This window comes from Ligilactobacillus ubinensis (genome assembly GCF_024160875.1).
Lineage (GTDB): Bacteria > Bacillota > Bacilli > Lactobacillales > Lactobacillaceae > Ligilactobacillus > Ligilactobacillus ubinensis.
On sequence record NZ_JAIULA010000019.1, the window covers coordinates 1 to 55610 of the forward strand.

A 55610-nucleotide genomic window follows, 5' to 3' on the forward strand; every position below is an offset into this window, starting at 1 on the left:
CGAACACAGAAGTTAAGCTTCATAGCGCTGAGAGTAGTTGGAGGATCGCCTCCTGCGAGGGTAGGACGTTGCCGTGCTTGTTATTCCGGTATAGCTCAGTTGGTAGAGCATCTGACTGTTAATCAGGGTGTCGACGGTTCGAGTCCGCCTACCGGAGTTTTATGTATTCCTAGAAAATCGTAGTAGATTAATATTTGGAATAATTAAATAGATATTTAGATGGCCCGTTGGTCAAGTGGTTAAGACACCGCCCTTTCACGGCGGTAACATGGGTTCAAATCCCGTACGGGTCATGAAGAGGCCGGCTTAGCTCAGCTGGTAGAGCATCGGTATCGTAAACCGAGGGTCACAGGTTCAAATCCTGCAGCCGGCATCATTTGCTAAGTTATATGAGATTATTCAAGCTTTGAATGTTAGATTCGAAGCTTTTTTTATTTATAAGAAGAATAGGACTTTTATCGTGAAGATTATAATATAAATTTTAAAAATTTAAGAATGGAAGACGGCATAAGTAATGTTTGAGATTAACATTAGATTATAAAAATATATTAATTCTCATTTTAAATATGAACAAATTGAACAAATGATAAAAAATTAAATGTATTTTTAAGGCTCAATCATATGGCTTTTGAGTATATACAGTGCGATAAATATAGAATTATGTAAATTAACATAGGCATGTATCACTATTACTTAAATAAGAATAATGAAGTTATTATTAATATATCAAGTAGTTTATTGACGCCTTTTTTATTAAAAACTATAATTATTTATGATACATATAATTTGTTTTTAAGATTATTGTTCAATATTATTTTAAAGAATATTTTTACGGTAGATATTTTTTCCGCAGAAATTAAGTTTGGAGGAGTTATTTAATGAATGATAACACAAAGGAAGCTACCTTTTTAGGACATCCGCGTGGGTTATCAACTCTGTTTTTCACAGAAATGTGGGAAAGATTTAGTTACTATGGTATGCGTGCTATTTTACTATACTACATGTATTATAGTGTATCAAAAGGTGGATTAGGTTTTTCTACAACGACGGCTGCATCGATTATGGCTATTTATGGTTCACTAGTTTATCTTTCTAGTACGATAGGTGGATTCATTAGTGATCGTATTTGGGGAAGTCGGCGCACAGTTTTTGTCGGTGGTGTATTAATTATGCTAGGCCATATTGCTTTGGCCACACCTTTTGGAAAAATTGCTTTATTTATTTCAATTGCATTGATTGTTGTAGGTACTGGATTATTAAAACCAAATGTTTCTGAAATGGTTGGTGGCTTGTATTCGGAAGAGGATACGAGACGTGATGCAGGATTCAGTATTTTTGTCTTTGGGATAAATTTAGGTGCGTTTATAGCACCTATTGTTGTAGGATATTTAGGGCAGAATGTGAATTTTCATCTAGGCTTTTCACTTGCAGCAATTGGGATGTTTTTTGGCTTACTTCAATATACGATTGATGGTAAAAAATATTTATCAAAAGAAAGTCTATACCCAAGTGATCCATTAGAACCTGAGGAAATAAAAAAATTAGTACAAAAAGTTGTTGTTGCTATTGTAGCTGTTGCATTGGTTTTAATAATTATGAAGCTATTTGGAATGTTGACAATTCTTAATATTATCAATTTAATCACAGTAGTAGCGGTATGTATTCCTATTTATTATTTTGTACTAATCATTGGTAGTCGTAAAATTACGAAAACCGAGCGTTCGCGTGTGATTGCTTATATACCTTTATTTATTGCAGCAATTTTGTTTTGGTCAATTGAAGAACAGGGATCTGTAGTTTTAGCACTATTTGCTGATCAACAAACAAGACTAAGCATTTTTGGATATTCATTTCCGTCTAGTTATTTTCAAACCATGAATCCATTGTTCATAATGGTGTATGTACCTTTCTTTGCAATGTTATGGACAAAATTAGGAAAAAGACAACCATCATCTCCAACTAAATTTTCATATGGATTATTTTTTGCTGGAATCTCATTTTTATGGATGATGTTACCAGGAATGTTATTTGGAACTGGTGCCAAAGTTAGTCCACTCTGGCTTATTATGAGTTGGGCTTTAGTTATTGTTGGAGAAATGTTGATTTCACCAATTGGATTATCCGTAACAACTAAGCTTGCACCTAAGGCATTTCAATCTCAAATGATGAGTATGTGGTTTTTAAGTGATGCAGTTGCACAAGCGTTTAACGCACAGTTAGTTCGTTTTTATACAGTTAAAAATGAAGTCCACTATTATGGAATTGTCGGTGTGATTACGATTGTATTTGGAGTTGTATTGTTATTATTTGTTCCTAGAATTAAGAAATTAATGGAAGGAATTGCTTAATAACAAATAATTTTAGATGCGATAATTAATGAAGAACTAAATAGTTATAGTATAAAAAGTCTGAGAAATATGGCATTACTCTTAAAGTTAAAGTGAAAATCATTTAACCTTAGGGGGATTGCTAAAAAATCCAGACTTTTTTTATCTCCAAATAGTCGAGATTAAAATGTAGTTAGTTGCACTTGATTTTGTAAATTAGGTAATTCTAGTATCAAATCATCTCGGGGACAACGGTAACGTTTGCTGGCTAATCGCCTTTTGTAATGTTCTTTTTTAGTATAGAATAATGAATAATAGCCGTTTTAGTTAGATAAAAAGCACTTGAAATAAAGCTTGCATAATTTTAAAAAAACAGGTATCATATATAAGTCGGATATTTAACGATGTTTTATAAATTGGAAGGGTAGCGAAGTCTGGCTAAACGCGGCGGACTGTAAATCCGCTCCTTCGGGTTCGGTGGTTCGAATCCACTCCCTTCCATTTCTTGGGGTATAGCCAAGTGGTAAGGCAACGGTTTTTGGTACCGTCATGCGCTGGTTCGAATCCAGCTACCCCAGTAATGTGTAAAGCTGTAGTTTTGACTAAGGATGGTTAGAACTGCAGTTTTTTTAATATTAAATTTTATATATTTGTGAGGGTGATTACATGAAAATCGGATTTATTGGTGCAGGTAATATGGCACGTGCAATTATTGCAGGTTGGTTAGATAAAAAAGTTGTTGCTGCAAACAATATTTTTATACACAGTGCGCATATAGATAGATACGAACCTTATGCGAAGAAAAATGGTTTAATAGCATGTTCTAGTAATATTGAAGTTGTTGAGCATTCAGATATCGTTTTTTTAGCTGTTAAACCGATAATTTTAGGTAAAGTGCTTGCTGAGATTAAAGCGACTGTTCAAATGAAAAAGCCACTTTTGGTATCTATGGCGGCAAGCACCTCACTTACAGATATTGAAAATGAAATTACAGATTCAAGCTTAGAGATTATACGGATTATGCCTAATGTTAATGTTGAAATAGGTGCAGGAATGACAGCTATTGTTGGAAATAAAAATGTATCAGAAAAGAATCTAACAATCTGTGAACGATTATTTGCAAGTGAAGGAAAAGTAGCTTTGATAGAAGAAAAAGACTTCAGCATTTTTTCAGCTATAGCGGGCAGCTCACCGGCGTTTGTCTATTTCTTTATTGATGCAATGGCACGAGCAGGTGTTAAGTATGGTTTAAAAAAGCAACAAGCAACAAAAATTGCAGCTCAAACAGTTTTAGGCAGTGCACAAAAAGTTCTATTAAGTGATAAGACACCGTTTGAAATGATTGATGAAGTTTGCTCACCTGGTGGAACAACAATTGCAGGCTTACTAGCTATGGAAGAAGCCGGATTTATGAATGCTGTAGTTAAAGGTATTGATGCAACGGTTGCCAAAGATCAGGGAAAATAAAAAGAGTTTACTTGCAATTTTGGTCTATACCTTTTAAGATGGAAATAGATAACTCTATATAAAAAGGTGGGCTTAAAATGAGTACAGTACTAAAACATGCAACGATATATACAGGTCTAGAAAAAATAGAAGATGGGTATATCCGTTTTGATGATACAATTGAATCACTTGGAACAATGGCTAATTATGAAGCAAAAACAAGTGACGATAAGATTATTGATTTAGAAGGAAAAATACTTATACCTGGATTTATCGATGTTCATTGTCATGGAGGTTATAGCTTCGATACAATGGATGGAGATGCTACAGAACTAGATGAAATGGTCAATGACATGGTTTATGATGGAGTGACTACTATTTTCCCAACTACGATGACCCAGTCTCCAGAACGTATTGATAAAGCTTTAGACGCAATAAAAAAAGTGGCTGCTAAAAACAAAGTTATCCAAGGCGTTCATTTAGAAGGCCCATTTGTTTCAACAATTTTTAAAGGTGCTCAACCAGAAGAATATATTAAAGCACCTGATGTTAAACAAATGGAGAAATGGAATAAGAAATGTAATTCATTAATTAAATTAGTGACTTATGCACCTGAATATGAAACTTCTGCAGAGTTTGAAGAATATTGTTTAAATAATGGGATTGTTCCTTCTGTTGGACACAGCAATGCAACAAGAAAACAGATGAAAGCATCTAAAGCGACACACGTTACGCATCTATATAATGCCCAACGTGAATTTAAGCATCGTGAACCAGGTGTTACAGGGCATGCACTTTTGGAAAATAATATGTATTGTGAACTTATTGCAGATGGATTTCATGTTTGTTCAGATATGATTAAGTTAGCGTATGAATTAAAAGGTGCTGATAAACTTGAATTAGTGACGGACTCTATGCGAGCTAAAGGTATGCCTGAAGGCGTCTCAGAGTTGGGTGGTCAAAAAGTAATTGTTAAAGATAAGCAAGCACGATTGGAATCAGGGAATTTAGCAGGTTCAGTATTGAAATATAATGATGCATTTATAAATATTATGCGTTTCACAGGCTGTGGTATTGAAGACGCTGTAAAAATGTCCTCAGTTAATCAGGCAAAGGAATTTAATCTTAGTCAAAAAGGCAGCTTAGCAATCGGAAAAGATGCCGATATTAATATTCTTGATTTTGATTTTAAAGTAATCGAAACATATAGTTATGGACGACTATTTAAACGTTAAAATTCTTTTGTTTTGTATAGATGACGGACTAATTATTTATGACTAGAAAGGAATTTTGAAATGGGATTGCCAATTTATATTCAAATTCATAATGAAATTAAAAAAAAGATTGAACTTGGTAAATGGCGGGTTGGAGAAAAAATACCATCAGAGCGCGAATTATCAGTTAATTTCAGTGTTAGTCGAATGACATTACGTCAAGCTATACAAACTTTAGTAGATGAGGGGGTACTGGAACGACATGTTGGTTCAGGTACATTTGTTGCCCGACAGAAGGTACAAGAAAAAATGTCTTCCGGGGTAACTAGTTTTACTGAGTTAACAGAAGCTCAAGGGAAAAAACCTTCGAGTAAAACAGTTACGTATATGATAACAGCACCATCTTTAAGCGAGACAGAGAAATTAAACTTAGAAGATAAACAACGTGTTTTAAGGATGGAGAGAATTCGTTATGCGGATGACTTGCCAATTTGCTTTGAGGTAGCAACAGTTCCTTATGATTTAGTTCAGGAATATGATCGTAACCAGATAACTAAGTCACTTTATCGTGCACTTGAAGATAATGGATTACAAATTGGTCACGCACAGCAAAATGTATCGGCAATGTTGGCATCTGAGAAGATAGCGGATTATCTTGATATTAAGCGAGGAGCAGCTATTTTACGATTGCGTCAGGTTACATTTTTAGGTAATGGACAACCATTTGAATATGTACGTACGCAGTATGTTGGAGATAGGTTCGAATTTTATTTAGAAAAATAATAGTGATATATATTATATGGATAAAGGACAAAAGATACGAAGAAAGTTCGTAGCTTTTGTCCTTTAGTAGTTATTTTTTTGTAAACTTCTCTTTGTAAACTAAAAGAAGATATTTGGGTAAAGCTAACATTCTGAAAAAACGACTAGGCTCTTTTAATAGCCGATATAGCCATTCAATATGATGATTGACCCAAAAGTCAGGGGCACGTTTAACATGGCCTGCAAGCACATCAAAGCTACCACCAACACCCATCCAAATAGATGGACTGGAAAAACGATTTTTGGCAATGAAAAATTCTTGTTTTGGAAATCCTAGGGCGATAAAAACAAAATCAGGTTGTGTATCAGAGATTTCTTTAATGATAGTAGCGTCATCGTTAAAATAGCCATCATGGAAACCTGAAATATTAATACTAGGATAGTTTGCGTGTACGTTTTTTAAAACATCTGTAATTACTGCTGGTTTAGCACCTAAAAAATAAACTTTTTTGTGTTGTTCATTGGCCCATTTAAGCAAAGAACACATGGTATCATAGCCTGTAATTCGTTCTGGTAGTGGAGTGTTTAAGATTCTAGCGCCCTTAACAATTCCAATGCCATCTGCTGTAGTATAATCAGCATGAGCAATAATATCTGCAAATTTAGAGTCTTTTTGTGCTGCCAACACAATTTCTGGATTAGCGGTAACAATAAAGCGATTTTTATGAGCCAAACTGTCTTTTTTTATTTGCTCAAGAAAGGCAGTGTTCGTTGCTTTAATAAAGTTCATACCGAGAATGGGTATTTGAGTAAATGGAGTTGACATAATCAACCTACTTTCACTAGTAATTATGTTTATTATACAGCAATCCTCCGTTTGGGTTACTGTTTAGACTATCTTTTTTTATAAAAATAGCGTAAAATATAATGATATAAAATGTAACATCTAATATCTAAAGGAGGGTGACCTATGCGTCCCTTACAAAAAGAAATTATTGGAGAGCTGTGTGTTAAACCTGAGATTGATCCTGAAAAAGAAATTCGACGTTCGATTGAATTTTTGAAAGCATATCTTAAAAAGCATACCTTTTTAAAGGCTTTAGTTCTAGGTATTTCAGGCGGACAAGACTCTACGTTAACTGGAACATTATGCCAAATGGCTATTAAAGAAATGCGTTTGGAGACAGGTGATCAGACATATAAGTTTGTAGCTGTGCGTTTACCATATGGAGAACAAGCTGATGAACAGGATGCTTTAGATGCAATTGAATTTATACAAGCTGATATAACAGCACGGGTTAATATTAAAGAGGCTGCAGATGCAATGGTTGCAGCAATTGAAAAAAATGGTCTAAATATAAGTGATTTTAATAAAGGAAATATAAAAGCACGGCAACGAATGATTGCTCAATATGGGATAGCTGGTGCATATAATGGCGCAGTTGTAGGCACAGATCACGCTGCTGAAGCAGTAACTGGATTTTATACCAAGTTTGGTGATGGAGGTGCAGATATTACTCCAATTTGGCGATTAGATAAACGACAAGGTCGTCAAATGTTAGAATTGCTTAATGCGCCAAAACATCTTTACCAAAAAACACCAACTGCTGATTTAGAAGAAGATCGGCCTGCTTTACCGGATGAAATAGCCTTGGGTGTGAAGTATGAAGATATTGATGATTATTTGGAAGGTAAGGATATAGCAGCAAGTGCAGCTGAAAAAATCGAAAATTGGTATATTAAGACACAACATAAACGTCACTTACCAATTACAGTATATGATGAGTTTTGGAAATAAATAGTTAACCATAAAGGAGTCCGAGAAATGAGGGATAAACTTCATTTCTCGGACTCCTTTAATATTTAGTACAAAAATGTATGTTTTAAGGTAGCTAGTTACAACTTAATCCCAGAACATTTGTGATTATAATGTTAATACGTTGTAGTTAATTGTTTTTTGTGGCATTCACGCTACTACGAGTAGTTATAGTCAAATTTTTTTAGTAGGTATTTAGTTATAAAATATATTTGTTGGATAAGAAGTTTGGGTATACTTATGGTAAACAAAATAAATGAATAAATATCTCCTAAAAAAATTTAGATTAGAGATTTATAAGAGAAGTTGACTATTGTAAATAAAGTAGTAAGCTTTATTTGTAAGCGGTTACAGATAAACTTATTAAGGGAGGCAATCTTTATGGAACGTAAAGAAGAAGCAAATGTTTTATGGTTTGATGAACTTCATCGAGCCGATGTTAATTTAGTTGGTGGTAAGTCATCGTCATTGGGTGAATTAACTTCATTAGCAGGTATTCCTGTTCCTTATGGTTTTGCCACTACAGCCCGGGCCTACCGTTATTTTATGCAGGCAACAGGTGTAAATGACAAAGTTAATGAATTGTTAGAAGGCATCAATGATTATGAAAATAGCGATGAACTGCATAGTACTTGTACGCAGATTCGAAATCTAATAACAACTGCCAAGATGCCTGATGATTTGGCAAACAACATTGAGCAAGCATATCAAGAATTAGGGAAGAAAATGAATCAAAGTGATCCATTTGTAGCAATTCGTTCGAGTGCTACTGCTGAAGATTTACCAGATGCATCTTTTGCAGGACAACAAGATTCATATTTAAATGTTCGTGGGAGTGCAGATGTTGTAAAAAAGGTTCAGGAATGCTATGCATCATTATTTACTGATCGTGCTACGTATTATCGGCATAAACAGCAGTTTCCGCATGAAAAGGTAGCATTATCAGCTGCTATTCAAATGATGGTTTTTTCAAAGTCATCAGGAATAATGTTCAGTGTTAATGTAGCTACGGGAGATGATACAAAGGTAATTATTGATGCGATTTGGGGCTTAGGTGAATATATTGTTCAAGGAACTGTTACCCCAGATGATTTTCTAGTAGATAAAAAGACGATGAAAATTACTTCTAAGAACATTACAAATAAAGATGTGGAGTTAATTCGACTACCAGATGGTGGTGTAAAAGAGCAAGATGTTCCTGCTGAAATTGCCAATAAGCCTGTTTTAACGGATGAACAAGTACTTGAATTAGCCGGATATGCTAAAAAAATAGAAGAACATTATGGTTGCTATATGGATATGGAATTTGCATTAGACAAAAATACAGACAAATTATGGTTAGTGCAAGCTCGTCCTGAAACAGTTTGGTCACGCAAAAAAAAGCAACAAAAACCTACTGCAGATGCTGTGAGTGAAGAACCAACTAATGCAGAAATAATTACCCGAGGATTGCCAGCTAGTCCAGGAATTGCTTCAGGGAAAGTACATGTTATAGACAGTCCAGATAATATAAATGAATTTAAGCAAGGTGAAATTTTAGTAACATTGATGACATCGCCAGACTGGGTACCAGCAATGAAAAAAGCAGCCGCGATTGTAACAAATAATGGTGGAATGACTTGTCATGCAGCAATTGTTTCTAGAGAAATGCAAATTCCGTGTATTGTAGGTACAAAAAGTCGAGGTGCAGCAGCAACAGATGTTTTGCATACAGGAGATATTATAACGGTAGATGCCAAAAATGGAGTGGTTTATGCAGGCGATTTGAAAGCTATCACAACTTCTGATAAAGAACAAGAAAATACAAATCAGGTTGCAGCAGAATACTTTGCACCAACGGCTACTGGAGTAATGATGAATTTGGGTAATCCTGATTTAGCTAATAAATATGCTTCTTTACCAGCAGATGGAATTGGACTAATGCGAGAAGAATTTCTTTGGACAACGTATATTCACGAGCACCCACTATACTTGATTGAGCAAGGACATCCTGAAAAAGTAGTAAACATGCTAGCTGAAGGTATTAGCAAAGTAACTCGTGCAATGGCACCACGTCCTGTTATTTTACGTTTCTCTGATTTCAAGTCTAGTGAATATCGCAATTTAAAGGGCGGCGAGAAATATGAGCCAGAAGAACCAGCTGATTTATTGGGATGGCGTGGCGCTTCTCGGTATTATGATCCTAAGTATGTTGATGCCTTTAAACTAGAACTTGCAGCGGTCAAAAAAGTCCGGAATGATTTTGGTTTAACTAATCTGAATGTGATGATTCCATTTGTCAGAACAGTTGATGAAGCGAGAAAGGTCACAGATATTATGCAAGAAGCAGGTTTACAGCGTAGCTCTGATTTTAAAGTATACATGATGGCTGAAATTCCAAGTAATATTATCTTAGCTGATAAATTTAATCAATTTATTGATGGGTATTCAATTGGTTCAAATGATTTAACAATGTTATTGTTAGGCTGCGATAGAAACAACGATACCGTATCTGAGTTATTTGATGAGCGCAATTTAGCGGTGAAACGTGCTATTTGCCATTTGATTAAGACAGCGCATAATGCTGGTAAAACAGTTTCTATTTGCGGTCAGACGCCATCAGAGTTTCCTGACTTCACTGAATTCTTAATTCAAAGTGGAATTGACTACGTTTCGGTTAATCCAGATATGGTTAAAGCTACTAAACACAATGTGGCACATTTTGAACAAAGAATTCTACTGGATCATGCAACTGGTAAAGGTAAAAAGAATTTTGAAGACTATGAATGGTAAATGATTTTTAAAAGTAAAAACGACAATGGTAATAAAAAATGCCATTGCCGTTTTTTTATTGTCACTAAATTTCAACTAAGCTAATGATAAAGTGTCATTGGATAACCTGGTTTTTAGCTGATTCATTTGCATATTTTAATAGTTCATCTAAGAAAAGTTGACCATATTTAGCCAGTTTATTTGTTCCGATTCCCCTAATGTTTAGCATATCATCAAGAGTTTTAGGTTGAACAGAACAAAGCTCTTGCAAAGTTGTATCTGAAAAAATAACAAAAGGTGGAACAGCTTGTTTTCGCGCAATATCCAAGCGTAACTGTCTAAGGTGTTCAAACAAAGTAAGGTCAATATCAGTAAGAGTTGTGGTTTGTGTGGCTTGCGTAACTTTTTGGCTTACTTGGTGATTTCCTTGTAATACTGAACTGCCCAGTTTTGTGACACTAAGGGTTGGATATTGCGAGCTATCGGCGACTAGATAACCACTAGCAAGAAGATAGTCAATAAGCATTTCAATATCTTTTAGATGCATAGAATGCATGATTCCAAAAGTTGAAAGCTGATTGAAAGCTAATTCAGCTATTTTTTTATTTTTAGAACCATATAAAACTTGAGCGACTAATTTTTTTCCAAATCGCTCATGCATGCGAATGACACATGAGAGTATTTTTTGCGTTTCGATAGTAATGTCATGAGTTAATCGCTCATCAGTACAATTACTACATTTACCACAAGGGTCAATTTCTTGACCAAAATACCGAACGATATATTGTTGTAAGCAAACTTCTGTATTGACATAATGCGTAATGTCTTGAATTTTTTGATACTGATTAGTTTTATAGCTCTCATCAGCTTCTGAATTATCAATAAAAAAACGTTGTGTCAGCATATCTTGGCTATGATAAAGCAATATAGCTTCACTAGGTAAACCATCGCGACCTGCACGGCCGGCTTCTTGATAATAAGCTTCAATACTACCGGGGGTTTGAGCATGGATTACAAAACGAACGTTACTTTTATTTATTCCCATACCAAAAGCATTAGTAGCAACAATAACATTAGCACGTTCAAATAGAAAATCTTCTTGGTTTTGGCGACGAACATGTTCTGATAAGCCAGCATGATAAATGACTGCTGCTATCTGTTTTTCTTGGAGAAAAGTGCCAATTTTTTCAACCATTTTACGTGTAGAAGCATAGATAATGCCAGATTGTGTAGGATTATTTTTTAAATATTTAAGTAAAAATGAAAGTGTATCTTGGCCTTTAACGACTTTAAAGGTTAAATTAGGTCGAGCAAACCCCGTTTTTATTTGATTTGAAGAATTAATCTGTAGACGGGTACAAATATCCTGTGCAACTTGATTGGTAGCTGTAGCAGTTAAAGCAAGAATAGGTGGGGTTTGCGATATTTGTGAGATACTAGCGGCTAAACTTAAGTAACTAGGACGAAAATCATGGCCCCATTGTGAGATACAGTGAGCCTCATCAACAGCAATCAAAGAAATAGCAAGTGTATTCAAGCTAGCTAAAAAACGAGGTGACTCTAATCTTTCGGGTGCAATATACAGTAATTTGATTTGTCCATTACGTGCTTTAACAAAATTTGCGGATACTTCTGCGTAATCTAGAGTACTGTTAATATAAGCGGCAGGAATATCATTGTCATTTAAAGCATCAACTTGGTCTTTCATTAAAGAAATTAAAGGTGAGATAACTAGAGTTAAACCAGGCAAAACAAGTGCTGGGATTTGATAGCACAGTGATTTACCACCGCCAGTAGGCATAATAGCTAAAGTGTTTTGTTTATGTAAAATTTTATCGATTATTTCAGCTTGTCCAGGCCGAAAAGAATCATAGCCAAAGTATTTGTTTAATGCTAAAAGTGGTGACATTTTTTTACCTCATTTGTTTTAGTTCTTATTTTAATAATACAAGTAATGTCTACAAAAAAATAGTATAATAACTTAGAGTATTTAGAAAAGTTAGGTGGATTATTTGGAAAAAGAAATTTTTAATCAAACAGTTAAAGCATTAAACTATCGTCCTAAGCAAATCGAAGCAACATTAGATATGCTTGCAGATGGAAGTACAATTCCGTTTATTGCGCGATATCGCAAGGAAAAAACCGGAAGTTTAGATGAAGTACAATTACGTGAAATCCAAGCGACTTATCTCCAGATTGAAAAACTAACCAAACGAAAAAAAGATGTAATTACAAAAATAGAAGAACAAGGAAAAATAACAGATTCTTTACGCGCAAAAATATTACAATCACAGACACTTCAAGATGTTGAAGATTTATATTTACCATATAAACAAAAACGTAGAACTAAAGCGCAAATTGCACGTGAAAATGGATTAGAGCCACTAGCAAAAGCAATAACAGCTTTTGCGGATGATAAAAAGCTAAGCCAGATTTGTGATGAAGTTTTATCAGATAAGGTTCCAACGATAGATGAAGCTTTAGCAGGTGCAAGTGAGATTTTAGCAGAAGCTTTTAGTGAAAATGCCCGCTTGCGGTCTTGGGTCCGGCGTAAAGCAGAACAAATTGGACTTGTGGTAGCTGAATTAAAAGATGAAACTAAAGATGAAAATCACGTTTATCAAGACTACTATGAATTTAGTGAAAGTGTAAAAAAAATTGCAGCCCATCGAATTTTGGCGCTTGATCGTGGAGAAAAAAATGGCGTTTTGCGAGTTAAAATTACAATAGATGAAGCATATGCTTTACAATATTTTCATTCATTGTTTGTTGCCAATCAACCAACGAGCTATCAAACAACACAATTAGTTGAAAAAGCTTATACTGAGGCGTATAAGCGATTTATTAAACCAGCGATAGAACGTGAGATCCGAAAAAATTTGACTGAAAAAGCAGCAACGCAAGCGATTAGTGTTTTTGGAGAAAATCTGTATCATTTATTGATGCAAGCACCATTAAAGGGAAAAGTTGTGTTAGGACTAGATCCAGCCTATAGAACAGGCTGCAAGTTAGCAGTTGTTGATAAAACAGGTAAATTTTTAGATAAGAGTGTCATTTATCCACATGAAAAGCATAAAGGAGCTAAAGTTGATCCTAAGTTACGTGCACAGGCAGTAGCAACACTAAAAGCATTAATTAAAAAATATAATGTGGAAATGATTGCGATTGGAAATGGAACAGCAAGTCGTGAATCCGAACAATTTGTAGCCGATGTTTTAAAAGACGTAGAGCAAAAAGTCTTTTATATTATTGTCAATGAAGCTGGAGCATCGGTATATTCAGCAAGTACAGTTGCGCGTAAGGAATTCCCTGATTTTAATGTTGAGGAACGTTCTGCAGTAAGTATTGCGCGCAGATTGCAAGATCCATTAGCTGAATTAATTAAAATAGATCCTAAAGCGATTGGTGTAGGTCAATATCAGCACGATTTACCTGAAAAGCAATTAGATGAAAAGTTATCCACAGTAATTGAAACAAGTGTAAACCAAGTTGGGGTTAACTTAAATACAGCAAGTCCAGAGCTATTGGAACACATTTCCGGATTAAATAAAACAATTGCACAAAACATTGTTTTATATAGAAACGAAAATGGTCAGTTTATGAAACGTGAACAATTAAAAAAAGTAGCTCGCTTGGGTCCTAAAGCTTATGAACAAGCAGCCGGATTTTTGCGTATTGTTGGTGGAGAAAACATTTTGGATAATACGGATATTCATCCAGAAAGTTATCAGGTAACACAAAAACTTTTTGATATGGTAGATCTAAAGCGTGCAGATATTGGAACTAAACAAGTTAAAACAAAACTGGCAGCTAAGAATTTAAGTGAATTTGCAAATCAATTAGGGATTGGTTTTGAAACTATTCAAGATATTGTAGCAAGTTTAGAAAAGCCGGGACGTGATTTACGCGATGAAATGCCGTCTCCATTATTGCGGACTGATGTACTGAAAATAGAGGATTTAAAAAATGGAATGCAACTACAAGGTACAGTCAGAAATGTAGTTGATTTTGGTGCATTTGTTGATATTGGAGTAAAGCAAGATGGTTTAGTGCATATTTCAAGATTAAGTACAAAATTTATCAGTAGTCCAAGTGAAGTTGTTGCAGTTGGAGATATTGTGACAGTGTGGATTGAAAGTGTTGATTTAAAGAGAAATCGAATCCAGCTAACGATGCTTGAACCCAAAAAATCTGGTAATTAATATGAACGATGCCGAGTTAACAAAAAAAGTACAAGAAATTTCATTGGAATCTTTTGGAATTCCATTTACACATCAAGCTTTTTTTAATTCGCGATTAAAGACAACTGGTGGACGTTATCGTTTAAAGGATCATAATATTGAAATTAATCCTAAAATGATAGCCGAGTATGATTATTCTGTTTTTGAAGGCATTGTAAAACATGAACTATGCCACTATCATCTACACTTAGCAAATTGTGGATACCAGCATAAAGATCGAGATTTTAAACGGTTGCTTAAACGTGTAGGTGCTAGTCGCTATGCACCAGCAGCAGCTAGAAAATACCGATATGTATATCAATGTAGTAATTGTAAGAAACTGTATTATCGAAAGAGAAAAGTAGATATGACAAAATATGTGTGTTCCCAGTGTCGAGGACAATTGACACTTAAAAAGTTAAATCAAAAAAATTAAAATATAGAAAATAGTTGCTAATATTAGATGCGTTTGCTATAATTATTCTTGTTGTTGCGGGTATGGCGGAATTGGCAGACGCGTCAGACTAAGGATCTGGTGAGCATTGCGCTCGTGATGGTTCGAATCCATTTACCCGCATTGTAAGAGGAGGTTGAGAAAACTATTTTTCTCGACCTCTTTGTTGTTTTTATAAATATAAAGAAGAGGTGCTAATATGACAAAAGCTGTGACATTAATAGCCAGTGCAGGTTATTTACCTAATAGAGTGGTAAATAATGATGAACTAAGTCAGATTATGGAAACGTCTGATGAATGGATTCAAACCCATACAGGGATAAAAGAGCGTCATTATGCACTTGATGAAAACACATCAGATATGGCTACAAAAGTTGCGTTACAGCTATTAAAACGAGCAAATCTGGATGCAAAACAAATTGATCTCATTATCATTTCTACAATTTCACCGGATGCAATTACGCCATCAACGGCAGCAATTGTTCAGGGGAATATTGGAGCAAGGAATGCTTTTGCCTACGATTTATCCGCAGCATGCGCAGGTTTTATATTTGCACTTAGTACTGCAGAAAAATTTTTACGCAGTAAACTATATAAAAGAGCAATGGTTATTTCAGCAGAAACAAATTCAAAAATGATGGATTTTAAAGATCGAACCTCCACGGTATTTTTCGGAGATGGTGCAGCTGGAGTAATTATTGAAGCTACTGATGACATAAGTAAAGAGATATTTTTAGCAGAAAAATTATGTACAATAGGTGATGCAGATGTAATTCACAGTGGTCGGATTAAACCTTTGAGTAAGATAGCAGCAAGCAATTATCCACAAATAGATGCTTTTTATCAGGATGGACGAGCTGTATTTGAGTTTGTAACAACTGTAGTCTTGCAACATATCAAAGACTTTTTGGTAGAAAATAAATTGCAGCCTCAAGATTTAGATTTTATTGTAACGCATCAAGCCAATTTGCGCTTAATAGAAAAGTTAGCAGAAAATTTAGAAATACCATTGGATAGATTTGCGATTGATATTCCAACAGTTGGTAATACTTCATCTGCTGGCATACCATTAGCGTTAAACCACAAACTAGAAAGCGGTGCAACTCCTAAAAGAGTGTTGTTATGTGGCTTTGGCTCGGGATTAGCATATGGAAGTATCTTGTTAGATTTAAGCTGTATATAAAAAGAATTGTAAAGTTTGGTAATAAAAAATAGGAGATAGAAAAAATTATTTTTCTATCTCCTATTTGAATACTAAATATTAATTAATAACGTGAGCTACTAGAAGTAGAGTATCTACCGCCGTATGTGCTATAACTACTTCGAGTGCTGTAATTACCATAATAACTGGAACTAGAAGTTGATCCATAACTAGATGTCGTTCCGTAAGAAGAGTAGGATGAATAGATGCGACCGATAAAGGTTGCGGTTGAAGCATTCAAGCCAAGCTCTTTACGAATCCTAGTTGAGGTCTTTTTCTTTGTTTCGGCTGTACCAACCTGATATGATACACCATTAATTGTTGCATCTTCACCTTGCAAAGTATAAGATTTGATGGTTTTACCAGCATCTTTATATTCTGAAATAATTGTCAAAATATCATTATAAGTTAAATCTGTTTTCATGTTATCTTCAAGTGTAGCTAATAGTTTCTTGTAACTTGATAAAGTTGAAACAGACATCGATTTTTTAATAATCGCAGTAATGATTTGGCGTTGCCGTTTTTGACGGCCGTAATCTCCTAACGGATCAGAATAACGCATACGCGAATAAGCTAAAGCCTTGCTACCATTTAATGTGACTTTCTTCCCCTTTGTAACACTAACTGAATCATAGGAGAAGGTAAGTGTTGGTGTGATAGTTACACCGCCAATGGCATTGACTATCTTTTTCAAGCCACCCATATTAACTAAAACATAAAAGTCAATTGGGATGTGTAGAGTATTTTGAATAGTTTTAATTGAAGAAGATACTCCACCAATTGTATAAGCGGCATTTATTTTGTCGTAACTATCAGAAGAACCGGAAACTTTAACTTGTAAATCACGTGGAATACTTGTTAAAGTAACTCTTTTGGTTGATGGATTGATAGTTGCAATAATAATGGTATCAGTGCGTCCCTTATCAGTACGGCCTAAATCACCAGTATCTGTGCCTAAAAGTAAAATAGAAATAGCTTTTTTAGATTTTAAAACTTGTGAAACATTACGTAATTTTTTGACATTAGATTTTGTATATGTTTTGGTGACAGCTGTTTTGGCTGTGTAAAGCATGTTATAAAGATAGGCACCACCACCATAAAAAATTCCTAAAGTGATAACTAGAAGAGCTAAAAAGACTCTCTTACGACGAACATTAGGTTTATGTTTTATCGCATGGCGTGAACGTTGAGCAGTATTATTTTGTTCGCGTCGTGGAGGAATATCAACATAGTCACTATGCTGACGTCTGTTTTTTTTATTCATACGTGACTCCTTACTAGTAATATGTACTACAAGTCATTATACACGGAAGATTCAGGAATTAAAACAGTCAGAATTTTTTTAAAATTAAATTAATAAATCTTAGTCGGTTTTTATATATAACGTTTTCATTAAAATATGCTTAAAAACATAAGATAGGATGTGTTATACTAAAAACCATGTAAGCATTGAAAGAAGTGATTGTTATGCAAGTGTTTGTTCACAGTATTTCTGGAGTATTAGTTATTCTAATTATGGTAGTTGTAGGCTATATATTAGCTAAAAAAGGTTGGTTTGATGAAAAAGCTTCAGGACTGATTGCAAGATTGGTTACTCAAGTAGCATTACCATGCTATATGATTGACACAGTAACGACTAAATTTACAGCTACAGAATTGATGAAAATGATTCCAAATTTACGTTATCCAGCGTTGTCAATGACAATTTTGTTAGCTTTAGCACTTGCAGTAGTTAGAGTTTTTAAAATTGATAAGAACCGGCGTGGGGTTTTTACATCAATGTTTTTTAACTCGAACACTGTTTTTGTGGGATTGCCTATTAATGAGGCATTATTTGGTAATCAAAGTATTCCGTATGTATTGATATATTATATGTGCAATACAACTTTTTTTTGGACAATTGGAACGTACTTTATCCAAAAAGATGGTCGACAAAAAACGCGGATTGATATTAGACAAGCGATAAGAAAAGTTTTTTCGCCGCCGTTACTGGGCTATATAGTTGGTGTGATTTTCGTTTTACTACATATAAAACTACCAACTTTTTTAGAGAGTGATATGCATTATTTAGGTGGCCTAACCATTCCATTATCTATGATTTTTATTGGTCTATCTGTTGCACATGCTGGATTAAATAGGATGACTTTGCATAAGGATAATGTTTTAATTCTTATAGGACGTTTCATTTGTGCCCCATTACTTATGACTTTAATTATAATGCCAATTTCAATGCCGATGCTAATGAAGCAGGTATTTATTTTACAATCTGCAATGCCAGTTATGACAAATGCGCCAGTTGTTGCAAAATTATACGGAGCAGATGCAGATTACGCAGCAGTTATGGTAACTGAGACAACGTTAATGACTGTAGTCGTTGTACCAATCATAATGCTGATTACACAAAATTTTGTATAGGAAGAAGTTCAAAAAAGTGAAAAAAACAGTTATCTATATCTTGCTCTCAACATTTTTGTTTAGCTCTATGGAAATAACCTTAAAAATTGCAGGAGCAACATTTAACCCGATTCAGTTAAATTTAATTCGTTTTTTTATTGGTGCTCTGATTTTATTGCCGATAGCGCAAAGAGGATTAAAACAAAAAAAACGTAAGCTTAGTTTGAAAGACTGGCAACTATTTTTGGTTACGGGTTTTTTCTGTGTCATTGTTAGTATGACCCTTTTTCAATTAGCAGTTGCCAACACTAAAGCATCAACAGTAGCTGTATTGTTTAGTTGCAATCCAGTTTTTGCATTACTATTTGCCTTTTTACTATTGCATGAAAAGATGAGTCGGGCAAGTGTTATTTCTCTTGTTATTTCCCTGGTAGGATTAACTATTATTGTTGATCCAGCACATCTATCGAAACCATTAGGAATTATGTTGGCACTTTTATCAGCAATTATCTTTGGCTTTTATTCAATTATTTCTCGTTATGGTTCAAATAAATTAGAGTTAAATGGAATTGTAATGACCTGTTACACTTTCATTGCAGGAACAGCTGAACTATTTGTCTTGTCACTAATAACACATATTCCTGTAATTTCAACTGCACTAGCCCATAGTGGTTTGGCAACTTTTGCAAGTATTCCAATAATAGCGCATATTTCATGGAGTGCATTACCGTTACTACTATATATTGGTATAGGAGTAACTGGGGGCGGGTTTGCGTTTTACTTTTTGGCAATGGAAAATTCTGATGTTTCAACAGCATCACTGGTTTTCTTTATTAAACCGGGCTTGGCACCGATTCTAGCAGCAATTTTAATTCATGAAAAAATAGTTGGAACCACTATTGTCGGTATTATAATTATCTTGATTGGTTCAGTAGTAACATTTGTTGGTAATCAAAGTGCTGAAAAAAATACAGAATTAGAAAGTTTTTCAAAAGGTAAGCAGAAGTAGATGATGTTACCCTTTATTGCTATTTTAGGATATATTTGGAAAATAATAGATGAATTTCATATAAAGGAGCAAAGAGTCTGGGAAAAAATCACAGACTCTTTTTCTTCAATAGGTTGGTACAAAAATGTGTGCTAAGAGACAATTGACTGCAAAATTAACTAATCCCCATGTCAAATTATCTGTTTTATAACATTTAGATTTTCTAGCTACCGTTTTTTAGCATTCTTTTTTTGTATGAAGTAAGATAAATTAGTAAGTATTACGCTTTCATTTAAGTAAATAAAATTGCATAAAAAATACATTTTAGATACTTTTTATTTTATTTTAAATACAATTTATCGTTTATGTGACTTCATGAAACATTGCTGTAACATTTCGGACTTAAACGCTTGCTTTTCTTTGTTATTGTAAATTTATTGTAATAGTGCTTCTGGATAAATATGATAAAATATTAAGCGTAGCCAAATTATGAAACGATAACATAGAATTGTATGTACAGGAGAGTATGTCTTATGAAGAAAACGGGTTTTGGGAGAGTAACAGCATTAGCTGCAACAGTTATAACAGTGTTAGGAGTTGCTGTAACAAGTGTTTCGGCTGATACACAATCAGATTTAGATAGCGTTAAGACTCAGATTTCAGATACACAAACAAAAATTAGTGATGGTCAAAAGGCATTAGAAAAATTACAAAGTCAAGAGTCAGCTGCATCACAGCAAATTGCAACATTAAAGCAAAATATTGAGGCACGCTCAGCACAATTAGCTAAGCAAGCACGCTCGGCTCAATTAAATGATGCAAGTTCAATGCTTGAATTTGTAAGTAATTCAGACAGTATAACGGAAGCGGTGAGTCGTACTGTAACTGTGGCAACAGTTGTACATGCAAATGATCAAGCATTAGCAGATCAAAAAAGTGATAAAGAAAAGTTAGCACAAAAGCAAAGTGAACTGAAAAAAGCTGCTAAAGAACAAAAGACTAAAAATGAACAACTTTTGAATGATAGAGCAAGTTTAGCAGTCCAACAAACAACATTGGAAGTTAAGAAAGCTAAGGAAGATTCAGAAGCTAAAGCTGCCGCAGAAGCAGCTCAAAAGGCGGCAGAAGAAGCAGCCAAACAAGTTGCATCTGCTTCAAGTACAACTGAAGCAGAAAACGCAGTAACAGCAGCTGAAAGTGCTGCAAGTTCTGTTTCAACAAGTTCATCATCAAATACAAGTTCAACATCAAGTTCAACGTCGAGTTCATCTACATCTACATCAAGTGCGACAAGTACATCTAGCACTTCGGCATCAAGTTCATCGGTTGATACAAGTTCAGTTGTAAATATGGCTGTTTCATTGACGAAACTTAATATTCCATACGTATATGGTGGCTCATCATTATCGGGAATGGACTGTTCTGGATTGACACAATATGTATATGCTAAATTTGGTGTTTCCTTGGCACGTACAGCAGCTGGACAAGCAGCACAAACAACTCGGATTTCTGTTTCACAAGCTCAGGCTGGAGATTTATTATTCTGGACTGAAGGTGGCAGTGTTTATCACGTAGCTATTTATATCGGTAATGGTCAATATGTTCATGCACCACATACAGGAACTGTTGTACAAACTGGTTCGATAAGTAGCTGGGCACCAGCATTTGCAGGGCGGATAAACTAAATATTAATTTTCTAACATACAATTCATAATTAAAAGAGTATCTGTAACTTATGACGTTATAGTTGCTCTTTTTTTATTTATTATTTCCAAAAGATTTGGTAAGATAGAGCTTATCAAGGATAGAAGAGAAGGATAATAAATGGTCAAACTAGTATTGGTTAGACACGGAGAGAGCATTGCTAACAAAGATAATGTATATACTGGCTGGAATGATGTACCGTTAACAAATAAAGGTAAGCACCAAGCTGCAATGGCTGGAAAACTATTAAATGAAGAGAAAATTGTTTTTAATGCTGTACACACATCAGTTTTAGAAAGAGCGATTGTAACTGCAAATATTATAGTTGAAAATTGTCATCAATTATGGATTCCGATATATAAAACATGGCGGCTAAATGAACGTCATTATGGTGCATTGCGTGGACTCAATAAAGATTATACACGTCAAGTTTATGGTAAAAAGCAAGTAGCATTATGGAGAAGATCTTTTTACGCGATTCCTCCATATTTAGAAAAAACAGATCAAGACAGACGATATGCGTTAATTGATCCTAAATCACTTCCTAGAGCAGAAAGTCTAGCAATGTCATTAACGCGCATTTTGCCTTATTGGCAAGATGAAATAGTACCACAGTTATTACAAGGAAAAAATCAGTTGGTTGTTGCACATGGAAGTACGATTCGAGCAATAATAAAGTATTTAGAAAAAATTAGCGATACTGACATAAATGGGGTTGAAGTTGAAAACAGTGAACCAATTATATATACCTTAGATGACAGCTTAAATATACTTAGTAAAGAAATTATAATAAAAAAGAGCATATAATTAAATAAAAACAGAGAAAAGATCTAGATATGAATGAAGTGTCCAAAAAGGGGTTAGACTAAAAATCAAACTTTTGGAGGTTGGTTCAGAATGGGTCTTTTTTAATTAAATTTTATTTTTTTAAAGCGTTTACATTGAATTGGCATGAGTTTATAATATGTCTGTAAAATTTTATCTTATGTTTTTTTGTCATAAATGGATTAGTATTATTTGAAGCAAATTTGGTAGTATCGTAGTGTTGATAGAAAGGAAGAAAATAAATGCTTAAAGACGAATATGATGTAATCGTTGTAGGTGCTAGTAATGCGGGTGCTTTTGCTGCCGCTGCCGCTGCTGAAAATGGGGCTAAAGTTTTAGTAATTGATAAGATGCATAGCTCAGTTAATTTATTTCGACATTGGCTTGGAGGCGTGGGTAGTAAAGCACAGACTAAAGCAGGAATAAATATTGATAAGGCAAAACTAATTGAATTTTTATCAGCATTTGCACAAGATAATGTGAATCAGCGTTTAATTAAAACATGGGTTAATAACAGTGGTGAGATGCTTGATTGGCTTGAAAAAGAGGTATTAAAGCCACATAATGTCCATTTATATGTTGAACCAGATGCAAAATATGAAACGTTAATAAATAAAGCTTTTCCTACGGAACTACATGTGAGTGCAGATGATACATCATCTGATTTTACATGGGGCGAGTATCTGCTTGAAAAAAATAGAAAACTAGGAGTTGAGTTTGTTTATAGTACTAAGTTAGAGCATCTACTGGTTGATGAAAAAAAGAAAGTTGTTGGAATAAGTGTTAAAGATGAAACAACAAGTGAAGTATATCAAGTAAGAGCAAGGCAAGGAGTAATTTTATGTACAGGCGGTTATGGTGCAAATGAGGCTTTAGTTCAAAAGTGGGCTCCAACTTTGTTTAAAAAATGTGTTTGCACAGTTAGTCCACGTGATGATGGGTCGGGTATTGTTGCTGCTTTAGAAATCGGTGCAACTAAAGATGATGAAGCAGCTTCAATCATTTTTGATCGTGGTGCAGTTCCTGTTGGAACTAATATGAGTACCACATACATCAAAAAATGGGATTATAAGTCATGTGTTCTTGGAAGTTATCCACTATTAAAAGTGAATTTACGTGGAGAACGTTTCTTTAATGAAAGTGCACCTTATCAATTTGCGATGAATAGTTTATTACATCAACCGGGTAATCTTGAAGTTATGATCTGGGATGAAAACACATTGAACAATCTAGATGCATTTCATACACTAGGCTGTGCACGGTTAGGGTGGCCAGGTATTCTTGGACTAGAGCAACAAAAAGAAAATATCAATTCACTTATTGAAGATGGTATTGTAAAAAAAGCAGCATCAATTTCAGAGTTAGCCGAAAAATTACAATTACCAAAGGAACAATTGCAAAAAACAATAGCGCGCTATAATCAATTATGCGTAGAGAAAAAAGATGTTGATTTTGGAAAAGAAGCATCCCGGTTAATTGCAATTGAACAAGGTCCTTTTTATGGTGTAACAATCGGTGGCATGTTGTTAGCAACATTAGATGGTTTACGTGTAAATGATAAGATGCAGGTACTAGATAGAAATAGTATGCCTATTACGAATTTATATGCGGCTGGCAATTGCTCAGGCGGATTTTTCTGGGGCTCTTATCCTGACCGTGTACCAGGTCTAACAGGAAGTCATGCGATGACCTTTGGCAGGTTAGCTGGCAAATATGCAACACAGGATGCAGATTCGTAGTATGCAAGCACATGAAAGTAAATTTATTATGATATAATGTAATATACAAAAAAAGTGAAGTACCCCATAATTGTCAGTTTTTATGCCAACAATTATGGGGTACTTCATATAATTTAATGATTAATTGCTATTTGTTTAAGCTAATGAACCCATTGGATCCCATGGAGCTAGAACGGTTGGCTTTTCAGCTAGTACATCTTGCAAGTTTTGCGGTAAGAATTTTTTGTTAACAACAATTTGATAACAGAATTCTTCCATCCAGTTGTCACTCATGACAAAAAAGCCTTTTGTTCCGACTTTATCACCCCAAGAGTTTTCAACCTTCCATTTTGTTGGTTTGCCATTTACTAAATCAACACCTGTTAGAACCATAGCATGTGTCATAAGACTTTCACCATAATCAAGGCGTTCTGCTTTAGACATTGATAAGTCGATATCAAAGAGTTCATCTTTATGATATAGTTCGGTATCCATAATTCCCTTTTGACGATCAGATTCTTGCCCAACATCACAACCAAACCAAACACTTTCGCCTGATTTTAATTGTTCAATCGCAATTTTTCGAAAATCATCCATGGTAACATTTAGGTGCCGAATTTCACGACCGTTCACGACATTACCAAGCATTTCAACTGTATACATATGATTGTATGGTTTGTCTGCAGTGGGTCCATTAATAATAGAAACATAATCACTTAGATTCCATCCAACAAATTTTTCAAAGAAAGATTGCGGAGTTAAATCGTAATCAATATGGTAATTATTGTCACTATCTCGATATTCAAAATCAAATGTGGCAGGTGGTTCTCCAAAGCTATAAGCAGCCATGCGATAAACTTCAGTGAGCATTTTTTCTTTACGTTTTGCAATTTCAGTTTCAGTAGCATGACTAGCAACTAACTCACGTAATTCAGTAGCATCTTTGCGCAGTTTTAAGTTAAAAGTAGAATTAAATTCACGCGAAGCACTTGAATTGTAAGTTTCAGGCATTACTGATTGAGGGACAATGCCATATTTTTGGATAATCGCCATAATCATATCCCATTGGCCACCATCTTGTTGTGGAGTTGTCATTAACCAAGCTACTTTGCGATCAGAAGTTGGTAATGATGCGGTCTTTAGAACATTTTCATAAAAGTAGTTAGCCTTTTCTAATTTGTCCCAAAAGAAAGTATAATTTTGAGATAATTCAAAGTCAGCTGCAACTTTGAAATTATTTTTGATATCATGACGCATTGTGTTTAACGCTGCAAACATCCAACAACGACCAGATTGTTTTTGATTTGCTACTTTACCAGTATCTAAATCAATTGAAAAAACAGGGGTCATAGTTATTTCTGAATGATAATCGGCACTGGTTTTTAAAATGCCATTTTTAGTAACTGCTCGTTCAATAACTGAATGTGCAGGATGATTATCAAGGTCGGCCTGAAAGGCTGTAAGTTGCTTAGTGCTAATTTCTTTAGTCACTGAGAGTCACTCTCCTTTAGTAGAATTAATAACATTGTAGCTTTATTATACAAGTAAGTAAATATAAATGTTTAGCTAATGAGCTTGCAAAACTTGTGGCCCGTCTTGACGGCCAACAATGACTGTGTCAACAGTATCTAGAAATAGACCATGTTCAACAACTCCAACCTGCTTATTTAAATAATTAGCTAGTTCATGTGGATGATCAATTGTACCTAAATGTAAATCGATAATGTAGTTGTCTGAGTCAGTTAATAAAAGACCACCATCTATTTTTTTGCGGAAAGTAGGATTGAGTCCATTTTGTTCAAAGCGGTCAAAAATTTTTTGGCTTCCGTAAGGAACCACTTCAACGGGAAGAGGGAAAGCACCTAATTTATTGACTAGTTTGCTTTCATCAACAATCCACATGTTTTTGGAAGAATTAGTTGCTACAATTTTTTCAAATAGTAAAGCGGCACCGCCACCTTTGATACCTTGAAAATCAGTACTTATTTCATCAGCGCCATCAATCGTTAAGTCAATATGACTGACTTCATCAACTGATTTTAAAGGAATCCCTAATTCAGTTGCTTGTTTGGCTGTTACATTTGAGGTTGTAACACCAATAATATCAAGCTTTTCTTCTTTAACACGCCGGCCTAATTCATCTACCATGAATTTAACCGTTGAGCCGGTACCGAGGCCAACGACCATCTTATTTTCGACCCATTCGACTGATTTTTTACCAACGAGCTTTTTTAATTGATTTTGATTCATAAAAAACGACCAGCTTTCTACATTATTCTTTATCTTCATAGAAATAGACGAGTTGCTATATAAAATAGAGCTCTCGTCTATTAATTTTACTCTTTATTTTTGAGTAAGTCAGAGTATTCGGGATGACTTTTGAAAAACTTCTGGGTGAAAGGGCAAAGTGGAACAACATCTTTTTTTTCTGTGCGTATGTGTTCTAAAAAATGAACAGTAATTTTTCCGGCTAAACCTTGACCACGAGCACTTTCTGAAACCCATGTATGTTCCACAACATAAGTTGTATCGTTGTTAATTAATTTAAATCCAATATTTGCGATTTTATTGTTAGAGTCGTCCAAATAGTCTAGTGAATTGTGCTGCCATTGATAATTGCTCATAAATATACCCCCATTTCTTTAATTAATTATATCATATAAAGTCATGGTTTTACGTGAAGCAATTAGAAAAGAATGGTATCATAGAATATAAGTATCTATAAGCGAGGTTAAAAAGGTGAAAAGAGGATTTCAAATAGTTTCAAAGTATAGTGCAGAAAATTTACAACTTCCCGTTAGGGCAACTAAAAATGCTGCAGGGTATGATTTTTTTGCACGCGAAGATTTTGTATTACCAAGTATCTGGAAATTAAACTTTATAAAAATATTACATGCAATTCGTAAAAAGAGTCAATTAAGTGAAGCTGATTTTTTACAAGCTAAAAAAGTTTTAAAACCATATTTAGTACCAACAGGGATTAAAGCATATATGCAAAAAGATGAGTTTTTAATGTTGGCTAATCGATCTAGTAATCCACTGAAAAGAGGATTAATTTTACCTAATGGTGTTGGCATTATTGATGCTGATTACTACAATAATGAGTCTAATGAAGGAGAAATCTTTTTTCAATTAGTTAACTTAGGTATTCGGGATCAAGTAATCAAAAAAGGTGAGCGAGTTGGGCAAGGAATTTTTATGCCATATTTAGTGGCTGATGCTGAAAAAGCACCAACTATGGAACGAAAAGGTGGCTTTGGGTCGTCAGGTCGTTAATTATTCGAGGAGCGAGAGAAGAGGTTGAAAACAGGTGGCAAAAGTAAAAACGCAATATGTTTGTCAGAGTTGTGGATATGTTTCACCAAGATATCTTGGAAAGTGTCCTAACTGTGGTGCGTGGAATACATTAATTGAAGAAATTCAACAAAAAAAAGAGACAACTGCAAACTCCAAACCCCGTAGAACAATTGCTGGTACTAAAGTAAAGCCCCAATTAATTGATCAAGTTTCAACTAAAGAAGCGCCAAGAGTTAAAACTGAACTAAGTGAATTGAACAGAGTTCTTGGAGGCGGAATTGTACCAGGATCCTTGGTCTTGATTGGTGGAGATCCAGGAATTGGGAAATCGACATTATTGTTACAAGTTTCAGGGCAATTAGCGCACATTAAAAGTAAAGTTTTATATGTTTCAGGTGAAGAAAGTGCCACTCAAATAAAGATGCGTGCTGACCGATTAGGAATTAAAGGAAGCGAATTTTATCTTTATCCTGAGACTGATATGGATGCAATTCGCCAAAGCATAGCAGATTTAAATCCAGAATATGTTATCATTGACTCTGTCCAGACGATGCAGGAACCAGAAATGTCTTCAGCTGTAGGCAGTGTGGCACAAATTAGAGAAGTAACAGCAGATTTAATGCAACTCGCTAAAACGAATGGGATAACAATCTTTATCGTGGGTCATGTAACTAAGGGTGGAGCTATTGCAGGTCCTAAGATTTTGGAACATATGGTTGATACAGTGTTGTACTTTGAAGGTGACAAGCAAAGAACATACCGAATTTTGCGGGCGGTAAAAAACAGATTTGGTTCTACTAATGAAATCGGTATTTTTGAAATGCGTGATGGTGGGCTATATGAAGTGAATAATCCATCGGAAATTTTTCTAGAAGAGCGACTAAAAGGAGCTACAGGTTCGGCAATTGTTGCTTCACTTGAAGGAACGAGGCCTATTTTAGTTGAATTACAAGCGTTAGTAACTCCAACTGCTTTTGGCAATGCTAAACGAACTACGGCCGGCTTAGATCATAATCGTGCATCTTTAATCATGGCAGTACTTGAAAAAAGAGCAGGATTATTGTTACAGAACCAAGATGCTTATTTAAAAACAGCTGGTGGGGTAAAACTTGATGAACCAGCTATTGATTTAGCGATAGCTATAAGTATTGTATCAAGTTACCGTGATATTGAAACACGTTCGAATGATTGCTTTATCGGTGAATTAGGTTTGACTGGTGAAGTTCGCAGTGTAACTAGAATTGGTCAGAGAGTTGCAGAAGCGGAAAAACTAGGCTTTAAACGAATATTTATTCCTAAAAATAATCTAGATGGTTTAGAGTTTTCCAATAACATTCAAGTAATTGGTGTTAAAACATTGAATGAAACACTGCGATTAACTTTTAATTAGAGTGAGAGGAGCAGAATTTATGCGTAAAAAATTGATAAAAATCATTTTCGCTATTTTAGGCGTGGGAGTAGGCTATTCCTTTTTTCCAGCCATATGGCGTCTAATGAACATTAAACAAGCTTGGATAGCTAATCCAGTAATGAATATGTTCTTGGGCTTAATAATCCTATCATTAGTTGGAATGGCGCTAACTAATCCTTTAGAATTAATCATAAAAAAAATTGAGAGTGGCTTAACCCATCAAAAACCGGAGTTTCTTATTACAGAAGGTGTTTCGATTATCGTTGGCTTGATAATTGCGGCGTTAATTTCAACCCTTTTCTCGCATTCGCAATTATTCTTTTTTAATACAGTATTACCGGTTGTTTTGATGATTATCTTTGGCTACATGGGCTATGTCGTGGGGAAAACGCGTTTTAATGATTTACCGCGTCTTTTTGCGTTACGACACAAAGCAGAGACTGATGCGACTAAACAGACGCAACAAAAATCAGAAGAGACGGTTTTGGAACGGAAAGTTGACGATAATTTCCATAAATATAAGTTATTGGATACAAATATTTTGATTGATGGACGTGTGTTTGATTTAGCTAAAACTGGTTTTTTAGAAGGAACATTAATTGTACCAAATTTTGTTTTATATGAGTTACAATATATTGCGGATTCTGGTGATAGTATCAAACGTGTTCGTGGACGACGTGGTTTAGATATTTTAAACAAACTACGCTCTGAAAAAATCGTGCCACTAGAAATGTATGACGGAGACTTTGAGGATATTCAAGAAGTAGATAGCAAGCTAATTAAACTGGCAAAAATGTTAGATGCAGAGATTGTAACAAATGACTATAATTTGAACAAGGTAAGCGAATTTCAAAATGTCCGGGTTTTAAATATTAATGCCTTAGCTAAGTCCTTAAAACCACGGGTTATTCCAGGTGAAAAACTTGATGTAATGGTAATTAAAAATGGGACAGAACGACAACAAGGTGTTGCGTATCTTGACGATGGGACAATGATTGTAGTTGAAGACGGACGCTACTTTATGAACAAAACAATCGAAGTTGAGGTAACAAGTGCGTTACAAACAGATGCAGGAAGAATGATTTTTGCAAAGCCAGCACATTCACGCCGAGAATTAAATGAAAAAAATTAAATCATAGAAAGAAGACTAAATGTAGTGGGTAATAGCTGCTATATTTAGTCTTCTTTCTATAGCTAATATTCTATTTTGGGTATAAAACTATTATTCCTTGCATGGCTAACTGTAATTAGATTAATATTTAAGTTATCACTAACTAGAAGTTAGATTCGATATAGAAAATCTAAAAGGAGCAAGCTAATATGGAACAAACAAAAAAACCAGAGAAAATATCGCGCTCACGACGTAAAGCATTATTGAAACGTTTGAAAGCTGAAATAGGAATTTATCAACGTGACTTATACTTAGCAGCTTTTCTAGGCTGGTTACAGTTTTTAACACGAATTGCTTCATTTTATCTAATTGCACAAATTATTGCGCAACTTTTTTTAGAGAAGAAAATTAATATCGGGGTCTTTTTTTGGCAATTAGTAATTCTAAGTGTTTTTGGATTTGGAGTAGCACTTTTAGCCCGTAAATATCAAGGAACGGCTTCGCAGTATGCGCGAAATAATTTGAAACAACGTTTTTTTGAAGTGTTTCAGAAACATAGTGGCGAATTTGAGCATAAAACTTCTGTAGCAGATATATTAACAATCGCCTCCCAAGGAATTGATACTTTGGACACATATTTTAATCGATATTTGACTAGTTCGCTAAGAACATATTTTAATTGTGCAACGGTGTTAGTTATTGTTGCTATTATTTTTCCGCTAGGTGGGTTAATCTTTTTAATTTGTTTACCTTTTATTCCAATTTCAATTGTTTTTATGCAAAAAAGATCGCGTAAAATAATGCAACATTATTGGGCGACCTATATGGATGTAGGTAATTTATTTATAGATGATTTGAAGGGAATGAATACATTATATACTTATAATGTAGATGAAAAGTATGCAAAGAGTTTTGTCAAAAAAGCAGAACAGTTCAGACTCTCAACGATGGAGTTATTAAAATTTCAATTACAATCTGTAGGTTATATGGATGGAGTTATGTATATTGGAGTAGGTGTTTCCGGCTTTTTTGCAGTTTTAGCTTTAGCTCATGGACAATTGTCCTTAGCAAGCTTATTGTTTTTTGTTTTAATTGCAGCAGAATTTTTCGCGCCTATTCGAGAATCTGGATATGGTATGCATTTAGTAATGATGAATACACGAATGGCTGACAGAATATATAGTTTTTTAGATAGTGTAGACGAAATTGATAAAGAAGTAAAAACAGAGAATTTAGAGGATGATATTAAACAAATAGAGCTTAAAAACTTGAGCTTTAGCTATGATAACAATGAAATCTTGAAGAAGATAACCGTTAAAATCAAAAAAGGGAACATTTTTGCAATTGCAGGTGAAAGTGGGTTAGGCAAAACGACGTTAGCTAAGTTAATTCAAAAGCAACTAAAGCCAACAGAAGGGGAAATTTTATTTAACACGCAGGATATTGCGAAAGTTGATGTACAAATGGTTCAACAAAAAGTATTGTATGTATCTCCCGATTCATATTTGTTTAATACAAGTATTTACGAAAATTTGACATTGGGGACAACAAAGAACAAAAAAGAACTTCTAGACTGGTTAAAAGAAAAAAATTTATTAGCGTTTGTAGATAAATTGCCTGAAGGAATAGATACTAGAGTAGGCGAGAATGGAAAATTATTATCTCCGGGGCAAAGACAACAAATTATTTGTGCACGTGCTTTATTAGCGCAAAGATCAATTTATATTTTTGATGAAATGACTTCAAGCGTAGATAGCGAAACGGAACAAATATTATTCGATTACATTAAATTAACAGCAGAAAATGCAATTGTGGTATTTATTTCGCATAAAATGCGGCAAGTTATTCAAGCTGATGAAGTTCTCTTTATTAATAAAAAACGGGAAAATACAGTAGGACAACCCCAAAAAGTATTAGAATCTGTATCCGAGTTTAAGCAATTGGTTGAAACACAAAATAGATTGGAGGCGATATTACATGAATAATCCAGCTGAAATTTCTACTAGAAGATTAGTTAAGAGAATGATGGGGTTAGTTAAACATTTAAAATTGCAAATAGGTATCGCTGTCGTGTTTGCTGTACTGGGTTTTTTAGCGACTATCCTAATTCCAAGTATAATTGTTGATTTAGGCTTTAAGGGTTTAGCGGGTAAGGTGCCACAAATAACAATGCTATTAGTATTGTTTTGTTTAGGCGTTTTGCGTGGCTTATTCAGATATGGCGAACATTACTTTGGTCATTACGTAGCATTTAAAACGTTAGCAAACTTCAGAAAATTAGTGTTTCAAAAATTACAACGGTTAGCGCCAGCTAAATTAGATAATCAAGACAGTGGTAGTATGTTAAAAATGATTAGTGAAGATATTGAAGCACTTGAGGTCTTTTTTGCACATACCATTCCGCCAATATTAACAGCAAGTAGCATAACGTTAATTTTGACACTGTATTTTTGGAATGTAGCACCTAGTTTAGCTATTATTGGTCTTATAACATATGCTATTTTAGCGGTTGGGTTACCTAAAGTATTTGCAGCTTATTTGCAACCGCTACTGAAAAAACAAGCTATAGCGAGAAAAAAATATATTTCATATTTTTCTGATAGCCTACAAGGCATGAAAGAATTAGTTCAGTTTAAGCAAACGCAACGATATTTTAATTTGTTAACAACTAAAAGCAAACAAGTAAATGCACAAGAAAAAGATGTTTCAGTTGCTCAATATCTGCAATCTGCAGTGACCTTTCTTGTGATTGGATTAGCCTTAATTGTTTTTGCTAGTTTAACTCTTTTAGGGATTGAACATGAAACTATTAATTTGCAAAAAGGAGTTACCGCAATTATAATTTTCGCAACTTCATTTGCACCATACCTTGAACTAAGCAGATTACCCCTAGGCTTTAAAAGGGCAATAAATGCAGCGCGACAGGTTTTTGTGTTACTGGATGAACCTGAATTTAATAAAGACGGGGTGGCCTTTAATGAATCAATTGATGAGTTAGAACTTAATAAAATTGCTTTTGCATATCCAACACGAAAGCAAGCTATTTTTGAAGATGTAAGTGCAACTTTTGAAAAGCATAAGATTATTGGGCTAATTGGACCATCGGGCTCAGGTAAAAGTACATTAATGAAACTAATCATGCGTTGGTATAATGTAACTAACGGTGAAATTAAACTAAATAAGCACGATTTAAAACAATATAATGCTAAAGATATTCAACAACATATAGCATATATTCCGCAAATACCGCAAATTTTCAAGCAAACAATTCGTGAAAACTTAACTTTTGGAAATGTAGCTATTACAGATGAGCAAATATTAGTTGCAGCACAAAAATGTCATATAAAAGAAAAAGTCCTTGCAACCAAACAAGGATTAGACACTATTATTTCAAGCGAACAAAAAATCTTTTCTGCAGGAGAATTGCAACGGCTTGAATTGACACGAGCGTTATTAAAAAATGCAGACTGTTATGTATTTGATGAGCCAACCAGTAATTTAGATTCACTTAATGAAGCCGCATTTTTACAAGTTATTCGTGATCAGTGTAAAGGCTATGTTTTCTTAATATCACATAGACCTAGCACAGTAGCTTGTAGTGATGTCATTTATAAAATAGTTGATAAAAAACTTATTCGGACAAAATAGTAAATAATGTTTAGATGTAATTGCTGTAAAAATCTTTGAAAGAAAAGAGAAATGACTAATGTAAAAGAAAACTATTTCTTTTTACGTCTTTTCATTGTATTATATAACAGGTATAGGGATTGTTAATGAAACAATCCTAATTGAAATTAATAGAAAGAGGCGTTTAATTTGGCAAAAAATAAAATTCGTGTTCGCTATGCTCCTAGTCCTACCGGACATTTGCATATTGGTAATGCACGAACAGCATTATTTAATTATTTGTTTGCAAGACATAATAAAGGAACTTTTGTAATCAGAATCGAGGATACTGATTTAAAAAGAAATATTGCTGACGGTGAGAAAAGCCAATTAGACAATTTAAAGTGGTTAGGTATGGATTGGGATGAAGGTCCTGATAAACCAGGTGATTATGGTCCTTATCGTCAATCAGAACGAAAAGCTATCTACACACCACTAATCCAAGAATTAGTAGATAAAGATTTAGCATATGAATCATATATGACTGAAGAAGAGTTAGCTGCACAACGTGAAGAACAAAAGGCTAATGGTGAAGCTCCTCGCTATGTTTATGAATACGAAGGCATGACTGCTGAAGAAATTACAGCTAAGCAAACAGAAGCAAAGCAAAAAGGCTTAAAACCAGTAATCAGAATTCGCGTTCCACAGGATAAAACTTATGAATGGAATGATATTGTTAAAGGCAATATCAGTTTTAAAGCTAGTACTATCGGGGGCGATTTCGTTATTCAAAAACGAGATGGCATGCCAACGTATAATTTTGCGGTTGTTGTTGATGATCATTTGATGGAAATAACCCATGTTTTAAGAGGCGATGATCATGTGGCTAATACACCTAAGCAATTAGTTGTTTATGAAGCCTTTGGTTGGAAAGCGCCTGAATTTGGACATATGTCGTTGATTATTAATACAGAAACAGGCAAAAAATTGAGTAAACGTGATGAAACTGTTTTGCAGTTTATTGAACAATATCGTAAGCTTGGTTATTTACCAGATGCAATGTTTAATTTCATTACTTTACTTGGTTGGTCGCCGGTTGGTGAAGATGAAATATATACACGCCAAGAATTTATTAAGATGTTTGATCCTAAACGCTTAAGTAAATCACCAGCTGCTTTTGATGGCAAAAAGCTTGAATGGATTAATAACCAGTATGTTAAGAGTGCAGGTGAAGATGAAATTGTACATTCCGCATTATTGCAGTTGATTGATGCAGGAAAAATTGAAGCTAATCCAGATGCACAAAAAATTGAATGGGCCCGTAAATTAATTAGTCTATATAAGCATCAAATGTCATATACAGGACAAATTGTAGAAATGGCAGATGTTTTCTTTGAAAATCCTCCTGCTTTAACGGAAGATGCTAAAAAAGAATTGGCTGAAGAATCAGCTAAAACGGTCTTAAATCTTTTTGCACAAAAGATTAATGAATTACCATTGTTCGATGGTGTTTCTATTATGGCTGCAATTAAAGAAATTCAAAAAGAAACAAAAATTAAAGGACGCAAGTTGTATATGCCAATTCGAATTGCAACTACGCGTGAAATGCACGGTCCTGAATTAGCACCGTCAATTGAATTGTTAGGTCGTCAAAAAGTCTTAAATCATTTAAACCAAACGTTGGCTGAAATATAAAACTTGAATGTAGAGTTACTGTGATTTATAAGACGTTTTGATGTGAGTTATGCAAGGTAACTAAATTTTGTATTTATGCTTATCTAAGATTTTCATAATCAAATACTATTAGTTGAATTATTGAGAGATACATAGAAAGTTGTTTTTTATGTATCTCTTCTTTTATTGTTATTTAACATGCTATAATAATAGTTAATATTATTTATTTGTAAAGAAAGGGACGTTATATCTTTATAACAGGTGCATTGTTGTATGATACAATTTTATAATACATTAACGAAGAAAAAAGAAGAATTTAAGCCAATAAAAAAGGGACAAGTTTTGATGTATGTCTGTGGCCCAACTGTATATAATTATATTCATGTTGGAAATGCGCGTAGTGCAATTGCATTTGATACAGTACGTCGTTATTTTGAATTTCGAGGCTATCAAGTAAAATATGTTTCAAATTTTACAGATGTAGATGATAAAATTATTCGCGCAAGTCAGGAACTAGGAATCAGCGTCAAGGAAGTAACTGACAAATTTATTGCTGCCTTTTATGAAGATACAGCTGCTTTGAACGTTAAAAAGGCAACTCTAAATCCCCGTGTGATGGATACAATGGATGATATTATTGCCTTTGTTCAAGCCTTAGTAAAAAAAGATTTTGCTTATGAATCACAAGGTGATGTTTATTATCGCGCGCGTAAGTTTAAAAACTATGGTAAATTATCAGGACAATCAGTTGATGATTTGGAGTTAGGCGCAAGTCAACGTGTAGCAAGTACTGATCAAAGCAAAAAAGAGGATCCATTAGATTTTGCCCTTTGGAAAGCTGCAAAACCAAATGAAATTTCATGGCAATCACCATGGGGAATGGGTAGACCTGGGTGGCATATTGAATGTTCTGTGATGGCAACTAAGTATTTAGGTGAGACCATTGATATTCATGCAGGTGGTCAAGACTTAGAATTTCCACATCATGAGAATGAAATTGCACAAAGTGAAGCTAGAACAGGAAAACAATTTGCGCGCTACTGGATGCACAATGGATTTGTTACTATTGGTGATGATGATGAAAAAATGAGCAAGTCATTAGGCAATTTTGTAACGGTGCACGATATAATAAAAAAAGTAGACCCACAAGTAATAAGATTCTTAATGGCCACTACGCAATATCGACGTCCAATTCGCTATAATCATGACAACCTGGAAGAGGCTAAAAACAATTTAACGAAATTGAAAACGGCGGTTGCCAATGTTCGCTTTAGGCAAAAAGATGCAAGTGATGGAGTTCTTGAAAAAGAAATTGTAGCTGCATTTGAACAAAATAAACAAAAATTTATTACGGCAATGGATGATGATTTTAATGCCCAAAATGGGATTGCAGTAGTATATGAAATGGCTAAACAATTAAATGTTTACGCCGAAAGAAAAACGGTTGAAGAAAAAACACTCAACTATTTATTAACTGAATTCAATAAAATTATTAGTATATTTGGAATTGAATTTGCGGATGAAAATGTTACTGATAGTGTGATTGAAAACTTAATAGAAGAACGTTATCTAGCTCGTGAAAAGAAAGATTTTGCACGAAGTGATGAAATAAGAGATGAACTAAAGAAAAAGGGAATTGTCTTGGAAGATACCCCGCAAGGAACAAGATGGAAGAGGATTTAATGACAGCAGATTATCAACAAATGAATGGAATTGCATTAGCTTATATGGGTGATGCAATCTATGAAGTGTATATAAGACGACATTTATTAGAAGAAGGGCTAACTAAACCCACTAAGTTACATCATACAGCAACGCACTTTGTTTCGGCAAAGGCCCAGGCTTTTTTGATTGAAAAAATGCAAGAACAAGAACTTTTATCGGCAACAGAAGAGGAATTTTTCAAAAGAGGTAGAAATGCCAAAAGTCATACATCAGCTAAAAACACAGCAATAATGACATATAGAATTTCAACGGGTTTTGAAGCATTATTTGGGTACTTATATTTGAGTGGACAAGAAGAACGTTTAGATCAGTTGGCTCAATGGTGCATAACCACAGTAGAAAGAGAAGGTAAAAAATAGATGCAGGAAGAAGCTAAGCAGCAGGATTTTGTTATAGGTCGTCATCCAGCAGTTGCAGCACTAAAAGGTGAGCAAGCGGTTAACAAAGTTTTTGTGCAAACAGGATTAAAGTCTGATGCAATTCATGAAATTGTTAAATTAGCAAAACAAAAAAAAGTTATTGTTTCGCAGGTTCCTAAAGCAAAATTAGATTTGTTAGCAGATGGACAAAATCATCAAGGGGTTATTGTTGCTGTTGCGGCTTATGAATACTCTAGCTTAGAGAATTTATTTGCTATAGCAAAAAGCCGTGAAGAAGCACCATTTTTCTTAATCTTAGATGAAATTGAAGATCCGCATAACTTGGGCTCAATTATGCGTACTGCGGATGCTGTGGGTGTGCATGGTATTATTATTCCCAAAAGACGTGCAGTGCAGTTAACGTCTACGGTAGCTAAAACATCGACTGGGGCAATTGAATATGTACCTGTTGTTAGAGTAACTAACCTAGTCCAAACAATTAATGAATTAAAAAAACAAGGTGTTTGGATTTTTGGGACTGATGTCAAGGGACGTGACTTTAGAACATGGGACGCTAAGGGACCTGTTGCCCTAGTTATTGGCAATGAAGGGAAAGGTATCTCACCATTAGTGAAAAAAACATGTGATGAAATGTTAACTATTCCAATGGTTGGACATGTTCAAAGCCTTAATGCGAGTGTTGCAAGTAGTCTTTTGATTTATCAAGGGTTTACAACAAGAGGTAGTTAGCATGAAAAAGCAAATATTGATTGTGGATGCTTATAATATGATAGGTAATTGGCCTAATTTAGATAAACTCAAAAAATCCAATCAGTTAGAAGAAGCACGTAATGAGCTATTAAGAATATTATCTAATTATCATAAACAAAGTAATTCAGAAATAATTGTCGTATTTGATGCAATGTTTGTCCCTGGTATCTCACATAGTTATAAAGAGTTCAATCTTGAAGTGGTATGGACAGATGAAGGACAGACGGCAGATAGTTATATTGAAGCGCTAGCTGGTAGATTACAGGATCGGCTAACACAAGTAACTGTTGCAACAAGTGATCAAGCTGAACAATGGACAATTTTTTCGCAAGGGGCGTTACGAAAACCAGCTTGGGAGTTGTTTCAAGATATTAAGCGTGCTAATAAAGAGGTTCATGCAACGGCACGTCGCTATCAAGATCAAAACTTAGTGCGACATTCACCATGGGATAATGGGCAACTTGAGAAACTGGCACAGTTGCGTGATGATTTGACTACCAAAAAGTAAAAAGGTTGACAGTTTATAAAAAAACATGATAGAGTTAGCATGATTAAATAGAAGGAGAATGAAGATGTCTAAGAAAAAAATTGCTCTGGCATGTTCAGTTTGTGGTTCACGTAATTATACAATTACAGAGAACCTTAATCGCGTTGAACGTTTAGAAGTTAAAAAATTCTGTAGGTATTGCAATCAGCATACGCTTCACCGTGAAACGAAGTAAAATGTAGTTTGTGAATGATTGCGGAGGGATTATTAAATGAAGTTTATGAAGAGCGTTGTTAAAACAATGAAAGAAACAACATGGTTAAATGCCAAGGAAACACGTCGCGATACAACAACGGTGGTTGTTATGTCAGTAATGTTTATCCTTTTCTTTGCAGGAATTGATTATTTGATTCAAGCAGCTTTAAACTTGCTTTAAAAGACATGTAATTAATGAAATTTGGTAATGAGTTGAAGAAAAGCGTTTGCTAATGTAGACTCTTTTTGATATACTACAAAGTGTAGAGGGACTTCGCGTTAACGTGAGGTTTTTTATTTTGATTAAAAACAAATGTGGTTAATATTAAGGAGTAATATATAAATTATGGTAGAATCAAACGAAAAGAAATGGTATGTGTTGCATACCTATGCTGGATATGAAAACAAAGTAAAAGAAAACTTGGAATCTCGTGCGCAATCAATGGGAATGGAAGATAACATTTTTAGAGTAGTTGTTCCCGAAGAAGAAAAAAAAGAGAAGACAAAAACTGGTAAAGAAAAAATTGAAAAACTAAAGACTTTTCCAGGGTACGTTCTAGTTGAGATGGTTATGACAGATCAATCATGGTATGTGGTACGTAACACGCCAGGAGTTACAGGCTTTGTTGGTTCACATGGTGCAGGTAGTAAGCCAGCACCATTATTGGATGAAGAAATTCAAAGTATTTTACATGAAATTGGAATGAGTTCGCTTCATGCAGATTTAGATTTAGAAAAAGGCGAATCAGTAACGATTGTTGATGGACCATTTACAGGGTTAGTTGGAAAGATAACAAATATAGATACAGAGAAAATGAAGATAACAGTTACTGTAGATATGTTTGGCCGAGATACATCTACAGAATTGGATTATGACCAAGTTGAAAAATTGGTGTAATAGACATATTTTGAAGGGAAGCGGTACTATGCAAAAAAGAAAGTTATGCACCTATAGCATCTTTTTTACAGGAGTAGCGTTTTTTTTGTATTGTTGGCATAAATTGGGGAGTCCTGATTTAAGGGTAAAGAAGCAAATAAAAAATGAAACGCCAACCTTGTTTATTCATGGTTATAGCGGAAGTAGACTTTCTCTTGGCCCGATGATTAAGCGATTTAGTAAATATGGATGGGGTAAAAAGTCTGCGGTGATTGTCGTTGGCAATCGTGGCAAGATAAAAATTACTGGGAACCCAGCAATAAAAGGCGGATTAATTCAGGTTTTATTTGCCAAAAGTCGAATGCCAGTTAATGTTCAAAGTACATGGTTATATCATTTAATGAAGCTACTATATACGAAATATCAGATTAAAGAAGTTAATTTTATCGCCCATTCTCAAGGTGGGGTAACTGTTTTACATTATTTGAGTCAACATGCTTTTGATACAGAAGTAGCGCATGTAAAAAAGGTAGTGACATTAGGTGCGCCCTTTAATGATTTTGAAACAGGTAAAACAACTCGAGTAATTGAAAGAAATACGTTTGAGACGTTAACACCATTATTTCAAAAAATAAAACAACATAGTTGGCGCTTTACGCATGATGTTGAATTTATGAATATTGCTGGAGACAAGACGGATGGAAGTACTTCGGACGGTGAAGTAGCAGTTATTTCAGTTCAAGCATTACGCTATATCTTGCAAGGAGCACTGCATAATTACCACGAATTTATAATAACAGGCAAAAGAGCAGGACATAGGAACCTACATGAGAATCAGCAAGTTGACAAGCTAATTGGAAGATTTTTATTTTCGGTTGAAGTTGATAAATAACTTGCAAACATATAGCTGACATGCTATATTATATTGGTATGTTTTGATCATACTCGTGGGAGGTCAAATTTTAAGACCATCCGAACCACACACGGAATACAAGGAGGTTTTTACCGTGGCAAAAAAAGTAATCAATGTTGTTAAGTTACAGATTCCTGCAGGGAAAGCAACTCCAGCTCCACCAGTTGGTCCAGCCTTGGGTCAAGCAGGTATTAACATCATGGGCTTCACAAAAGAATTTAACGCTCGTACAGCTGATCAAGCTGGGATGATTATTCCAGTTGTAATCAGTGTTTATGAAGACCGTTCATTTGATTTTATTACAAAGACACCACCTGCTGCTGTTTTACTTAAAAAAGCTGCAGGTGTTGAAAAAGGTTCCGGCGAACCTAACACTAAGAAAGTTGCTACAGTTACAAAAGCACAAGTTAAGGAAATCGCTGAAACAAAAATGCAAGATCTAAACGCTGCAGATGTAGAAGCTGCAATGCGCATGATTGAAGGTACTGCACGAAGCATGGGCTTTGTTGTAGAAGACTAGTTTTATTCTTTCTACGGCCATGCTTCTCGGTCGGATACTTTGCGAAAGCAAATGTATCAAGTGGGAGGTATATCCGATAGACCACATATTGCAAGGAGGAAATTCACTAATGGCTAAAAAGAAAAGCAAGAAATATTTAGAAGCTGCAAAGCAAGTTGAAGCAGGTAAAACATATACTGCTGATGAGGCTATTGAATTAGTCAAGAAAATTGATTTCGCTAAATTTGATGCAACAGTTGAAGTAGCATTTAATTTAAATGTTGATACGAAACAAGCTGACCAACAACTACGTGGGGCAGTTGTGTTACCAAATGGTACAGGTAAAGACCAAAAGGTTATTGTTTTTGCTAAAGGACCAAAAGCTAAGGAAGCACAAGAAGCTGGTGCAGATGTAGTTGGTGACGATGATTTAGTACAACAAATTCAAGATGGTTGGTTGGACTTTGATGTTGCAATCGCTACACCTGATATGATGGCCCAAGTTGGTCGTTTAGGTCGTGTATTAGGACCTAAAGGCTTGATGCCTAACCCTAAGACAGGAACTGTTACAATGGATGTTACAAAAGCTGTTTCAGAATCAAAAGCAGGTAAAGTAACTTACCGGACAGACCGTGATGGTAACGTTCATGTTCCTTTAGGAAAAGTTTCCTTTACAAAAGAAGCTTTAGAAGGTAACTTCAAGACAATTTATGACGTAGTTGCAAAGGCACGTCCTGCAGCTGTTAAAGGTCAATATATTAAGCATGTATCATTTACAACTACTTTTGGACCTAGCGTTACAGTTGATTTAGCTTCACTTTAATTGATAGATTATGATAAAAGTCATTTAATGGTTTTTAAAACCTGAAGTGAACCCACAAGTTTGGACAACTAAATTAAGCTGCTAACTGATTGGCAAGTTCTCGGTATTGTACCGGTGACTTGCCTTTTAGTTTGGTCCTGATTCTACGGTTATTATAAAATTCAATCCATTCAGTCATCGCTTGCGCGAGACTCTCTGAATTTTCGAAGTGTTCATCCATCATCTCTGCTTTCATGAGATGAAAAAATGATTCCATGGCGGCGTTATCTAAGCAAGTCGCCTTACGGGACATACTCTGAAAGGTATGATGAGTTTTAAGTGTTTTTTGCCACTGTTTATGTTGATACTGAAATCCTTGATCTGTGTGTACCGTTGTTCTATAAGGAAGCTCAGGTAATCCATCTAATGCTTCTTTTAGTGGTTTCAACGCAAATTCAAGAGTTGGGTGTGCACTAATGTTAAATGCCAAAATTTCACCCGAAAATAAATCCATGATGGGTTCTAAATAGATTCGCTCACTTTGACTCATCTGACCGTATCGAAATTCACTAACGTCGGCGACGAGTTTTTGATATGGTCGATCTGTCTTGAATCGGCGGTGTAACTTATTTTTGGCTATTCTACCAACAGTTCCTTTGTATGAGTTATATTTGCGAGTTTGCTTATTAAAGGCCTGACATGTCCAGCCTTGCTCCTTCATAATTCGGAGGACGCGTTTATGATTAACTTTAAATCCCTGTTCATGCATAACTAACGTTATGCGACGGTAACCGTATTTTTGAGTATACTTGGCATCTGTTTGCCGAATTTCATCAATGGCTTGGATAACCTGGTCATCCTCATATTTTCGTCCCAGACTGTGCTTAGTGTAATAGTACGTGCTACGTGGTACCTTAACGGCTTTAAGGATAAAACTAATCGACGTTTTGAAGACCCGCCTCAGATCATCAATTAAGGTCACGGTTTCTCGTGAGCTGATTTTTCGTGATCTAAGGCATCGAGTTTTTTTAAAAATTCGTTCTCGATTCTTAACATCTTGTTTTCTTGCTTGAGTTGCTTTAACTCATTTTTATCGTGGCGTGCTTGGATTTGTGCCGTTGTGGGTTTGGTCACTTTTTTATGTTTAGACATAGTCTTTGGATTTCCTCTCACTCTATTTAGTCCACTGAGCCCCTCTAAATCAAACTTTCTTTGCCATTGCCAGATAGTACTTGGTGAAGAGAGGTTGAAATGTAGTGCTGTTTCTGGAAGCGAAGCTTTGTGCTGTTGTTTCCAGTTTAATACTTCTATCTTGAATTCACTAGAGTATTCCAAATTCATAGGTTTCGGTTTTAATCCTGCAATGCCAAAACGATTAAAGCGATGAACCCATAGGAGAATCGTTTCATTGTTGGCAATATGGTATTTTCTGGCCAATTGAATGGAACTAATACCCGTTAAATATTGTGTCACAATAGAAATCCGTAACTCTAAATTAAATTTAGTCATAGTAAAACCCCCGAGATTGTTGTCCAATCTCGGGGGTTCACTTCAACCATAAATGGCTTTTTTTATAATTGATGTATTTATTTTTTGAAATTACTTGACGTAGTTAAATAGAAATGATATGCTATTGAAGGTCAATTTTTTAAATATGATTCTACCGAAGACTCAGGTGGTGAAAACCTTAATATCCTGCCGAGGAGATTTTAACTAACTCTCTCTCTATGTCTTCGTGAACATAGGGCTTTTTTATTTTAAAAAGCCTTGACACAATGACTAGGAGGTGAATCTAAAGTGAGTGAAAAGATTATTGCGCAAAAGGCTGCCATTGTTGATGAAGTAGTTGAAAAATTTCAAAAGGCTGTTTCAATCGTGGTTGTTGATTATCGTGGATTAACAGTTGAACAAGTAACAAGTTTACGTAAAGACTTACGTGAAGCTGGCGTAGAGATGCGTGTTATCAAGAACACATATTTGAAACGTGCTGCTGATAAAGCTGGTTATGAAGGACTTGATGAAACATTTACAGGCCCTACAGCTGTAGCATTTTCTTCAGAAGACGTTGTTGCTCCAGCTCGTATCATGGCTAAGTATGCAGATGATATTGAAGCATTGGAAATCAAAGGTGGTATGATTGAAGGTAAGGTTGCTTCCTTGGAAGAAATCAATGCCCTTGCAAAACTACCAAGTCGCGAAGGTATGCTTTCAATGTTACTTTCAGTATTACAAGCTCCTGTTCGCAACGTCGCTTATGCAGTTAAAGCAGTTGCTGACAGCAAGGATGAAGATGCTGCATAATTGCATGTATGTTTGTTCAAAAAACTAATAATATAATACCTAAATGGAGGATATCAAAATGGCATTAGATACAGAAAAAATTATTGCTGACTTAAAAGAAGCTAGCATTCTTGAATTAAACGACTTAGTAAAAGCTATCGAAGAAGAATTCGGTGTTTCAGCAGCTGCTCCTGTTGCAGCTGCTGGTGCAGCAGCTGCTGATGGCGCTGCTGAAAAATCAGAATTTGATGTTGAATTAACATCAGCTGGTTCTGCTAAAGTTAAGGTTATCAAAGCAGTTAAGGACGCTACAGGTCTTGGCTTGAAAGATGCTAAAGGTTTAGTTGATGGCGCACCATCAGTTATCAAAGAAGCACTTGCTAAAGATGAAGCAGAAGAACTTAAAGCTAAACTTGAAGAAGTTGGCGCTACTGTTACACTTAAGTAGTAAATCAATTAAATTTGAGAGTGAAAGTCCTATAAAGCTATCTTTTATTGCGATAAATGAATTTAATTTAGTTTAAAAATATATGCTTTCCTACCAAAAGTCCTGCCAAAAATTGATTGGTAGGGTTTTTGCTTTAGATGTTGATATAAAGGGTAATTAGACCCTACTTTATGTTTGAAAAACACTACTATTAGATTTTGAATATAAAATTTTTTCAATTAAAATTGAAGCGGACACTTATAAAAATAAGCCCTCAACCAACTAAGGTTAAGGGCTTTTTGTGGTCAATCAACAAATAAATCGGATTGCCCATCTTCACGCAAACTTAAACAATCATTGTCTGTAACAATAAAAGAGTCAATTAATGACATTTCTAATAGCTCACATGCCTGACTTATTCTATGTGTTGCCACTAAATCATTAGAACTTGGCATGAGTTCACCACTTGGATGATTATGTGCGATAATAATGCTTTTTGCGTTACATAACAAAGCATGTTGCATGATAGTTCTAGTAAAATATGCAGAACTATCAATATCACCATCCCAATGAGCTTGAGCAATGACATTTAGTTTGACATCTAAAAATAGGACTTCAAAAATTTCGAAAGCACTAGATCCAATTAAAGTTTGAACATAGTTACCAGTTGATTGTGAATTTAATGCTTTGTAGAAAATTGGTAGATCTTCTCTAACTTGTCTTATACCAATAAGTGATTGGATTTTTAAAATAGTTGGTTGTGATTCTGTTGTAATTTTTTTGGACATATCATATTTCCCCTTTGTTCTATATTTTTATTGGAGAAAAGAGTCATCTTTGATGACTAAATTATACTTGTGTTCATATTGAGCAGAAAATAAATTATGAAGCAACTATAGTAAAAAAAATCTTGATTTTAACAATCAAGATTCTTAATGCTAATCAAGCGTGCTTGGAGTTAAGCAAACAACTAGGACAAATGAATTGTCTGATAAGTCTTGATAACAATTCCAAAGGCGTTCATCAACTGGTGTTTTTTTTAAATATTGAGTAATTGCTTCGATGTGATTCTTAAGTTCTTGTTCAGAAAAGAAAACGTGTTGTGATAATTGAAGTGATTTTATCTGTAGTGGAGAAAGAGATAAGCCTGCTTGTAATTTTAAATCCTCGATAATTTCCTCAATCATTTCTTGTTCTCTAATTTTTTGTAACATAAAAAAACCTCCTAAAATTTAAACTTCTACGAGGTAAAAAAGGTGTCTTTGACACCTTCAGTGAAAAAATTATTTATTGTATTTTAAAATTTTTAGAATTGATTTAGAGATTTCTGAGCGTTCATTCTCAGGAATTTTTTTTAGGTATTTTAGTAATTCTATTGTATCTGGATCATCTAGTTTGTTATCGGTAAATAAATCAGCTAAATCTAAATTTAAGGCATTGGCTACATCAGCTAGTTTTGCAATGCGTGCATTTGCAATGTTGTTTCGTTCAAGTCGGGAAATATAGCTATCAGAAACTTCTGCTTTTTCAGCTAGTTTTTCTATTGTTAAGCCTTGTTTTTCTCGACATTCGCGAATGATTTTGCCTACTGATTTAATCATTTCAATCCTCCTTAGTGTTCTTTTAATTCAACTGTAAGGAAATAATGTTCATTTATACATGGCTAAAAAGCCTCTTTTTATTAAAAAATATGGCTTTTAAATAAAAATAGAGTATAATAATTTTAGAAAAGGATTTTTACATAAATTAGAAACAAAGGGGTTAAGTTGTATGAATACAAATTCGAAACGACTTCCAGTATCGATTGCTATAGCTGCAGCAACAACACTAACAGTCGGAAGTACATTAAACTCAGTAAAGGCAAATGCTGATACTGTTTCAAGTGATACCGAATCTACATCTTCTTCTACATCATCAAGTTCTTCGACTGTTTCAAGCTCATCAAGTAGTCAAACAGCCGTTGAAAAGGCACAATCAAACGTGTCATCTGCTTCATCCGAAGTCTCAAAGGCTTCATCTGTCCAATCAGACGCACAAACTAACTATGATGACGCGAAAGCTAACGAATCATCTGCACAATCAAGTGTTGATTCAGCATCTAGTCAAGTTAGTCAAGATCAATCCGATGTGAGTTCAGCACAAACAAAAGCTGACTCTGCATCTAGTGCCGAATCAACGGCACAAACAAACGCTGACAATGCTACAAGTGAAAACATCAGCAAAGCTTCGTCAAGTGTTGACGAAGCTAAAAGTTCCGTTGACTCAGCATCAAGTTCTGTTGCATCGGCACAATCAACTGTTGATGACGACAATTCTAGTGTATCGAGTGCCCAATCAGACGTTAACTCAGCTTCAAGTTCTGTAACATCAGCACAATCTGATGTTGACTCAGCTTCATCAAGTGTTAAAAATGCTAGTGACGCAGTTGATAGTGCTAAAGCAGATGCAAGTACAGCAGAAAGTTCTGCACAAGCTAGTGTTGACTCTGCTAAGGCAGATGTTGAATCAGCACAATCTGACGTAGATAGCGCTAAAACAAACGCGGCTAATGCCACAAGTGAAAACATCAGTGACGCTTCATCAAGCGTTGAAAAAGCAAAAGACGGCGTTACAACCGCTACGACAGCCGTAACAAATGCTCAAAGTACTGTTGATAGTGATACAACTGCTGTTAATAATGCACAATCTGCTGTCGATTCTGCTTCAAGTTCTGTTGACTCAGCACAATCTGATGTTAACTCAGCACAATCTGCTGTCGATACTGCAACTGCGGCGACTGATACAACCGCTTTAGCTGATGACGTCAAAAAAGCACAAGATGCACAAGATGACGCAATTGACACATTGAATTCTGCTAAAACAACCGCATCTGATGCAAGTAACGATGCCACAACGGCCGCCGGTACAGCTGAAGATGCTTTAAACAATTTAAATTCAGCTAAATCTGATGAAAGTTATGCCGCTGCACAATTAGCCTATGCTAAAACACAAACAACTGCTGCTCAAACAGCCGTTGATTCTGATACAACTGCTTTAGCTGAAGCAAAGGCTTCAAGTGATTCATCTGATTATGTATCAGATAGTAATATTACAATTGCAGATGCTTATATCACAGCTTACAAAGCTTGGGTTGCCGCAGGTCGTCCATCAAGTGGTACAACATTTGATGCATTAAAAGCCGCCTCAGAAACTGGTGCATCAACCTATAATGTAAATGAACGTGGTACAAATACAAACTTGTATTATGATACCGATAGTACAGATACATCAACAACGGTTGACGAAACGAATTTGACAACGGCTCAGCAACAAGAATTAAATGAATTTGCCGTTAACATCATCAATCGTATTCGTGCACAATTTGGTATGAGTGGAATTAGTGTTTCAGATGTATCTGTAGCATTAACAAAGGCTGAAGCTGATGTATATAGTTCAGACAATTGGAACTATAGCTCAACCGGAAAATTTGATGGTTCTGCCCATACGGAACCAACATTGCATTATGGTGCTGTAAGTTCAACAATTCCATATGATCAGATTGGAAATGCGACACGAGCTTCAGATAGTTCATTCCAAGTAACCATGGCAAGCTTAAAAGAAGATCTTTATGATGCAATCATGGAATGGATTTATAGTGATAGTTGGGAAAGCTTCCAATATACAGATGCTGTACTTGATCCCAACGATACAAGTGACATTAGTAGTACTCAAGATGTAAGCAATGTATACTTCGGATTTGCAATTGATAAATACGGAGTTGGACATGCTAACTGGTATAGTTCAACAAATGATACAACCGATAGCAATTCCGCTGAATTAAACACTAAATTAACAAATTCAACAAAATTAACAACAACTGATGCTAAGACGGCTGCCATTGAAGCCGCACAAACTAAATTAGATACTGCTAATGCTACATTAACCAAAGCAAAAGCTACCCAAGCAACAAAGCAAACAGCTTACGATACAGCCGTTTCTGCGGTAGCTACAGCGCAAACAACGTATGACAATGCCGTGACAGCATCAAATGCGGCTCAAGCAAAATTAACTACGGCTAACGCTGCGGTAACAGCAGCACAAACTGCTTTGGACAACGCAACAACTGCCGTAACAACTGCCCAAGCCGCATATCAAAGTGCCCTTGATAACAAGGATGCAAACGAAGCTAAGTTAAATGAAGCAAAAGATGCATTAACAACTGCTCAAAACAAATTAACTGAAGCAAAGGCTACTTTAGATACTGCTGAAAATAATTTAACAACGGCAAAATCTAATTTGTCAGATGCAAACAAGACATTAGCTACCGCTCAGTCAAACTTAACTACTGCTAAGCAAACATTAACTGATGCTCAAACTAACTTATCTAATTTACAAAATGCTCAAGCTAATTTAGAAACAGCTAACGAAAAATTAACTACTGCAAACAATAACTTAATAACGGCTGAAAATAACTATAAATCAACCGTGGCATCAAATAACGCTACAATTGCTGAAAAAGAAGCTGAATTAAGCAAGGCAACTGATGTTTATAATACTGCTAAAGATAACTTAACCAATGCACAAAGCAATTTGGCAAAAGCACAAAGTATTTTAGACAGTGCCAAATCAAAATTGGCAACCGATCAAGCTACATTAGCAAGTGCTCAAACTAAGTTGGCTACTGCTAAGCAAGCCTTAACTGATGCTGAAAATTCATTAAGTGATTTAGTAAATGCTCCTGCTAAATTAGCGGCTGCAAAGGCTGCCTATGCACAGGCACAATCCGATCTTGAAGCCGCACAAAGTAAATTAGAAACAGATCAAACAACATTGTCTGGTTATGAAAATATTTTGGCTGCAATGCAAAGTACCACAGCAAAAGCCAAGACAATTCTCGACCAAGCAAATGCCAACTTGACAAATGCTAAGAACAATTTAGCAACAGCTCAAAGTGAATTGAAAGATGCACAAGATGCTGAAACAATGGCTGAAAATGTTGCTCGTCAACAACATAAGTTAGATTCTGAAACAACAGCTAAGGCAGATGGCTATCATGTGTCTGGTGATAGTGTTGTAGACGCATCAGGCAACGTTGTGAGTGGCTGGACGGTCGTAAATGGTCAAATGGTAGATTCATACGGAAACACAATTACAATTGCTAATACGAGTGACAATTCCGTACCAAGTTCTGTGAACGATAGTTCAGCAACACAAAAAGTATCTCTAACAACGGGGAAGCACTTTGCTAACAATGTAGGAAAACATTTTAATAATTCTTCTGATAGTGTTGCTACCTTACCTCAAACAGGTGAAACAGATAATTCTGAAAGTAAAGCATTAGGTTTATTAATGATCGGCCTTGCTGGAATCTTTGGTTTAGGTCTGCAACGAAAGAGAAAACACTAGTGGGGAAGAAAGAGGGGGAAGTCTTGAAGAAAATAATTAAAATTTTTTTGCTGTTATTTAGCGCAATGTTTTTTCTTGCCGGATGTAGTGGTAAAACATCTAATACTCAAAACAGAGAAAAAACAATAAAATTTGTAAAGTCAACAAAAGAACATGTATGGTTTGAAGTTGATGCAGATGCTATGAATAATTATGGAAAAACTACTATTCCAAAAGCAATTATAATTACTAAAAATGGTTATGCAACCTATTATAATACAAATATAGATTATTATGATGAGAATTATTCGGATACAAAATTCTTGGATAAGTATAAACCTAAAGAAATAGGCGAATACTCTAAGATGTCCATCAATGAAATAAAAAAAGCTGCTGAGAAAGCTGATTATTGGGTATATGAGTGTGATAAGTCAGCTATTGAAAATGGAAGTACTGAAGAACTCGAAGATAAAAATAAATTATTAGGCAGCTATGAATCAGCACCTACCAAAAAAATGAAAGTATCATATACTACAGATAAAACGGGAAACAATATTGCTAGTGAAAATGTTATATTACCAGGAGCAGCACGGGTTGGACATAATTCTGTAAAGGGGGATGATGACGACTTAAACGCTAAATATAAAGAAATTGTATTTACAAGCACAATTTCGTCACCATTCACAATCTACAATAATAAGTATATTGGATATGAGTATTATTATGTAAGTAGTACTGGTAGCGTTACACATAATTATTATTTAACTAAAAGAATGTTTAAAAATCAAAAAATAAGTTTTGATAAGTAACGTATTTTATAAGGAGAAAAACTTTTTGGATTATAAATTTTGTAAAAAATGTGGTACTAAAATGGAAATAGATGCTATTTTTTGCGAGAAATGTGGTACTAAACAAGAATTTTTAGAAAAAGATAAGTCGAAAACCAAGGAACAATCAATCTACAATTCAGAGAACAAAAAAGAAAGAATCGAAAATTGGGAACCTTATAACCAATATGAGAAGAATGAAATAACTAGATCTTCACTATTAGCTACAAGAGATGCACTTAAGCTTAACAGGTGTATAGGACGGGCAAACTTTTGGTATGCATGTATGTATTTATTTGTTATGCAAGTTATTTTACAATTAGTGGTACCAAGTTCTCAAAATATTGCAGGACTTTTAGTTGAATTATTAACATTTAGTTTAGTTGTTAGAAGAGCAAATGACAGCGTATCTGATAGTAGATTTAGGTTGGCAATTATTGTGGGTTTTGGAGTTACAATAATTGGAGATATAGTACCTTCACTTGAAGTAATAACAGCATTTATACAGTTAGGTATAATGTTTGCAGTAGGATTACGAAAAACTGACAGAAGTACAAAATATGAAAGACCACAGCAATAGTAATAAATTATTATGATACAAAAGTTGCGATGTTTGGGGTTAACCCAAGAAAACATAAAATGTAAATATCTAAATGCTTATTAAATGTTGATATGATAGGATTTATGTAATGTCAAAATTGCGCGAATTATTTAAATGAATTCAAGATAAATAAAAATAGCGGCATCTTTTCCTGATATTAAAGGAAAGGATGCCGTTATTTTAACTAATGGAATATTAAGTATGCATTACTGAACTACACTAGTTCCATCCTGATAGTTTAGTTTTATTCCAGATTCGATATTAAAAATGTAGATATTAAAGTGAATAGTATTGTCAGCAACTGACTGAGCGCGTATTTGTACACCACGAGCCAAGAGTTCATTACCTCTAAAAATTGGACGGACACTATAACGAACATAATGATTAGAGCTAGTTTTTAGATAATGAGCTATTTCATTTTCATATGTTGACATTGCCGGATCATTCAAAGAACGTGTTCCAGTGATAAGATTTTTCCAATTATTGTTTTGGCCAGTTAATTGATAACCTATTAAGTGACAACGATTATATAACCAACCAGTTGCTATTTTTTTGTTGTGCCAGCCTGTTGGATTTATGGTTAATTCTTCCCGCTTAGAAGTTGGCATTAGACTGACATTTAGAAGAGCATCTGCTTGTGTAGCACGATTTAAAGTATCAAGGTTTCCATAATATTGCTAAGCACCATTAGCAATAGACAAGTCGCTATTTGTGAAATGCGGGTCATTATTATCAATTGTAATAACTTGTTTGTTAGAATAAGAAAGATTTGCTAAACTAGAAGTAGCTGTAGAACTTGAACTTTTTATCGTAGCAAGCAGAGAACTCTTAGTTTGTAATTTTTTAAGTCGATGTGAGTTCTTTTTGGCAAGTTTAGAGTTAGCCTTGGTTAATGAACTAAGTTGACGACTCAATTGTGAATTTGTTAATCTTTTAGCATCTATATTGGTGGTTAAAGAAGATAAGTCTTGAAATGTGGTTAACGCTAAACATGCGATCAATAAAGTAAAGAGAAAACGACTTGTTTTTGACTTACAAGCTTTCTTTAGAGTTAATAAAGTAATGCTGATTATAATTATTATAATAGAAAAAAACATGATATTCTCCTAACGGTATGATTTACGATAGCCGGTAGCTTGTGCTTCTGATTCAGTATTAAAGTAGACTGCATTATTTGCACTCATATTGTAACCAGTTTGACCAGAAATATGATAGATTTTAGTGTTTTTGTTTCCAATAATCAGATTACTAGTTCCTGTAACAACAGAAGAAGTTGTTTGCTGACTAGAAGTAACTGTCGTTTGTGTTTTTATGTGAGAGTTACTTGTAATTGAACCTGTGGCTTTGATTGAAGATGACAAAGCATCTAGACTAATGGATTCACTTAGGAGATGTTTGGAGATACTGCGGGCATGCTGAATTTTTAAAATGAGTTGGGTATGTTTTTTGTTTGTATTGCTTGAAGAAGCAGTTGCTGAAAAAGTACACACAGTAAAGATAAACAAACTACAAATAAGGAGCATAAGACTAATATTTATTATGTATAGTAGCTTGTTTCGGGGAATTTTATTGTAATTAGATAGAAAAATAATTAAGTTGATTAAGATAAATATTAAGAAAAAAACAATAAATATTTGCAATCACAACAACCTTCTTAAATAAAATTTTAATAAATTAATTATATCATAATAGGATAGCTGTATTTTACTAGCAAATTTCAAATTTAGGATGTAGGATTCAGTGAAAAGGGGGATAATTTAGTGAAAAATTCTTTTAATCGAGTAAAAAATATTTTTGAAAAGAATTTAACGGTTATTAAAATAATTTTTATTTTGTCTGTTTTAGCGTTTGTTATTAATGAAATAGGGAGAGTTCTTAAGCAAACAGATTGGTCAAGAGTATCAACAGGGTTAGTTGATAGATCTTGGTATGAAATCTTATTAATGCTTGTTTGTGGAGCAATTGCAGTCACACCGATGTTAACATATGACTTTATGATTGTTAGATTTCTGCCAGGTGAATATTCAAAAAAATACATTATGCGCAGCGGCTGGATAACTAATACAATCACAAATATTGCGGGATTTGGTGGTGTCTTAGGAGCAACTTTAAGAGCTGAGTTTTATAAAAAGAATGCAAATAAGAAACAAATATTATATGCTATATCTAAAATCGCAGTTTTTTTATTGTCGGGATTATCAGTTTTATGTTGGATTGCTTTAGTTTTAATTTTTGGTTTCAGAATAGGTGTACATTTAGAACATTATCTTCTTTGGTTAATAGGTGGAGGTGTGTATTTTCCATTAGTATTTATTTTAACTAAATTTAAGAACAATGATTTCTTTTCAGATTTGACATTTAAGCAAAAATTGACATTAACAATAGGGTCCACATTAGAGTGGGGATTTGTTGCGCTTTTTTTTATGTTAATTGGTTGTATTTTAGATGTTAAAACTAATCTGTTAGCAATATTTGTTTTATACGTTATTGCATCTGTTCTAGGAATTGTTTCGATGTTGCCGGGTGGATTAGGCTCGTTTGATGTTTTTATGTTATTTGGAATGGCAAGCTTGGGTATATCGCATGAAACTGCATTAATTTGGATACTGTATTTTAGAATCTTTTATTATATAATTCCTGCAGCCACTGGAATTGGGATGTTTATCCATAATATGGGTGGAAGACTTAATGGATTCTTTGATGGTATTCCGCGTGCATTTTTAGAAAAAGTTTCGCATGGATTATTGACAATCTTTCTATATTTTTCTGGAATTCTATTATTAATGGTATCTGCTATTCCGGCGTTCACTATCAATAACAGTATTCTAATGAGTTTCTATCCATATACATTTTTATTTATTCATCAATTGACAAACATTTTCTTTGCTTTTATGTTATTGGGATTAGCACGAGGAATTCATGCTAAAGTGAAAAAGGCATATATTCCGATGTTAATAATGTTATTGGTTGGGATTTTTAACACTTTATGGCAAGACTTAAGTGTAAGTTTAGCTGTCTATTTAGGAATCGTATTGGCAATTACATTAGTTTCTAAAAATGCTTTATATAGAAAAAAATTTCAGTATTCAATCGGTGGACTTGCATTTGATGGTCTGTTGTTTATTGGTGGTTTTTTATTGTACGTAATTGTTGGTGTAATTAATGCACCGGCATATAGTAACAAGCATAAAATACCAACAGTACTCTTCTTTCCGGGCCAACAGTTATGGTTGTCAGGACTTTTAGGAATAATCTTAGCGGCTATTGTTTTGTATTTTATAGTTCATTATTTAACTGGTGGTAAAGATCCATTTGTTGATATAGATTTTGATACCAATCGTATTAAGCAGGTAATTGAAAAGTATGGTGGAAATGAGACTAGTCACTTAGCCTTTTTGAGAGATAAAAATATTTATTTTTACCAAGACCAAGGTGAAGATCAGCTCTTTTTCATGTATAGGCGCAAAAATGATAAATTAATCCTAATGGGAGAGCCAGTTGGAAATAAGGAATGCCAAGAAGCAGCACTTAAACAATTATTACAAGAAGCTGATTTGTATGGCTATGAACTTGTTTTTTATGAAATTGATACAGAATATACAATGCTTTTACATGAATATGGATTTGATTTTGTAAAAACGGGGGAAAGTGGCTTAGTTGAATTAGCTAAATTTACGTTAACAGGGAAAAAACAACGAGCCCAACGAGCATTAATGAATAAATTTGAAAGAGAAGGCTATACATTTGAGCTTAGTCAACCGCCATTTGATAATGATTTAATGCAAGAATTACGTAAGGTATCTAATGAATGGCTTAATGGACAAATAGAAAAGGGTTTTTCATTAGGATTTTTTGATGAGTTTTATATAAATCAAGCACCAGTTGCTCTTATTCGGAATGAAGATGGAGCGGTAGTTGCTTTTGCAACTATGATGCCGACAGGAAATAAGGAAATACTAACAATTGATCTTATGCGACATAGTAAAGATGCACCTTCTGGAATTATGGATGCAATATTTATTAATCTCTTTAAATATGGACAAGAAGAAAAGTATACTTATTTTGACTTAGGAATGGCCCCGTTATCTAATGTAGGTGAGTCACAGTTTAGTTTTCTTGAAGAAAAGATTGCCCATCTTATTTATCAATATGGATATAAATTATATGCATTCCAAGGATTACGAGCTTATAAGGATAAATATGCAACTGCTTGGCATTCAAAATATATAGCATATCGTAAAAAGAGCTCGCTATTGACTACAATGTGGCAAATCGTGACAGTTGTAAATCAACGTAAAGACTATAAAAAGCTATCTGAAACAAAGAAAATACCATTAGTACCAAGATTTTTGCAACGATAATAGAATAAATTTATTTAAAATAAAAATCATTAGTAAATTGTAAAATTTGCTAATGATTTTTTTTAATTTTATTTTGTCTTTAGACCTAGTTGAGCTCGCTTGCGTGCGAAACAAAAAACCACCTGCTTTGCGGGTGGAAAAGC

General features: G+C 34.6%; 48 protein-coding genes, 6 tRNA genes, 1 pseudogene and 1 other annotated feature. Of the genes and pseudogenes, 42 read left to right on the forward strand and 13 right to left on the reverse strand.

The genetic code is table 11. The features are described 5' to 3' along the window. Positions 1 to 84 precede the first annotated feature (84 nt). The 9 genes from LB941_RS09120 to LB941_RS09160 all read left to right on the forward strand — a co-directional run bounded on the left by LB941_RS09120 (position 85) and on the right by LB941_RS09160 (position 5770). A tRNA-Asn gene (locus LB941_RS09120) sits at positions 85 to 157 on the forward strand. Positions 158 to 221: 64 nt separating this feature from the next. Next, positions 222 to 293, forward strand: a tRNA-Glu gene (locus tag LB941_RS09125). A 7-nt stretch (positions 294 to 300) separates the two neighbouring features. Further along, positions 301 to 373, forward strand: a tRNA-Thr gene (locus tag LB941_RS09130). Positions 374 to 878: 505 nt separating this feature from the next. After that, positions 879 to 2348 (forward strand): peptide MFS transporter, encoded by a 1470-nt coding sequence (locus tag LB941_RS09135; protein ID WP_253361424.1) that lies wholly within the window; start codon positions 879 to 881, stop codon positions 2346 to 2348. A 397-nt stretch (positions 2349 to 2745) separates the two neighbouring features. Beyond that, positions 2746 to 2828, forward strand: a tRNA-Tyr gene (locus LB941_RS09140). A gap of 5 nt (positions 2829 to 2833) precedes the next feature. Continuing rightward, a tRNA-Gln gene (locus LB941_RS09145) sits at positions 2834 to 2905 on the forward strand. 88 nt (positions 2906 to 2993) lie between these two features. Further along, complete coding sequence (proC, locus tag LB941_RS09150) at positions 2994 to 3794, forward strand: pyrroline-5-carboxylate reductase (protein WP_253361426.1); 801 nt, start codon at positions 2994 to 2996, stop codon at positions 3792 to 3794. Positions 3795 to 3871: 77 nt separating this feature from the next. Beyond that, entirely contained in the window at positions 3872 to 5008 is a 1137-nt protein-coding gene (gene nagA / locus LB941_RS09155; protein WP_253361428.1) for an N-acetylglucosamine-6-phosphate deacetylase, read from the forward strand. A 60-nt stretch (positions 5009 to 5068) separates the two neighbouring features. Beyond that, on the forward strand, positions 5069 to 5770 hold the full coding sequence (locus tag LB941_RS09160; protein WP_253361430.1) for a GntR family transcriptional regulator: 702 nt from the start codon (positions 5069 to 5071) through the stop codon (positions 5768 to 5770). Positions 5771 to 5840: 70 nt separating this feature from the next. Here the strand turns inward: LB941_RS09160 and LB941_RS09165 are convergent, their stop codons facing one another. Beyond that, positions 5841 to 6575 (reverse strand): WecB/TagA/CpsF family glycosyltransferase, encoded by a 735-nt coding sequence (locus tag LB941_RS09165; RefSeq protein ID WP_253361433.1) that lies wholly within the window; start codon positions 6573 to 6575, stop codon positions 5841 to 5843. A 144-nt stretch (positions 6576 to 6719) separates the two neighbouring features. Between LB941_RS09165 and nadE the strand changes: the two genes are divergently transcribed. Continuing rightward, entirely contained in the window at positions 6720 to 7547 is an 828-nt protein-coding gene (gene nadE / locus LB941_RS09170) for an NAD(+) synthase (protein ID WP_253361435.1), read from the forward strand. A gap of 399 nt (positions 7548 to 7946) precedes the next feature. After that, on the forward strand, positions 7947 to 10337 hold the full coding sequence (gene ppsA, locus LB941_RS09175) for a phosphoenolpyruvate synthase (RefSeq protein ID WP_253361437.1): 2391 nt from the start codon (positions 7947 to 7949) through the stop codon (positions 10335 to 10337). Positions 10338 to 10431: 94 nt separating this feature from the next. Here the strand turns inward: ppsA and recQ are convergent, their stop codons facing one another. Continuing rightward, positions 10432 to 12225 carry a DNA helicase RecQ gene (gene recQ, locus LB941_RS09180; RefSeq protein ID WP_253361439.1) on the reverse strand — a complete coding sequence of 598 codons (1794 nt, stop codon included), beginning with the start codon at positions 12223 to 12225 and terminating at the stop codon, positions 10432 to 10434. 103 nt (positions 12226 to 12328) lie between these two features. Between recQ and LB941_RS09185 the strand changes: the two genes are divergently transcribed. The 4 genes from LB941_RS09185 to LB941_RS09200 all read left to right on the forward strand — a co-directional run bounded on the left by LB941_RS09185 (position 12329) and on the right by LB941_RS09200 (position 16173). After that, positions 12329 to 14518, forward strand: a complete 2190-nt coding sequence (locus tag LB941_RS09185; protein WP_253361441.1) for a Tex family protein — start codon at positions 12329 to 12331, stop codon at positions 14516 to 14518. Between the two features lies 1 nt (position 14519). After that, positions 14520 to 14972, forward strand: coding sequence for a SprT family protein (locus LB941_RS09190; protein WP_253361443.1), 453 nt, complete (start codon positions 14520 to 14522; stop codon positions 14970 to 14972). Between the two features lie 56 nt (positions 14973 to 15028). Further along, positions 15029 to 15113, forward strand: a tRNA-Leu gene (locus tag LB941_RS09195). A 76-nt stretch (positions 15114 to 15189) separates the two neighbouring features. Further along, on the forward strand, positions 15190 to 16173 hold the full coding sequence (locus LB941_RS09200) for a beta-ketoacyl-ACP synthase III (RefSeq protein WP_253361445.1): 984 nt from the start codon (positions 15190 to 15192) through the stop codon (positions 16171 to 16173). A gap of 82 nt (positions 16174 to 16255) precedes the next feature. Here the strand turns inward: LB941_RS09200 and LB941_RS09205 are convergent, their stop codons facing one another. Continuing rightward, complete coding sequence (locus LB941_RS09205; RefSeq protein WP_253361447.1) at positions 16256 to 17455, reverse strand: LCP family protein; 1200 nt, start codon at positions 17453 to 17455, stop codon at positions 16256 to 16258. Positions 17456 to 17658: 203 nt separating this feature from the next. Here LB941_RS09205 and LB941_RS09210 point away from each other — a divergent pair, with 203 nt between their 5' ends. From LB941_RS09210 to LB941_RS09230, 5 genes are all read left to right on the forward strand, one after another. Continuing rightward, a complete protein-coding gene (locus LB941_RS09210; RefSeq protein ID WP_253361450.1) occupies positions 17659 to 18606 on the forward strand; it encodes an AEC family transporter in 948 nt (315 codons plus the stop codon). Between the two features lie 16 nt (positions 18607 to 18622). Further along, positions 18623 to 19594 (forward strand): DMT family transporter, encoded by a 972-nt coding sequence (locus LB941_RS09215; protein WP_253361452.1) that lies wholly within the window; start codon positions 18623 to 18625, stop codon positions 19592 to 19594. Between the two features lie 512 nt (positions 19595 to 20106). Beyond that, a complete protein-coding gene (locus LB941_RS09220) occupies positions 20107 to 21258 on the forward strand; it encodes a C40 family peptidase (RefSeq protein WP_253361454.1) in 1152 nt (383 codons plus the stop codon). Between the two features lie 139 nt (positions 21259 to 21397). Continuing rightward, positions 21398 to 22084, forward strand: coding sequence for a 2,3-bisphosphoglycerate-dependent phosphoglycerate mutase (locus LB941_RS09225; protein ID WP_253361456.1), 687 nt, complete (start codon positions 21398 to 21400; stop codon positions 22082 to 22084). Positions 22085 to 22344: 260 nt separating this feature from the next. Beyond that, a complete protein-coding gene (locus LB941_RS09230) occupies positions 22345 to 23841 on the forward strand; it encodes an FAD-dependent oxidoreductase (RefSeq protein ID WP_253361458.1) in 1497 nt (498 codons plus the stop codon). A 135-nt stretch (positions 23842 to 23976) separates the two neighbouring features. Here the strand turns inward: LB941_RS09230 and LB941_RS09235 are convergent, their stop codons facing one another. From LB941_RS09235 to LB941_RS09245, 3 genes are all read right to left on the reverse strand, one after another. After that, positions 23977 to 25311 carry a C1 family peptidase gene (locus LB941_RS09235; protein ID WP_253361460.1) on the reverse strand — a complete coding sequence of 445 codons (1335 nt, stop codon included), beginning with the start codon at positions 25309 to 25311 and terminating at the stop codon, positions 23977 to 23979. A gap of 75 nt (positions 25312 to 25386) precedes the next feature. Next, on the reverse strand, positions 25387 to 26070 hold the full coding sequence (gene rpiA, locus LB941_RS09240) for a ribose-5-phosphate isomerase RpiA (RefSeq protein WP_253361462.1): 684 nt from the start codon (positions 26068 to 26070) through the stop codon (positions 25387 to 25389). An 86-nt stretch (positions 26071 to 26156) separates the two neighbouring features. Next, entirely contained in the window at positions 26157 to 26444 is a 288-nt protein-coding gene (locus LB941_RS09245) for a GNAT family N-acetyltransferase (protein WP_253361464.1), read from the reverse strand. 115 nt (positions 26445 to 26559) lie between these two features. Between LB941_RS09245 and LB941_RS09250 the strand changes: the two genes are divergently transcribed. From LB941_RS09250 to rplA, 16 genes are all read left to right on the forward strand, one after another. Further along, positions 26560 to 27096, forward strand: a complete 537-nt coding sequence (locus LB941_RS09250; RefSeq protein WP_253361466.1) for a dCTP deaminase/dUTPase family protein — start codon at positions 26560 to 26562, stop codon at positions 27094 to 27096. A gap of 34 nt (positions 27097 to 27130) precedes the next feature. Then, entirely contained in the window at positions 27131 to 28507 is a 1377-nt protein-coding gene (gene radA, locus LB941_RS09255; RefSeq protein WP_253361468.1) for a DNA repair protein RadA, read from the forward strand. Between the two features lie 19 nt (positions 28508 to 28526). Further along, positions 28527 to 29660, forward strand: a complete 1134-nt coding sequence (locus LB941_RS09260; protein WP_253361470.1) for a PIN/TRAM domain-containing protein — start codon at positions 28527 to 28529, stop codon at positions 29658 to 29660. Between the two features lie 188 nt (positions 29661 to 29848). Continuing rightward, positions 29849 to 31624, forward strand: coding sequence for an ABC transporter ATP-binding protein/permease (locus LB941_RS09265; protein WP_253361472.1), 1776 nt, complete (start codon positions 29849 to 29851; stop codon positions 31622 to 31624). Further along, the gene (locus LB941_RS09270; RefSeq protein WP_253361474.1) at positions 31617 to 33287 is read left to right on the forward strand and encodes an ABC transporter ATP-binding protein; all 1671 of its coding nucleotides are present in this window, start codon (positions 31617 to 31619) and stop codon (positions 33285 to 33287) included. The genes LB941_RS09265 and LB941_RS09270 overlap by 8 nt, the downstream gene beginning before the upstream one ends. Positions 33288 to 33455: 168 nt before the next feature. Continuing rightward, positions 33456 to 34940: a glutamate--tRNA ligase gene (gltX, locus tag LB941_RS09275; RefSeq protein ID WP_253361476.1), complete on the forward strand. Its 1485-nt coding sequence runs from the start codon at positions 33456 to 33458 to the stop codon at positions 34938 to 34940. Positions 34941 to 35192: 252 nt separating this feature from the next. After that, complete coding sequence (gene cysS / locus LB941_RS09280; RefSeq protein WP_253361478.1) at positions 35193 to 36602, forward strand: cysteine--tRNA ligase; 1410 nt, start codon at positions 35193 to 35195, stop codon at positions 36600 to 36602. Continuing rightward, complete coding sequence (locus LB941_RS09285; protein ID WP_253361480.1) at positions 36602 to 37003, forward strand: Mini-ribonuclease 3; 402 nt, start codon at positions 36602 to 36604, stop codon at positions 37001 to 37003. Before cysS ends, LB941_RS09285 begins: the two co-directional genes overlap by 1 nt. Beyond that, positions 37004 to 37753, forward strand: a complete 750-nt coding sequence (gene rlmB / locus LB941_RS09290; protein WP_253361482.1) for a 23S rRNA (guanosine(2251)-2'-O)-methyltransferase RlmB — start codon at positions 37004 to 37006, stop codon at positions 37751 to 37753. A 1-nt stretch (position 37754) separates the two neighbouring features. Beyond that, complete coding sequence (locus tag LB941_RS09295) at positions 37755 to 38282, forward strand: NYN domain-containing protein (RefSeq protein ID WP_253361484.1); 528 nt, start codon at positions 37755 to 37757, stop codon at positions 38280 to 38282. A gap of 64 nt (positions 38283 to 38346) precedes the next feature. Next, complete coding sequence (gene rpmG / locus LB941_RS09300) at positions 38347 to 38496, forward strand: 50S ribosomal protein L33 (RefSeq protein ID WP_253361519.1); 150 nt, start codon at positions 38347 to 38349, stop codon at positions 38494 to 38496. Between the two features lie 36 nt (positions 38497 to 38532). Further along, a complete protein-coding gene (gene secE / locus LB941_RS09305) occupies positions 38533 to 38697 on the forward strand; it encodes a preprotein translocase subunit SecE (RefSeq protein WP_253361487.1) in 165 nt (54 codons plus the stop codon). 165 nt (positions 38698 to 38862) lie between these two features. Continuing rightward, positions 38863 to 39414 carry a transcription termination/antitermination protein NusG gene (gene nusG / locus LB941_RS09310; protein ID WP_253361489.1) on the forward strand — a complete coding sequence of 184 codons (552 nt, stop codon included), beginning with the start codon at positions 38863 to 38865 and terminating at the stop codon, positions 39412 to 39414. 28 nt (positions 39415 to 39442) lie between these two features. After that, complete coding sequence (locus tag LB941_RS09315; RefSeq protein ID WP_253361491.1) at positions 39443 to 40285, forward strand: alpha/beta fold hydrolase; 843 nt, start codon at positions 39443 to 39445, stop codon at positions 40283 to 40285. 115 nt (positions 40286 to 40400) lie between these two features. After that, a complete protein-coding gene (gene rplK, locus LB941_RS09320; protein ID WP_253361493.1) occupies positions 40401 to 40826 on the forward strand; it encodes a 50S ribosomal protein L11 in 426 nt (141 codons plus the stop codon). Positions 40827 to 40935: 109 nt separating this feature from the next. Next, positions 40936 to 41628, forward strand: coding sequence for a 50S ribosomal protein L1 (gene rplA / locus LB941_RS09325; RefSeq protein WP_253361495.1), 693 nt, complete (start codon positions 40936 to 40938; stop codon positions 41626 to 41628). Between the two features lie 73 nt (positions 41629 to 41701). Here the strand turns inward: rplA and LB941_RS09330 are convergent, their stop codons facing one another. Both LB941_RS09330 and LB941_RS09335 read right to left on the reverse strand, forming a co-directional pair. After that, entirely contained in the window at positions 41702 to 42643 is a 942-nt protein-coding gene (locus LB941_RS09330) for an IS3 family transposase (protein WP_253361522.1), read from the reverse strand. Continuing rightward, positions 42586 to 43116, reverse strand: coding sequence for a helix-turn-helix domain-containing protein (locus tag LB941_RS09335; protein ID WP_253361497.1), 531 nt, complete (start codon positions 43114 to 43116; stop codon positions 42586 to 42588). The genes LB941_RS09330 and LB941_RS09335 overlap by 58 nt, the downstream gene beginning before the upstream one ends. A gap of 136 nt (positions 43117 to 43252) precedes the next feature. Further along, positions 43253 to 43370 (forward strand) — a sequence feature (ribosomal protein L10 leader region). Positions 43371 to 43404: 34 nt separating this feature from the next. On the opposite strand from LB941_RS09335, the gene rplJ reads away from it, so the two are divergent. Together rplJ and rplL are read left to right on the forward strand one after the other, a co-directional pair. Further along, complete coding sequence (gene rplJ, locus LB941_RS09340) at positions 43405 to 43908, forward strand: 50S ribosomal protein L10 (protein WP_253361499.1); 504 nt, start codon at positions 43405 to 43407, stop codon at positions 43906 to 43908. A gap of 58 nt (positions 43909 to 43966) precedes the next feature. Beyond that, a complete protein-coding gene (gene rplL, locus LB941_RS09345; protein WP_253361501.1) occupies positions 43967 to 44335 on the forward strand; it encodes a 50S ribosomal protein L7/L12 in 369 nt (122 codons plus the stop codon). A gap of 284 nt (positions 44336 to 44619) precedes the next feature. Here the strand turns inward: rplL and LB941_RS09350 are convergent, their stop codons facing one another. The 3 genes from LB941_RS09350 to LB941_RS09360 all read right to left on the reverse strand — a co-directional run bounded on the left by LB941_RS09350 (position 44620) and on the right by LB941_RS09360 (position 45915). Beyond that, entirely contained in the window at positions 44620 to 45102 is a 483-nt protein-coding gene (locus LB941_RS09350; RefSeq protein ID WP_253361503.1) for a JAB domain-containing protein, read from the reverse strand. 150 nt (positions 45103 to 45252) lie between these two features. Next, positions 45253 to 45528, reverse strand: coding sequence for a hypothetical protein (locus LB941_RS09355; RefSeq protein WP_253361505.1), 276 nt, complete (start codon positions 45526 to 45528; stop codon positions 45253 to 45255). Between the two features lie 69 nt (positions 45529 to 45597). Further along, positions 45598 to 45915, reverse strand: coding sequence for a helix-turn-helix domain-containing protein (locus LB941_RS09360; RefSeq protein WP_253361507.1), 318 nt, complete (start codon positions 45913 to 45915; stop codon positions 45598 to 45600). A gap of 169 nt (positions 45916 to 46084) precedes the next feature. On the opposite strand from LB941_RS09360, the gene LB941_RS09365 reads away from it, so the two are divergent. Genes LB941_RS09365 through LB941_RS09375 form a run of 3 tightly spaced genes read left to right on the forward strand, consistent with a single transcriptional unit; the run spans position 46085 to position 51085 of the window. Then, entirely contained in the window at positions 46085 to 49699 is a 3615-nt protein-coding gene (locus tag LB941_RS09365; protein ID WP_253361509.1) for an SEC10/PgrA surface exclusion domain-containing protein, read from the forward strand. A 23-nt stretch (positions 49700 to 49722) separates the two neighbouring features. After that, positions 49723 to 50487 (forward strand): hypothetical protein, encoded by a 765-nt coding sequence (locus LB941_RS09370; RefSeq protein WP_253361511.1) that lies wholly within the window; start codon positions 49723 to 49725, stop codon positions 50485 to 50487. 25 nt (positions 50488 to 50512) lie between these two features. After that, the gene (locus LB941_RS09375) at positions 50513 to 51085 is read left to right on the forward strand and encodes a zinc ribbon domain-containing protein (RefSeq protein WP_253361513.1); all 573 of its coding nucleotides are present in this window, start codon (positions 50513 to 50515) and stop codon (positions 51083 to 51085) included. Positions 51086 to 51312: 227 nt separating this feature from the next. On the opposite strand, the pseudogene LB941_RS09380 reads toward LB941_RS09375, so the two are convergent. Both LB941_RS09380 and LB941_RS09385 read right to left on the reverse strand, forming a co-directional pair. Beyond that, a pseudogene (locus LB941_RS09380) lies at positions 51313 to 52203 on the reverse strand (DNA/RNA non-specific endonuclease). 9 nt (positions 52204 to 52212) lie between these two features. After that, the gene (locus LB941_RS09385) at positions 52213 to 52467 is read right to left on the reverse strand and encodes a sunset domain-containing protein (RefSeq protein WP_253361515.1); all 255 of its coding nucleotides are present in this window, start codon (positions 52465 to 52467) and stop codon (positions 52213 to 52215) included. Positions 52468 to 52866: 399 nt separating this feature from the next. On the opposite strand from LB941_RS09385, the gene mprF reads away from it, so the two are divergent. After that, on the forward strand, positions 52867 to 55467 hold the full coding sequence (gene mprF, locus LB941_RS09390; RefSeq protein ID WP_253361517.1) for a bifunctional lysylphosphatidylglycerol flippase/synthetase MprF: 2601 nt from the start codon (positions 52867 to 52869) through the stop codon (positions 55465 to 55467). Positions 55468 to 55610: the final 143 nt, after the last annotated feature.

Excerpts from the sequence above, each read along its gene's own strand:
- LB941_RS09360 (WP_253361507.1), bottom strand. The coding sequence starts at position 45,915 with ATGATTAAATCAGTAGGCAAAATCATTCGCGAATGTCGAGAAAAACAA.
- LB941_RS09200 (WP_253361445.1), top strand. The coding sequence starts at position 15,190 with ATGACAAAAGCTGTGACATTAATAGCCAGTGCAGGTTATTTACCTAAT.
- LB941_RS09245 (WP_253361464.1), bottom strand. The coding sequence starts at position 26,444 with ATGAGCAATTATCAATGGCAGCACAATTCACTAGACTATTTGGACGAC.
- rpmG (WP_253361519.1), top strand. The coding sequence starts at position 38,347 with ATGTCTAAGAAAAAAATTGCTCTGGCATGTTCAGTTTGTGGTTCACGT.
- LB941_RS09230 (WP_253361458.1), top strand. The coding sequence starts at position 22,345 with ATGCTTAAAGACGAATATGATGTAATCGTTGTAGGTGCTAGTAATGCG.
- LB941_RS09220 (WP_253361454.1), top strand. The coding sequence starts at position 20,107 with ATGAAGAAAACGGGTTTTGGGAGAGTAACAGCATTAGCTGCAACAGTT.
- LB941_RS09165 (WP_253361433.1), bottom strand. The coding sequence starts at position 6,575 with ATGTCAACTCCATTTACTCAAATACCCATTCTCGGTATGAACTTTATT.
- LB941_RS09335 (WP_253361497.1), bottom strand. The coding sequence starts at position 43,116 with ATGACTAAATTTAATTTAGAGTTACGGATTTCTATTGTGACACAATAT.
- LB941_RS09270 (WP_253361474.1), top strand. The coding sequence starts at position 31,617 with ATGAATAATCCAGCTGAAATTTCTACTAGAAGATTAGTTAAGAGAATG.
- nusG (WP_253361489.1), top strand. The coding sequence starts at position 38,863 with ATGGTAGAATCAAACGAAAAGAAATGGTATGTGTTGCATACCTATGCT.
- recQ (WP_253361439.1), bottom strand. The coding sequence starts at position 12,225 with ATGTCACCACTTTTAGCATTAAACAAATACTTTGGCTATGATTCTTTT.
- cysS (WP_253361478.1), top strand. The coding sequence starts at position 35,193 with ATGATACAATTTTATAATACATTAACGAAGAAAAAAGAAGAATTTAAG.
- proC (WP_253361426.1), top strand. The coding sequence starts at position 2,994 with ATGAAAATCGGATTTATTGGTGCAGGTAATATGGCACGTGCAATTATT.
- LB941_RS09365 (WP_253361509.1), top strand. The coding sequence starts at position 46,085 with ATGAATACAAATTCGAAACGACTTCCAGTATCGATTGCTATAGCTGCA.
- LB941_RS09350 (WP_253361503.1), bottom strand. The coding sequence starts at position 45,102 with ATGTCCAAAAAAATTACAACAGAATCACAACCAACTATTTTAAAAATC.
- rplA (WP_253361495.1), top strand. The coding sequence starts at position 40,936 with ATGGCTAAAAAGAAAAGCAAGAAATATTTAGAAGCTGCAAAGCAAGTT.
- rlmB (WP_253361482.1), top strand. The coding sequence starts at position 37,004 with ATGCAGGAAGAAGCTAAGCAGCAGGATTTTGTTATAGGTCGTCATCCA.
- LB941_RS09265 (WP_253361472.1), top strand. The coding sequence starts at position 29,849 with ATGGAACAAACAAAAAAACCAGAGAAAATATCGCGCTCACGACGTAAA.
- LB941_RS09260 (WP_253361470.1), top strand. The coding sequence starts at position 28,527 with ATGCGTAAAAAATTGATAAAAATCATTTTCGCTATTTTAGGCGTGGGA.
- nadE (WP_253361435.1), top strand. The coding sequence starts at position 6,720 with ATGCGTCCCTTACAAAAAGAAATTATTGGAGAGCTGTGTGTTAAACCT.
- LB941_RS09205 (WP_253361447.1), bottom strand. The coding sequence starts at position 17,455 with ATGAATAAAAAAAACAGACGTCAGCATAGTGACTATGTTGATATTCCT.
- LB941_RS09285 (WP_253361480.1), top strand. The coding sequence starts at position 36,602 with ATGACAGCAGATTATCAACAAATGAATGGAATTGCATTAGCTTATATG.
- LB941_RS09190 (WP_253361443.1), top strand. The coding sequence starts at position 14,520 with ATGAACGATGCCGAGTTAACAAAAAAAGTACAAGAAATTTCATTGGAA.
- LB941_RS09295 (WP_253361484.1), top strand. The coding sequence starts at position 37,755 with ATGAAAAAGCAAATATTGATTGTGGATGCTTATAATATGATAGGTAAT.
- LB941_RS09135 (WP_253361424.1), top strand. The coding sequence starts at position 879 with ATGAATGATAACACAAAGGAAGCTACCTTTTTAGGACATCCGCGTGGG.
- nagA (WP_253361428.1), top strand. The coding sequence starts at position 3,872 with ATGAGTACAGTACTAAAACATGCAACGATATATACAGGTCTAGAAAAA.
- secE (WP_253361487.1), top strand. The coding sequence starts at position 38,533 with ATGAAGTTTATGAAGAGCGTTGTTAAAACAATGAAAGAAACAACATGG.
- LB941_RS09160 (WP_253361430.1), top strand. The coding sequence starts at position 5,069 with ATGGGATTGCCAATTTATATTCAAATTCATAATGAAATTAAAAAAAAG.
- rplL (WP_253361501.1), top strand. The coding sequence starts at position 43,967 with ATGGCATTAGATACAGAAAAAATTATTGCTGACTTAAAAGAAGCTAGC.
- LB941_RS09225 (WP_253361456.1), top strand. The coding sequence starts at position 21,398 with ATGGTCAAACTAGTATTGGTTAGACACGGAGAGAGCATTGCTAACAAA.
- rpiA (WP_253361462.1), bottom strand. The coding sequence starts at position 26,070 with ATGAATCAAAATCAATTAAAAAAGCTCGTTGGTAAAAAATCAGTCGAA.
- ppsA (WP_253361437.1), top strand. The coding sequence starts at position 7,947 with ATGGAACGTAAAGAAGAAGCAAATGTTTTATGGTTTGATGAACTTCAT.
- LB941_RS09355 (WP_253361505.1), bottom strand. The coding sequence starts at position 45,528 with ATGTTACAAAAAATTAGAGAACAAGAAATGATTGAGGAAATTATCGAG.
- LB941_RS09315 (WP_253361491.1), top strand. The coding sequence starts at position 39,443 with ATGCAAAAAAGAAAGTTATGCACCTATAGCATCTTTTTTACAGGAGTA.
- LB941_RS09210 (WP_253361450.1), top strand. The coding sequence starts at position 17,659 with ATGCAAGTGTTTGTTCACAGTATTTCTGGAGTATTAGTTATTCTAATT.